Annotated in this window: 51 protein-coding genes (1 of these 51 running past the window's edge); 33 read left to right on the top strand and 18 right to left on the bottom strand. The window is 54.7% G+C overall.

Translation table 11 applies throughout. The annotated features are described in order from the left end of the window. Both L1D47_RS11330 and L1D47_RS11325 read right to left on the bottom strand, forming a co-directional pair. Positions 1 to 416 carry the 5' portion of a plasmid pRiA4b ORF-3 family protein gene (locus L1D47_RS11330; protein WP_239884939.1) on the bottom strand. 163 nt of this gene lie to the left of the window's left edge, so only the first 416 of its 579 coding nucleotides appear in the window; the start codon lies at positions 414 to 416; its stop codon lies off the left edge, out of view. 136 nt (positions 417 to 552) lie between these two features. Then, positions 553 to 1011 (bottom strand): hypothetical protein, encoded by a 459-nt coding sequence (locus tag L1D47_RS11325; RefSeq protein ID WP_239884937.1) that lies wholly within the window; start codon positions 1009 to 1011, stop codon positions 553 to 555. Positions 1012 to 2539: 1528 nt separating this feature from the next. On the opposite strand from L1D47_RS11325, the gene L1D47_RS11320 reads away from it, so the two are divergent. The 11 genes from L1D47_RS11320 (at position 2540) to hemB (ending at position 12893) form a co-directional block, all read left to right on the top strand. Further along, positions 2540 to 3583 carry a formimidoylglutamase gene (locus tag L1D47_RS11320; RefSeq protein ID WP_239884935.1) on the top strand — a complete coding sequence of 348 codons (1044 nt, stop codon included), beginning with the start codon at positions 2540 to 2542 and terminating at the stop codon, positions 3581 to 3583. Positions 3584 to 3783: 200 nt separating this feature from the next. Continuing rightward, the gene (gene ubiE / locus L1D47_RS11315) at positions 3784 to 4539 is read left to right on the top strand and encodes a bifunctional demethylmenaquinone methyltransferase/2-methoxy-6-polyprenyl-1,4-benzoquinol methylase UbiE (RefSeq protein WP_239884933.1); all 756 of its coding nucleotides are present in this window, start codon (positions 3784 to 3786) and stop codon (positions 4537 to 4539) included. Between the two features lie 223 nt (positions 4540 to 4762). Beyond that, the gene (locus tag L1D47_RS11310) at positions 4763 to 5386 is read left to right on the top strand and encodes an SCP2 sterol-binding domain-containing protein (protein WP_239884930.1); all 624 of its coding nucleotides are present in this window, start codon (positions 4763 to 4765) and stop codon (positions 5384 to 5386) included. Then, complete coding sequence (ubiB, locus tag L1D47_RS11305; RefSeq protein WP_239884928.1) at positions 5383 to 7032, top strand: ubiquinone biosynthesis regulatory protein kinase UbiB; 1650 nt, start codon at positions 5383 to 5385, stop codon at positions 7030 to 7032. Before L1D47_RS11310 ends, ubiB begins: the two co-directional genes overlap by 4 nt. Before the next feature lie 60 nt (positions 7033 to 7092). Continuing rightward, the gene (gene tatA, locus L1D47_RS11300) at positions 7093 to 7323 is read left to right on the top strand and encodes a Sec-independent protein translocase subunit TatA (protein WP_041509871.1); all 231 of its coding nucleotides are present in this window, start codon (positions 7093 to 7095) and stop codon (positions 7321 to 7323) included. A 6-nt stretch (positions 7324 to 7329) separates the two neighbouring features. Further along, positions 7330 to 7728 carry a Sec-independent protein translocase protein TatB gene (gene tatB, locus L1D47_RS11295; RefSeq protein ID WP_041509870.1) on the top strand — a complete coding sequence of 133 codons (399 nt, stop codon included), beginning with the start codon at positions 7330 to 7332 and terminating at the stop codon, positions 7726 to 7728. A gap of 3 nt (positions 7729 to 7731) precedes the next feature. After that, complete coding sequence (gene tatC, locus L1D47_RS11290; protein ID WP_041509869.1) at positions 7732 to 8487, top strand: twin-arginine translocase subunit TatC; 756 nt, start codon at positions 7732 to 7734, stop codon at positions 8485 to 8487. Positions 8488 to 8598: 111 nt separating this feature from the next. Beyond that, positions 8599 to 9120: a hypothetical protein gene (locus tag L1D47_RS11285; protein ID WP_239884926.1), complete on the top strand. Its 522-nt coding sequence runs from the start codon at positions 8599 to 8601 to the stop codon at positions 9118 to 9120. Then, positions 9120 to 9929, top strand: a complete 810-nt coding sequence (locus tag L1D47_RS11280) for a TatD family hydrolase (RefSeq protein ID WP_239884924.1) — start codon at positions 9120 to 9122, stop codon at positions 9927 to 9929. Before L1D47_RS11285 ends, L1D47_RS11280 begins: the two co-directional genes overlap by 1 nt. Then, complete coding sequence (locus tag L1D47_RS11275; RefSeq protein WP_239884922.1) at positions 9916 to 11784, top strand: diguanylate cyclase; 1869 nt, start codon at positions 9916 to 9918, stop codon at positions 11782 to 11784. Before L1D47_RS11280 ends, L1D47_RS11275 begins: the two co-directional genes overlap by 14 nt. A gap of 92 nt (positions 11785 to 11876) precedes the next feature. Further along, on the top strand, positions 11877 to 12893 hold the full coding sequence (gene hemB / locus L1D47_RS11270; protein ID WP_041509865.1) for a porphobilinogen synthase: 1017 nt from the start codon (positions 11877 to 11879) through the stop codon (positions 12891 to 12893). A gap of 229 nt (positions 12894 to 13122) precedes the next feature. Here hemB and ubiA read toward each other — a convergent pair whose 3' ends face one another. The 5 genes from ubiA to L1D47_RS11245 all read right to left on the bottom strand — a co-directional run bounded on the left by ubiA (position 13123) and on the right by L1D47_RS11245 (position 18750). Continuing rightward, the gene (gene ubiA, locus L1D47_RS11265; protein ID WP_239884920.1) at positions 13123 to 13983 is read right to left on the bottom strand and encodes a 4-hydroxybenzoate octaprenyltransferase; all 861 of its coding nucleotides are present in this window, start codon (positions 13981 to 13983) and stop codon (positions 13123 to 13125) included. A gap of 94 nt (positions 13984 to 14077) precedes the next feature. Then, positions 14078 to 16243 (bottom strand): DNA helicase II, encoded by a 2166-nt coding sequence (gene uvrD / locus L1D47_RS11260; RefSeq protein WP_239884917.1) that lies wholly within the window; start codon positions 16241 to 16243, stop codon positions 14078 to 14080. 157 nt (positions 16244 to 16400) lie between these two features. After that, on the bottom strand, positions 16401 to 17336 hold the full coding sequence (locus L1D47_RS11255; RefSeq protein ID WP_041509862.1) for a stomatin-like protein: 936 nt from the start codon (positions 17334 to 17336) through the stop codon (positions 16401 to 16403). Next, positions 17333 to 18259, bottom strand: a complete 927-nt coding sequence (locus L1D47_RS11250) for a stomatin-like protein (RefSeq protein WP_239854030.1) — start codon at positions 18257 to 18259, stop codon at positions 17333 to 17335. Before L1D47_RS11250 ends, L1D47_RS11255 begins: the two co-directional genes overlap by 4 nt. A gap of 29 nt (positions 18260 to 18288) precedes the next feature. After that, on the bottom strand, positions 18289 to 18750 hold the full coding sequence (locus tag L1D47_RS11245; protein WP_239884916.1) for an NfeD family protein: 462 nt from the start codon (positions 18748 to 18750) through the stop codon (positions 18289 to 18291). Positions 18751 to 19050: 300 nt separating this feature from the next. Between L1D47_RS11245 and L1D47_RS11240 the strand changes: the two genes are divergently transcribed. Continuing rightward, the gene (locus L1D47_RS11240; protein WP_239884945.1) at positions 19051 to 19803 is read left to right on the top strand and encodes an ion channel protein Tsx; all 753 of its coding nucleotides are present in this window, start codon (positions 19051 to 19053) and stop codon (positions 19801 to 19803) included. Positions 19804 to 19886: 83 nt separating this feature from the next. On the opposite strand, the gene udp is transcribed toward L1D47_RS11240, so the two are convergent. Further along, entirely contained in the window at positions 19887 to 20645 is a 759-nt protein-coding gene (gene udp, locus L1D47_RS11235; protein ID WP_239884914.1) for a uridine phosphorylase, read from the bottom strand. 443 nt (positions 20646 to 21088) lie between these two features. Here udp and L1D47_RS11230 point away from each other — a divergent pair, with 443 nt between their 5' ends. Next, positions 21089 to 21304: a YdcH family protein gene (locus L1D47_RS11230; RefSeq protein ID WP_239884911.1), complete on the top strand. Its 216-nt coding sequence runs from the start codon at positions 21089 to 21091 to the stop codon at positions 21302 to 21304. A 63-nt stretch (positions 21305 to 21367) separates the two neighbouring features. Here the strand turns inward: L1D47_RS11230 and L1D47_RS11225 are convergent, their stop codons facing one another. Both L1D47_RS11225 and L1D47_RS11220 read right to left on the bottom strand, forming a co-directional pair. After that, complete coding sequence (locus L1D47_RS11225) at positions 21368 to 22543, bottom strand: type III PLP-dependent enzyme (protein WP_239884909.1); 1176 nt, start codon at positions 22541 to 22543, stop codon at positions 21368 to 21370. Between the two features lie 223 nt (positions 22544 to 22766). Continuing rightward, positions 22767 to 23222 carry a hypothetical protein gene (locus L1D47_RS11220; protein WP_239884907.1) on the bottom strand — a complete coding sequence of 152 codons (456 nt, stop codon included), beginning with the start codon at positions 23220 to 23222 and terminating at the stop codon, positions 22767 to 22769. Positions 23223 to 23455: 233 nt separating this feature from the next. Between L1D47_RS11220 and L1D47_RS11215 the strand changes: the two genes are divergently transcribed. Then, positions 23456 to 24289: a mechanosensitive ion channel family protein gene (locus L1D47_RS11215; protein ID WP_239884905.1), complete on the top strand. Its 834-nt coding sequence runs from the start codon at positions 23456 to 23458 to the stop codon at positions 24287 to 24289. 24 nt (positions 24290 to 24313) lie between these two features. Here L1D47_RS11215 and L1D47_RS11210 read toward each other — a convergent pair whose 3' ends face one another. Then, positions 24314 to 25192 (bottom strand): radical SAM protein, encoded by an 879-nt coding sequence (locus tag L1D47_RS11210; RefSeq protein WP_239884903.1) that lies wholly within the window; start codon positions 25190 to 25192, stop codon positions 24314 to 24316. A 293-nt stretch (positions 25193 to 25485) separates the two neighbouring features. Here L1D47_RS11210 and L1D47_RS11205 point away from each other — a divergent pair, with 293 nt between their 5' ends. Beyond that, a complete protein-coding gene (locus L1D47_RS11205) occupies positions 25486 to 25677 on the top strand; it encodes a hypothetical protein (protein WP_235375369.1) in 192 nt (63 codons plus the stop codon). 79 nt (positions 25678 to 25756) lie between these two features. On the opposite strand, the gene L1D47_RS11200 is transcribed toward L1D47_RS11205, so the two are convergent. Further along, positions 25757 to 26209 carry a GNAT family N-acetyltransferase gene (locus L1D47_RS11200; RefSeq protein WP_041509853.1) on the bottom strand — a complete coding sequence of 151 codons (453 nt, stop codon included), beginning with the start codon at positions 26207 to 26209 and terminating at the stop codon, positions 25757 to 25759. Between the two features lie 295 nt (positions 26210 to 26504). Here L1D47_RS11200 and L1D47_RS11195 point away from each other — a divergent pair, with 295 nt between their 5' ends. The 7 genes from L1D47_RS11195 (at position 26505) to L1D47_RS11165 (ending at position 34948) form a co-directional block, all read left to right on the top strand. Continuing rightward, positions 26505 to 26801, top strand: coding sequence for a cytochrome c (locus L1D47_RS11195; protein WP_239884902.1), 297 nt, complete (start codon positions 26505 to 26507; stop codon positions 26799 to 26801). Positions 26802 to 27188: 387 nt separating this feature from the next. Then, positions 27189 to 29264: a NosR/NirI family protein gene (locus L1D47_RS11190; RefSeq protein WP_239884943.1), complete on the top strand. Its 2076-nt coding sequence runs from the start codon at positions 27189 to 27191 to the stop codon at positions 29262 to 29264. A gap of 64 nt (positions 29265 to 29328) precedes the next feature. After that, entirely contained in the window at positions 29329 to 31215 is a 1887-nt protein-coding gene (nosZ, locus tag L1D47_RS11185; protein ID WP_239884900.1) for a TAT-dependent nitrous-oxide reductase, read from the top strand. Positions 31216 to 31400: 185 nt separating this feature from the next. Then, positions 31401 to 32669: a nitrous oxide reductase family maturation protein NosD gene (locus L1D47_RS11180; protein WP_239884941.1), complete on the top strand. Its 1269-nt coding sequence runs from the start codon at positions 31401 to 31403 to the stop codon at positions 32667 to 32669. A gap of 4 nt (positions 32670 to 32673) precedes the next feature. Further along, positions 32674 to 33627 carry an ABC transporter ATP-binding protein gene (locus L1D47_RS11175; RefSeq protein ID WP_239884899.1) on the top strand — a complete coding sequence of 318 codons (954 nt, stop codon included), beginning with the start codon at positions 32674 to 32676 and terminating at the stop codon, positions 33625 to 33627. Continuing rightward, positions 33624 to 34442, top strand: a complete 819-nt coding sequence (locus L1D47_RS11170; RefSeq protein ID WP_239884897.1) for an ABC transporter permease subunit — start codon at positions 33624 to 33626, stop codon at positions 34440 to 34442. The genes L1D47_RS11175 and L1D47_RS11170 overlap by 4 nt, the downstream gene beginning before the upstream one ends. After that, entirely contained in the window at positions 34442 to 34948 is a 507-nt protein-coding gene (locus L1D47_RS11165) for a nitrous oxide reductase accessory protein NosL (protein WP_239884895.1), read from the top strand. The genes L1D47_RS11170 and L1D47_RS11165 overlap by 1 nt, the downstream gene beginning before the upstream one ends. A 56-nt stretch (positions 34949 to 35004) precedes the next feature. Here the strand turns inward: L1D47_RS11165 and L1D47_RS11160 are convergent, their stop codons facing one another. Together L1D47_RS11160 and L1D47_RS11155 are read right to left on the bottom strand one after the other, a co-directional pair. After that, complete coding sequence (locus L1D47_RS11160) at positions 35005 to 36624, bottom strand: DHA2 family efflux MFS transporter permease subunit (protein WP_239884893.1); 1620 nt, start codon at positions 36622 to 36624, stop codon at positions 35005 to 35007. After that, positions 36621 to 37697, bottom strand: a complete 1077-nt coding sequence (locus L1D47_RS11155) for an HlyD family secretion protein (protein WP_239884891.1) — start codon at positions 37695 to 37697, stop codon at positions 36621 to 36623. The genes L1D47_RS11160 and L1D47_RS11155 overlap by 4 nt, the downstream gene beginning before the upstream one ends. 111 nt (positions 37698 to 37808) lie before the next feature. Here L1D47_RS11155 and L1D47_RS11150 point away from each other — a divergent pair, with 111 nt between their 5' ends. The 3 genes from L1D47_RS11150 to L1D47_RS11140 all read left to right on the top strand — a co-directional run bounded on the left by L1D47_RS11150 (position 37809) and on the right by L1D47_RS11140 (position 41443). Then, positions 37809 to 38744 carry a LysR family transcriptional regulator gene (locus L1D47_RS11150; protein ID WP_239884889.1) on the top strand — a complete coding sequence of 312 codons (936 nt, stop codon included), beginning with the start codon at positions 37809 to 37811 and terminating at the stop codon, positions 38742 to 38744. Positions 38745 to 38851: 107 nt separating this feature from the next. After that, entirely contained in the window at positions 38852 to 39577 is a 726-nt protein-coding gene (locus L1D47_RS11145) for a YebC/PmpR family DNA-binding transcriptional regulator (protein WP_239884887.1), read from the top strand. A gap of 831 nt (positions 39578 to 40408) precedes the next feature. Beyond that, on the top strand, positions 40409 to 41443 hold the full coding sequence (locus L1D47_RS11140; RefSeq protein ID WP_239884885.1) for a DUF4382 domain-containing protein: 1035 nt from the start codon (positions 40409 to 40411) through the stop codon (positions 41441 to 41443). A 75-nt stretch (positions 41444 to 41518) separates the two neighbouring features. On the opposite strand, the gene L1D47_RS11135 is transcribed toward L1D47_RS11140, so the two are convergent. Together L1D47_RS11135 and zntR are read right to left on the bottom strand one after the other, a co-directional pair. Continuing rightward, entirely contained in the window at positions 41519 to 42886 is a 1368-nt protein-coding gene (locus L1D47_RS11135; RefSeq protein ID WP_239884883.1) for an SO_0444 family Cu/Zn efflux transporter, read from the bottom strand. Positions 42887 to 42889: 3 nt separating this feature from the next. After that, on the bottom strand, positions 42890 to 43366 hold the full coding sequence (zntR, locus tag L1D47_RS11130) for a Zn(2+)-responsive transcriptional regulator (protein WP_041509891.1): 477 nt from the start codon (positions 43364 to 43366) through the stop codon (positions 42890 to 42892). Between the two features lie 300 nt (positions 43367 to 43666). On the opposite strand from zntR, the gene purH reads away from it, so the two are divergent. The 4 genes from purH to L1D47_RS11110 all read left to right on the top strand — a co-directional run bounded on the left by purH (position 43667) and on the right by L1D47_RS11110 (position 49913). Further along, a complete protein-coding gene (purH, locus tag L1D47_RS11125) occupies positions 43667 to 45280 on the top strand; it encodes a bifunctional phosphoribosylaminoimidazolecarboxamide formyltransferase/IMP cyclohydrolase (protein ID WP_239884882.1) in 1614 nt (537 codons plus the stop codon). 51 nt (positions 45281 to 45331) lie between these two features. Beyond that, positions 45332 to 46624: a phosphoribosylamine--glycine ligase gene (gene purD / locus L1D47_RS11120; protein ID WP_239884880.1), complete on the top strand. Its 1293-nt coding sequence runs from the start codon at positions 45332 to 45334 to the stop codon at positions 46622 to 46624. Positions 46625 to 46910: 286 nt separating this feature from the next. Then, positions 46911 to 47480: a hypothetical protein gene (locus L1D47_RS11115; RefSeq protein WP_239884878.1), complete on the top strand. Its 570-nt coding sequence runs from the start codon at positions 46911 to 46913 to the stop codon at positions 47478 to 47480. A 102-nt stretch (positions 47481 to 47582) separates the two neighbouring features. Then, the gene (locus tag L1D47_RS11110; RefSeq protein ID WP_239884876.1) at positions 47583 to 49913 is read left to right on the top strand and encodes a hypothetical protein; all 2331 of its coding nucleotides are present in this window, start codon (positions 47583 to 47585) and stop codon (positions 49911 to 49913) included. Positions 49914 to 50003: 90 nt separating this feature from the next. On the opposite strand, the gene L1D47_RS11105 is transcribed toward L1D47_RS11110, so the two are convergent. Together L1D47_RS11105 and L1D47_RS11100 are read right to left on the bottom strand one after the other, a co-directional pair. Next, complete coding sequence (locus tag L1D47_RS11105) at positions 50004 to 50810, bottom strand: SDR family oxidoreductase (protein WP_239884874.1); 807 nt, start codon at positions 50808 to 50810, stop codon at positions 50004 to 50006. 94 nt (positions 50811 to 50904) lie between these two features. Then, positions 50905 to 53478 (bottom strand): EAL domain-containing protein, encoded by a 2574-nt coding sequence (locus L1D47_RS11100; RefSeq protein ID WP_239884872.1) that lies wholly within the window; start codon positions 53476 to 53478, stop codon positions 50905 to 50907. 320 nt (positions 53479 to 53798) lie between these two features. On the opposite strand from L1D47_RS11100, the gene L1D47_RS11095 reads away from it, so the two are divergent. The 4 genes from L1D47_RS11095 to L1D47_RS11080 all read left to right on the top strand — a co-directional run bounded on the left by L1D47_RS11095 (position 53799) and on the right by L1D47_RS11080 (position 57539). Next, on the top strand, positions 53799 to 54500 hold the full coding sequence (locus tag L1D47_RS11095; RefSeq protein WP_239884870.1) for a spondin domain-containing protein: 702 nt from the start codon (positions 53799 to 53801) through the stop codon (positions 54498 to 54500). Positions 54501 to 54509: 9 nt separating this feature from the next. Next, positions 54510 to 55238: a spondin domain-containing protein gene (locus L1D47_RS11090; protein WP_239884868.1), complete on the top strand. Its 729-nt coding sequence runs from the start codon at positions 54510 to 54512 to the stop codon at positions 55236 to 55238. 100 nt (positions 55239 to 55338) lie between these two features. After that, positions 55339 to 56067, top strand: a complete 729-nt coding sequence (locus L1D47_RS11085; RefSeq protein WP_239884866.1) for a response regulator transcription factor — start codon at positions 55339 to 55341, stop codon at positions 56065 to 56067. Positions 56068 to 56069: 2 nt separating this feature from the next. Beyond that, positions 56070 to 57539 carry a HAMP domain-containing sensor histidine kinase gene (locus L1D47_RS11080; RefSeq protein ID WP_239884864.1) on the top strand — a complete coding sequence of 490 codons (1470 nt, stop codon included), beginning with the start codon at positions 56070 to 56072 and terminating at the stop codon, positions 57537 to 57539. Positions 57540 to 57671: the final 132 nt, after the last annotated feature.

Genomic DNA, 57671 nt, shown 5'->3' with positions numbered 1-57671 from the left:
ACATCTTCTGGAGGGCAGCCTCGCTTTCCCTTGATACAAGATGGTAGAAATTGTTCTTTATCGTAAGGAAAGACTTTTTCTAAAGTAATTTTGTGTTCCCAGCCATCTCCGAAATCATACTCATATATGATTGAATCACCTTCACTTTTTAAGAGATCTTTTACTTTAAAATTGAGCTCGTCTTGTAAATCATCATCCCAATCCATGCCAAACTCTGGGTCTACCATTCCATATCTTGATTTTCCAGATATGAACTGATGTAAATGAGAATTCGTCCAGCCCATTACAATTTGAATTGTATGGTGAAACTCTTCGAGTGTGGAGGAATTTGAAACCAAGAAGCGCCTCCAAATTGGAGGACGAATCCCTTTTAATTGGACTTTCAGTTGATACACTTCTCTTAAATTACTAACCATATTTGTTTACTACTCTATCTAAGCGTATAACGCCCTGTTAATGGGCAAAATATAGTTGGCTAGAATAAGCGACGAAGGAGCAAAAGCCAACTGTATTTTGTTCTTATTAAACAGCTTGTTAGTGCTGGTTGCCATATTATTTTTTGGAGCATTTGAAGGTGATGTAATCAGCATCAATTTCTTCGTACTCTCCGCTGCTGTTTTTGTGCAAGAAATTTGGCTGTGTTGCGGCATTGATACCCCACGAGATTAAACCACCACCTTTGGATTTGGTATTAATCCAGCAACGCTCTTTGTGTGCATTGTATTCAGTAACTGACTCGTAGCATTTTTTCGGATGGAAAAGTTGGCCCTCATCATTTCGTACCGCGTCGACGTTAATAAAACTACAAGATTCGATAATAAACCCCGAGCACTCGTTGGCTTCTATTTTTCCAATTGCACAGTACTCGGCAAGTACGCATGAAGAAGACAATAAGGTCGTAACAGCTAATAAATATTTAATTTTTGGCACCAAACCCTCCTTGAGCACTAACGCCCGCGTTTGCGGCGTGAAACTGTTGGCTAAAATTCGCGAGGAACGAGCGGTAGCCAACAGTTTACCGTCCGCTCAAGACGCACTGGTTAGGTTGGCAGACTTAGCAACACCCATTCGGGAAGCCAGTAGTGGCAAAATTCTGCAAGGATCAGCACGAAGAAGCGCCGCGATGCTTACCTTGCAATTTTGACCTGAAATCGCTCAACCTTGTGCGCCTTATTTTTAGCCAACGATACTCTACCGGCTAGCTAAATTCTATGAGTTGGCAACCGTATCAGCACCAAACTCTGTTGTGGCAACAACTTAAAAACAAAAGCTTTGCGCCACCTAACAGCTTATTCGTGCGCATGCGCGTTTACCTCGTTGGACCAGTGAAAACGCGCACAGTTAACTATCTGTATGCAAAGAACTTATCAGTATTCTGTTAAATATACCATCCGGAAAAACGCGCATGCGCGTTTCCCAAACCTATTATCTAACCTATAGTCTTTATAATGACATGATTTTAAACATATTTATTTATATTGGAATGTGAAAACGCGCACGAAGTTGGGATAAAAATCGTCATGATTTCAATATGACTGTATGTCTGTCCAGCTTTTAAGCATTGCAACATTTGAGTGAAATGGATGAAAATTTCTAGGCGAGAAAGTCTGCTTGTAACTACTCCGCAAACCAGGTGCTAACTCACTTTGGGGCAAAAATAAGCTAGCTAGTTAACTCCTAAAGCGCACCAATTAGGGAAGGTGCGAACAAGTCGTCGCACAGCTCTGGCTTTGATAGCAGCGACAGTTCAAGGCATTCAACTGAGGGCATGCCGAGGCCTGCTGAAGTTGAATAACGCCGAAATGGTGTTGCTATCAAAGCCCCGCAGGGCGAGGCTTACAGCGGTATTTGCTGCGTTACAGTTCTTGCGAAGGACTAGGGCCATTCGCTGCAAACTGTGCCTAGCATCTATCCACTTTAAGCACACGCAGAGCAAGCANCACAGCTCTGGCTTTGATAGCAGCGACAGTTCAAGGCATTCAACTGAGGGCATGCCGAGGCCTGCTGAAGTTGAATAACGCCGAAATGGTGTTGCTATCAAAGCCCCGCAGGGCGAGGCTTACAGCGGTATTTGCTGCGTTACAGTTCTTGCGAAGGACTAGGGCCATTCGCTGCAAACTGTGCCTAGCATCTATCCACTTTAAGCACACGCAGAGCAAGCACGGGACTTATTCGCACCTTCCTTAGGTAAAATCGAAGAGAGAAAATGACCCAGTGTAAACACGATTTTGGCCCTCGGCGGCAGGGAAGCCGCCGTGGAGCGTATAGGGATATATCCACAGCGAGCCAAAATAGTGTTTGCACGATCCCCGCCGGACAGGCGCTAGGTAGCCATGAAGGTACGACCTTTAAACAACCATCCAACACCTATGCCGCCACGGGCTAACATTCTAAACCATCAACAGTTGTTCAAGCTGAATCACCCAAAATCTAATCCAAAGAAACTGAAATTTGTGCAGCCCACAAAAAAATCAAACTTTTCTAAATTTTATCCATTAAAATCACCCCCACCTCTGCATTAACAACTAAAAACACAAGCATGCAAAACCTGATTCCATTTACCACCGAACGTTGCCAGAGCTTTGTCGCCAAGCGCGAAGGCGAGACCAAGATAGGCCAGACTCTGCACTGTTATGAGGGCAAGGCGCCGCTCAACGAGCACCTGGCAAAGGCTAAGGCCGATGGGGTACGCTTCGTCATCTTGGGCATAGGCGAAGATATCGGCCCCAGGGCCAACCTGGGGCGCGGCGGCGCCTTAGACGGATTCGAGGCCGCCATGGCGCAGTTTTGTAACTTCCAGTCGAATCAGTTTCTCGACGGCAGCCACTGCATGGTGTTGGGTCAGATAGCCACCCAAGATCTGCAACTATCAATCGATGCCAGCCCAGAGGCGCTGAGAGACAAGGTCGAACGACTCGATGACAGAGTGATCGACATTGTCAGCCAGATCATGACGGCAGGCCTTGAGCCGATAGTGATCGGCGGCGGACATAACAACGCCTATGGCCTCTTGATGGCCACCAAGAAGGTAACCGGTCGCTCCGTAGCGGCGGTCAACTTAGATCCCCATTCAGACTTTCGCCCCAGAGAGGGCCGTCACAGCGGCAATGGTTTCAGCTATGCTGCGGCCAGTGGTGCCCTGGGCCACTACCATGTGCTGGGGCTGCACGAGCTGAAAAACAGTCAGCAGACCCTGGAACAACTAACGGCCTTCGGTGGCAAGTGGCACACGCTGCAGGCCATCTGGGTGAGGCGAGAAATCAGCCTGGAGCAGGCGCTGAAGACGATAGTCGATGATCTTAACGGTAGCGATCTGCCGGTGGCGCTGGAGCTGGATCTCGACGCCATCATCAATATGCCCAGCAGCGCCTCGACGGCCGCTGGCATCCCCCTGCTCGATGCCCTCTATTATGTTAATCAGGTGGCCAGCAAGACCCCGGTCGCCTACCTGCATCTGGCCGAGGCGGCCCCCAGCTGTCACGTGGCCGATGTCGAGGCAGGACGACGGGAAACGGGCCAGAGTATCAGCGAGCTGATCTACGCCTATATTCAGGGACGACAGGCACAACACCCCCTGGGGTAAGTCATTCGGCGCATTTGGCATATTGCTAATATTATGCTGTAATGCGCTCCACATTTTTAAACTCTGCGCTATCACGCATTTTTCGATTAATTGTGCGCGGATTATTTACATCGATCACAGAGTGATAGACCAATGATTCAGCAAATTGTGTCAATCACTTACACTCGCGGTTAACAGCAGCAATAAATAGGAAGCCAGTAATGTCAGAGGGCAACTCAAACAGTACCCACTTTGGATATAAGACGGTCGAAGCAGAGAAGAAGGCAGATCTGGTTGCCGATGTATTTCACTCGGTCGCCGCCAAGTACGACATCATGAACGATGTTATGTCCTTTGGTATTCACCGTCTCTGGAAGCGTTTTACCATTGAGAGTGCGGGTGCACGTCCGGGCATGAAGGTACTGGATCTCGCCGGTGGTACGGGCGATCTTACCGCTAAATTTTCTCATATCGTGGGCAACACAGGCCAGGTGACCCTAGCCGATATCAACGACTCTATGTTGAAGGTAGGCCGCGAGAAGCTGCGCAACCGTGGTGTGGTGGGTAACGTCAACTATGTGCAGGCAAACGCCGAGGCGCTGCCTTTCCCTGACAACCACTTCGACATCATCACCATCGCCTTCGGCCTGCGTAACGTGACCGACAAAGATGCGGCCATCCGCTCTATGCTGCGTGTGCTTAAGCCGGGCGGCAAGCTGCTGATCCTGGAGTTTTCTAAGCCACAGCATGATCTGATGCGTAAAATTTACGACATCTACAGCTTCAAGGTGCTGCCTAAGATGGGCGATATCATCACCCAGGACGCCGGCAGCTATGAGTATCTGGCCGAATCTATCCGTATGCATCCAGACCAGGAAACCCTGAAACAGATGATGGTCGATGCCGGCTTCGAGCAGGTGGAATACACCAACATGACCGACGGTATCGTCGCCCTACACAAGGGTTACAAGTTCTAATACAGGTGCTTATACCTATACTGATACCGCAAGAGGCCCCGCACATTCGGGGCCTTTTTATTTGCTAGCTCTTCCTTGCCCACACATCCCAAATCCTACTGAATAAATTAGCTTTATCCTTAGCCCTTTTACCGCCAGTTTAGTGTAGAATAGCGACACATTTGCGCCGTCATCATTTGATGACGAGCCCAGCAGCCAACGATTCACAGGTCTTAGGTAACGCATGAAACGTGAAATTGCATTGCTGATCTGTGCGGCCCTCGAAACCGCACTCAAAAAAGTGACTCAGCACTCTCCCGGCGCCTACGCCAAGCTCCACAACCTGCAGGGGCGGGTACTCTGCCTCGAACTCAGCCAACTGGGCTGGCCCATCTATCTACTCTTTGCCAAAGAGATTCAGGTATTCAGCCATTATGATGGCGAGGTAACCACTAAGGTGAATGCCGACCTGACCACCCTTTACCGGCTGACCGAAGGCGCCAACCTCACCGAGCTGATCAAACAGGACAAGCTCACCCTGGAGGGGGATCTCAACCTGCTGCAAAGCTTTAGCCACTTCATGCAGCAGGTGGAGTTTGATTTTGCCGAGCCATTGTCACGCTACATTGGCGACGCACCGACCCATCTGCTGACCCAGGGCGCAAAACAGCTGAAACAACAGCTGAGTCAGGTCATTAGCAAGAGCTGGGATCACATGGGACAACTGACCTCGGAAGAGTATCGCCTGAGCCCACATAAGCTAGAACTGATCCATTTTAGTGATAGAATCGAGCAACTTGAGGCCGATACCGACGCCTTAAGCCAACGGATTGAGCGACTCATAAACAAGGCAAACGGCAACAGATGACAATCAAAAGCATGCGGCGCGCATACCAGGTCGTAAAGACGGTACTTCAATATGGTCTGGACGATCTGATCCCCGCTAAGCTCAAGCCCTGGTATTTCAGGCTGCTACGCTGGAGCTTCTTCTGGCTCACCAATCAACATAAAGACAAGGTAGGCGGCGAGCGCCTCAAGCTGGCGATGCAGGAGCTGGGCCCCGTCTACATCAAGTTTGGTCAGATGTTGTCGACCCGCCGCGATCTGCTGAGCGATGAATGGGCCGAAGAGCTGGCCATGCTGCAAGACAGGGTGCCCCCCTTCGACTCCGCCATCGCCCGCGCCCAGATAGAGGCCGAACTCGGCGCCCCCATAGAGACCTACTTCGACAACTTCGACGACACGCCACTGGCCTCGGCATCGATCTCTCAGGTACATACCGCCACCCTCAAGTCTAACGGCGAAGAGGTGGTGCTCAAGGTGCTCAGACCCAATGTGGAAGAGAAGGTCCATGCCGACCTGCTGCTGATGAGCCAAAGTGCCCAGGTGTTGGAGACCCTGTTAGGCCACGGCAACCGCCTGCGCCCCGCCGAGGTGGTGGAAGACTATCGCACCACCATAGAGGGTGAGCTTAACCTTAAGCTCGAGGCACTCAACGCCATCAAGCTGAGAAACAACTTTATCGACTCGGGCGCCCTCTACATCCCTAAGATGTATGAAGAGTTTTGCTTTACCCGCCTCATCGTCATGGAGCGCATCTATGGTGTGCCCGTGTCAGACAGGGCGGCGCTGGAGGCCCAGGGCACTAATCTGAAGCTACTCGCAGAGCGCGGCGTCGAGCTGTTCTTTACCCAGGTGTTTCGCGATAACTTTTTCCATGCCGACATGCATCCGGGCAACATCTTTGTCAGTACAGAACATCCGGAAGATCCCTTCTACATAGGGCTGGACTGCGGCATCATGGGCACCCTATCGGAGCAGGATAAGCGCTACCTGGCGGAGAACTTCCTCGCCTTCTTCAACCGCGACTATACCCGCATCGCCCAGCTCTATATCGAGTCGGGCTGGGTGGCCGCCGACACCGACTTAGTGGCCTTCGAGCAGGCGATAAAGGTGGTGTGCGAGCCCATGTTTAACAAGCCGCTGGATGAGATCTCCTTCGGCCATGTGTTGCTGGAGCTGTTTCGCACCGCGCGCCGCTTCGACATGGTGGTACAGCCTCAGTTGGTGTTGCTGGAGAAGACCCTGCTCTATATCGAGGGCCTGGGACGTCAGCTCTACCCTCAGCTGGATCTCTGGAAGACCGCCAAGCCTTTCCTCGAAGGCTGGATGGCCGAGCAGATGGGCCCCGTGGGCATGGCGAAGAAGATTAAAAAGCAGTTCCCCTACTGGACAGATAAGCTGCCAGAGCTGCCAGAACTGGTGTATGACAATCTGAAAATGGGCAAAAATTTCGTCAATAGCCAGAATCAACTGCTGGATCGCTACCTAAAGCAGCAACAAAAAGCCCATAAAAGCAACTACCTTTTGATCACATCAGCAGTTTTAGTGATCTGTGGCAGTATTTTGTTTTCTCAAGACGCTACACTATGGGCTTCTTATGCTTGTATCGGCATCGGTGCAACCTTCTGGTTACTCGGATGGCGATCTAGACCAAAGAATCGCAAATTTTAGCTAGCACTAAATAACCAAAGGTTCATAATAGAACCAGTATTACATCAAGAGGAAAGTTACATGGGTGGCATCAGTATTTGGCAACTTCTTATCATTGCTTTAATTGTTGTTTTGCTTTTCGGAACTAAGAAATTGCGCTCTTTAGGTGGTGACCTCGGCGGTGCTGTTAAAGGCTTCAAGAATGCCATGTCTTCTGAAGAAGAGAAGAAGGCAATCGAAGACACAAGCGCAGAAAAAACTGCTCAGACTGAAGAAAAAAAGACTGAGTCCAAGGATAAAGAACAGGCGTAATTCCTTATGTTCGACGGTATCGGCTTTATGGAGCTGCTGTTGATTGGTATTTTGGGGCTGGTTGTACTCGGCCCCGAAAGACTACCGGTCGCAGTGCGCTCAATTACAGGCTGGATTCGTGCCATGAAACGCATGGCTAACTCGGTAAAAGATGAGTTGGAGCAAGAGCTTAAGATTGAGCAGCTACATGCCGATCTCAAGAAGGCAGAAAACCAGGGCCTGAAAAACCTCTCCCCCGAGTTACAGGATTCAATCGATCAATTAAAAGAAGCAGCCCAATCTGTTAATCGTCCCTATAAGGTAGAAGATATTGCCACTGGCAGCGACAATGCCAGCAGCGAGGATAAACCTGCAGCGACCACGACAGCTAAGGCAAGCAATTCAACCGAAAAATCTGACGGGTAGTTCATGTCGCAACAGCAGCCGTTAATCAGCCACTTGCTTGAGTTACGCAACAAGTTGCTCAAGGCCATTGGCAGTGTCCTTCTGGTCTTTATCTGCCTGGTCTACTGGGCAAACGATATCTATCACTACATGGCGACGCCGCTTATGCAGGCGCTACCCGAGTCCAGTAGTATGATTGCGACGGATGTGGCCGCGCCCTTCTTCGCCCCCTTTAAGCTCACGCTGATCCTGGCGTTTTTTATCGCCATTCCCTATGTCTTGTACCAGATCTGGTCGTTTATCGCGCCAGGCCTCTACAAGCATGAGAAGCGTTTGATGCTGCCGCTACTGGCGAGCAGTACCTTACTCTTCTATCTGGGTATCGCCTTCACCTACTACATAGTGTTTCCCGTGGTGTTCGGCTTCTTTACCAGCGTGGCGCCCGAAGGGGTACAGGTGGCGACCGATATCAGTAGCTACCTGAGCTTCGTGCTCAAGCTGTTCTTCGCCTTCGGTCTGGCATTCGAGATCCCGATCGCCGTTATCCTGCTCTGTTGGGCGGGAGTCACCACGGTTGAAGATCTCAGAGCGAAACGTCCCTATATTGTTGTCGGCGCCTTCGTCGTCGGCATGCTGTTAACGCCGCCGGATATCATCTCGCAAACCATGTTGGCCGTCCCTATGCTGATATTGTTTGAGGGGGGATTGATTGCCGCGCGTTTCTACAGTAAAAAGGACTCTGACGAAGACGAGCTCTCCGAGCAAGACAGCCCAGAGTAATAACGCAGAATCTTGCTTCAAGCTATCCGGTAACGGATAGCTTGTTGTTATTTTTTACCCCGTCACCTGCCTGTCTCGCCGCGAGCCCTCCATAATAAAAAGGAACTCTCTATGCGCTTAAGTTTTGCGGCACCAACCAGCTGGATAGCACTCTCCACTCTACTCTTCTCACTCAATGCCTCTGCCGGTATCGAGCAGCAACTCAGCCAATGTGCGGCCAAACAGGACAAGCTAGACAGGCTGATCTGCTACGACAAGCTGGCGGCCAAGGTCGGCAACAAGGCGCAAAGCAGCAAACATGTCGCCCCCGTCTCTAAGCCTGCACCGACACCACAGGCGGCCGCCGTGGTAGCCAGCACACCCGCTTCGGCTGAAGCCAGTTTCGGTAAGGCTCAAAAAGTTGAGAGAGTCGAGCTGGATAAGGTCAATCTAACGGTAGCTTCAGTACAGAAAAACCCACACGGCGCGCTGACGATTACCTTCAACAACGGCCAGGTCTGGAAACAGAGCGATACTCGCCGTTATCGACTCAAAGCTGGCGATAAGGTCTACATCGAAAAGGCCGCCCTAGGCTCTTTCCTCTTAGGTAAAGATGACACTAACGCCACCATCAGGGTTAAACGCATCGACTAATGCCCAGCTACATAGACATAGCTGTCAACCTGGTTGGCAGCCCGTTAGAACAAGAGTGTGATTCGCTAATCAGTGATGCGGCGGCCCAAGGGGTATCGCCGCTCATTGTTATTGGCTCCAGCCTAGATGAGAGTCAGCAGGCGATCGATTGCGCCGCCTGTTATCCAAACGCCCTCTACACCACGGCGGGAGTGCATCCGCACCACGCCAGCGAGTGGAATGCCAGCAGCAGCGATCGGCTCACCCAACTGGCGAAGCAGACCGGCGTCGTGGCCGTCGGCGAGTGTGGCCTGGACTATAACCGAGACTTCTCACCCAGGCCGAAACAGCGTGAGGCCTTCGAGGCGCAGCTAGCCCTAGCTGTCGAACTCGAGATGCCCGTACTGATGCATGAGCGCGATGCCCACGAGGACTTTGCCGCCATACTGCAGAGCTATCGCCCACAGCTAAAGGGCGCCCTGCTGCACTGCTTTACCGGCAATCGCGCTAGCCTGGAGCGCTATATCGAGCTGGATCTTCACCTTGGGATCACGGGCTGGGTGTGTGATGAGCGCCGTGGCCAGGAACTGGCCGAACTGGTGGCCGATATTCCAAGTCATCGCATCATGATAGAGACCGACAGCCCCTATCTGCTGCCCCGCAGCATGCGTCCCAAGCCAAAATCGAGCAAGAACAAACCTCAGTACCTGCCCTACATCGCTAGGGTCATCGCCGAGCTCAGGGGCGAGTCTGAGGCGGCCTTTGCCCGTCAGGCCTATCACAACAGCTGCGCCTTCTTTGGGCTAGAAGCGAACTATGAACCCATTTAGGTTGTTGCTTCTGCTGATCACCCTGATTCTTCCCGGCTTAAGCCAGGGCGAGCCGCTGCTGGCAGTCAACAGAGACCAATCGATCCAGCTCGCCTCCTGGCTCTATTATATTCAGGATGACAACCTCACGACGCTGGAGCAGCTGAGTAACCAGAGCAGTCGTCGCTGGCAGCGGCTGACTCCTGAGTTTAATCAGCATCTTGGGGTCAAACCGTTCTGGGTCAAGTTCAGCCTCTATAACGCGACCCAGAGCCAGATGCGACGCTATCTTAAGCTGGGTAACCCGCACCTGGATAAGATAGACCTATATCACCTGCAGACGGGTCAACCCAGGGTGCACCTTGAGATGGGTGACAGCCTGCCCTTTCGTCAGCGCCCCATCATCAACAATGACTTTCTCTACCGTTTCGAGCTGACGCCGGAGCGGGTGCACACCTTCTACATAAGGATAGAGAGTAAGGGCAGTGCCAACCTGCCTATCTCGCTGCTGTCACCTGACCATATCGTCAAGGCCACTGAGACTCAGTCCCTCTACCAGGGATTCCAGCTGGGCGCCCTGATGGCGATTGGCCTGTTTAGCCTGTTTATCGCACTCACCTCGCGCTCCTACAGTTACAGCTACTATTCCGGCTATGTGCTGTCAGCCACACTGCTGGTCGCCAGCCTGCATGGCCTCTCCTTCAGGTATCTCTGGCCCAACTGGCCGGTGTTGCAGGCGATCATGGTGCCGATACTTATCCCTATCGCCCTCACCTTCGTGCTGATGTTTTCCGAGAAGGTGTTGCAGCTCAAGTACCATAACCTCAAGATGCTGAGAGTATGCCGCTACGGCGCCGCCACCGGCTTGTTGCTCACGCTAATCACGCCGTTTTTAAGTTACTCGGTGGCGCTCAAGGTCAATATCATCGCCGTGTTGATCACCACCAGCATACTGATGCTCATCGCCCTGCTGCTGAGCCTGCGAGGCCATAAGCTGGCCAGACTCTACACCCTGGCCTGGTCTGGGATGCTGATAGGCTCGTTCGTCACCGCCATGATGTACCTGGGGGTTATCTACCTGCCCATCATGCATCAGACGCCTATCATGGTCGGCCTGAGTTTCGAAATCGTCTTCATGGCGGCCGTGCTGGCGATCCGCTATAACGATGAGCGCAAGGCCAAACTCAAGATCCAGCAGGAGGCCCTGCTACAGGCCCAGCGGATACGCCAGGCCCGCGAAGAGGCCCTCAAGGCCGAGGCCGACACCAACGAACGCCTGGAACAGATGGTGCAGGAGCGCACCTTAGAGCTCGAGATCGCACTTCGAGAATTAAATGAGGCCAACCAGAAACTTACCGAGCAAAACACGGTCGATAGTCTCACAGGCGTGAAAAATCGCGCCGCCTTCGAGAAACGCCTGCAGGCCGAGGGCCGCCTGAGTCGCCGCCAGCAGACACCGCTGGCGATCCTGATGATAGATATCGACCACTTTAAGGCGATCAACGATACCTATGGCCACCTGGCAGGGGATCAGACGCTCAAGAGCATCGCCCAGGCGTTAAAGGCAAAGTTAAGGCGCCCAAGTGATCTGGTGTCACGTTTCGGTGGCGAAGAGTTTGCTATGATACTGCCCAATACCTCCTCAGACGGGGCTCAGCAGGTGGCAGAGCTGATGCGCAGCACTGTCAGTCAGTTACCCTTGGCATGGGGAGAGCAGGCTATTCCGCTCACCATCAGTATCGGGATCTGCGCCGAAGTGATCGTCGATGATCAGCACACTCAGCTGCTGGTCGACCAGGCAGACAAGGCACTCTATCGTGCCAAGCATGAGGGCCGAAATCGCGTTTGCGTCTATTCGCCCGAACTCGAAGAATAAAATTAACCGACTTAGCGGCTATGCGCCATCTAGCCATGTGCAGTGAAGCGTGCAGCCCAATAAAGCAAGCAACCCTAAATTAGGAGTCGAATGTGAACATCATTACCAGTGCTTTCCCTCAGCGCAGAATGCGCCGCATGCGTAAACACGATTTTAGTCGCCGTCTGATGGCCGAAAACCAGCTATCGGTCAACGACTTGATCTACCCAATGTTCGTGCTCGAAGGTAATAACCGTACTGAGCAGGTCGCTTCAATGCCTGGCATCGAGCGCTACTCAATCGATCTATTGCTCAAGGAAGCGGAAGAATTAGTCAAGCTGGGGATCCCATTAGTGGCGCTGTTCCCTGTGACCCCAGCCGAGAAGAAGACCCTGATGGCCGAAGAGGCCTACAACGCCGATGCCCTGGCGCAGCGCGCGGTGCGCGCCCTGAAAGAAGCCTTCCCCGAGCTTGGGGTCATGACAGACGTGGCGCTGGATCCCTTCACTACCCATGGTCAGGACGGCATCATCGATGAAGATGGTTATATTCTGAATGATATCACCACAGAGATCCTGGTGAAGCAGGCGCTGTCTCATGCCGAGGCCGGTGCCGATATCGTCGCGCCATCTGACATGATGGATGGCCGCATCGGCGCCATTCGTCAGGCGCTGGAAGAAGCTGGCCATGTGAATACCCAGATCATGGCTTATTCTGCCAAGTACTCTTCAAACTACTATGGTCCCTTCCGTGATGCGGTTGGCTCTGCCGGCAACCTCAAGGGCGGCAACAAGCACAGCTACCAGATGGATCCGGCTAACAGTGACGAGGCACTGCACGAAGTCGCCCTGGATATCCAGGAAGGCGCCGACATGGTGATGGTCAAGCCAGGCATGCCATATCTGGATATCGTTAACCGCGTGAAGACAGAGCTGGCGGTACCAACTTTTGCCTATCAGGTGAGCGGTGAGTACGCCATGCACATGGCTGCCATCGAGAATGGTTGGTTGGCCGAGAAGGCGATCGTGATGGAGTCACTGCTGTGCTTCAAGCGCGCCGGTGCCGATGGCATCCTCACCTACTTCGCCAAGCGTGCGGCCCAGTGGCTGAAAGAAGCCGACAACAAGTAATATCAATCACAGTCAGTAGGTGATCGGAAAACGCAGCAAAAACGCTTGAGAATAAAGCAGAATTTTTAGATAAGTAGTTATTCTACAATTAAAAATACTAATACCCTTATCGAGCGTTTTAACAAGCTAACATGATCAATTATTGATTACGATTGGTATGAGGCCTACCTTGATACAAAAAAAGCCAGTGACCCGAGTCGCTGGCTTTTTTGTTCTTACCCTGAAGGGATTAGATGAGGTAATCGGCGCCGAGTGCCACAAACAGCGTCATGCCGGCCCAGTTGTTGTTTAAGAAGGCCTGCAGACAGGGCGCGCGTTCGCGATCGAAGATCAATTTCTGCTGATAGAGGCCAAAGCCGATAAAGGTTAGGATCCCTAAGGCAAACACCAGGCCGCGATCGGCACTAAGACCGGCCATGACAAAGCAGCCAAGGGCCGCCAGTTGAAACAGACCTATGATCTGACGGTCGAGGTCGCCAAACAGGATAGCCGTCGACTTGATGCCTACCTTGAGGTCGTCGTCTCTGTCCACCATGGCATACATGGTGTCGTAGGCCACAGTCCAGCACCAGTTGGCGGCAAACAGCCACCAGGCTTCTACGGGTACCTCACCAAGCTGCGCCGCATAGGCCATAGGAATCGACCAGCTCCACACCACGCCGAGGAACATCTGCGGCATATTGGTAAAGCGCTTGGTAAAAGGATAGATGATGGTCAATAGGATGCCGACGAAGGAGAGCTGCACCACCAGAGGATTGAGCATCAACACCAGGCCAAAGGCTATCAGGCCCAGCACCACAAATAGAATAAGCGCCTCTTTGACCGTCACCTCGCCACTGGCCAGGGGACGACTCTTGGTACGCTCAACATGGGAGTCCAGCTTACGGTCGGCATAATCGTTGATGATACAGCCGCAGGCACGCATCACCACCACACCGATAACGAAGATGATCAACACCTTAAGATCCGGCATACCACCGGCAGCCAGCACCAGCGCCATCAGGCATGGCCATAACAACAAAAAGGTTCCTATGGGCCTGTCCATCCGTGCCAGACGCAAATAGGCGTCCAATTTATCCCTTAAGCTCATTTTCTAGGCTCTCCTAACGACTGCTTTGGCCTTTATCATTACTTGGCATTATGACTGACGCCCTACGAGTTTCAAGCGCTTTATCAACGCAGTTCTATAGCGTCTCCAAACGCGCATAGGCCACCACCAGCCACTTGCTGCCCACGTCGAGAAAATCGACCTGGACTCTGGCCTGGGCACCGCTACCCTCGAAGTTTGTCACCTTACCCTCACCAAACTTAGGGTGGTTCACCCGCTGGCCGATATTGAAGCCTGAGTCGTTAAAGGAAGCCTGCGCCTGACTAAACCTATTAGTGCTGGCAGGCGCGGTGACGCTGGCCCTCATGCGGATCTCCTGCACATAGTCGTCAGGGATCTCCTTGATGAAACGCGACGGACGGGCATAGTTTTCCCGGCCATAGATACGGCGCGACTCGGCGTAGGTAATATAGAGCTGCTTCATTGCGCGGGTCATGCCCACGTAACAGAGGCGGCGTTCCTCATCGAGCCTGTCGCCCTCATCCATCGCCATCTGGCTGGGGAATATCCCCTCCTCGACCCCCGCCATGAAGACCATGGGGAACTCCAGGCCCTTGGCCGAGTGTAGTGTCATCAGCTGCACGGCATCGGTGAAGGCATCGGCCTGCCCCTCGCCTGCCTCGAGGGCCGCATGGGAGAGGAAGGCGTTCAGCTCGCCCATGTCTTCGAGGTCTTCCGGCATCACGAAGGTGCGCGCCGCGGTGACCAGCTCTTCTAAGTTTTCTACCCTGGCACGGGCCTTCTCGCCCTTCTCGGCCTCGTACATGGCCTTGAGGCCAGAGGCCTGGATCACATGGTCTGTCATGCGGTGCAGCGACTGCTCCTCAGTCTCCTGCTGCAGGGTGACGATAAGATCCATGAAGCCTCGTACCGCGTTGGCGGCCCGGCCCGAGAGCACCTTCTCATCGAGCAGACGCAGACAGGTCTGCCACAGGGTCAGCTCCTGCTGACGCGCCGTGCTGCGCAGGATCTCCAGGGTGCGATCGCCTATGCCTCGGGTCGGCGTGTTGATGATACGCTCAAAGGCGGCATCGTCGTTCTTGTTGCTGATCAGCCGCATATACCCCATGGCGTCCTTGATCTCCTGACGCTCGAAGAAGCGCAGACCGCCGTAGATGCGATAGGCCATCCCCTTGTGCAGCAGCGCCTCTTCCAGCACCCGCGACTGGGCGTTGGAACGATAGAGGATGGCGCAATCGCTAAGATTGCCGCCCATGTCCTGCCAGTCGGTGATGCGCCCGACGATGAAGCGGGCCTCATCCATCTCGTTGAAGGCGCAGTACAGGCCGATCTTCTCGCCTGCCTGGTCTTCGGTCCACAGCTTCTTGCCCAGTCGGTCCGGGTTGTTGGCGATCAGCTCGTTGGAAGCGTTAAGGATGTTGCCGCTGGAGCGGTAATTCTGCTCCAGGCGTATGGTCTGGGCCGCCGGGAAGTCCTGCAGAAACTTATGCAGGTTCTCCACCTGGGCACCGCGCCAGCCATAGATGGACTGGTCATCATCGCCGACGATCATCACGTTGGCCGTGCTGCCCGCGAGCACACGGATCCAGGCGTACTGGATGGCGTTAGTGTCCTGAAACTCATCCACCAGTATGTTCTTGAAGCGCTCCTGATAGTGCTCGAGAATATGGGGCTTGTTGAGCCAGAGCTCATGGGCCCTGAGCAAGATCTCGGCAAAGTCCACCAGGCCTGCACGATCGCAAGACTCCTGATACACCTGATAAATCTTCAGTAGATTCTGCTCTATGGGGAAGCCGCCGGCGTCGATATGCTTGGGTCTTAGCCCCTGATCTTTCTTGCCGTTGATATAACCCTGGGCCTGGCGTGGCGGATACTGTTTCTCATCCAGATTCAGGCTCTTGAGGATCCGCTTGATCAGCCTGAGCTGATCATCCGAGTCGAGAATTTGGAAGCTCTGGGGCAAGTTGGCGTCTTGATAATGGGTGCGCAGCAGGCGATGGGCCAAGCCATGGAAGGTGCCAATCCACATGCGGCCCATGTTGCTGCCGCTGACCTTCTCCACACGCTCGCGCATCTCGGCCGCGGCCTTGTTGGTAAAGGTCACCGCCAGAATAGAATAGGGACTCTGCTGCTCTACCTGCATCAGCCAGGCGATACGGTGGGTCAGTACTCGGGTCTTACCGCTGCCCGCGCCCGCCAACACCAGCATGCTAGATTGTGGTGCGCCGACGGCCTCGCGCTGTTTGTCGTTTAAGCCGTCGAGTAAAGAAGATACGTCCATTCTTGCCTCCAAAAAATCAGGCGGCAAGTATAACAGGAGGCGTAGCCCGATCCTACCGTCGCCCGTATCCCTAAGCGGTCGTCACACTAAACTGCAAGTAAAAAAAAGCCCAGGCTAAAGCTTGGGCTTTTAGGGAAAGGTCGGGGTTAGGCGAGGCTTAGTCCTTGCTCTCCTCCAGCCCTATGCTGTCCATCCAGTGGTCGAAGTCCATCATGTTGCCCGGCAGGACAATCTTGTTGGCACTGTTGGTCAGGCCGTCGAACTGCTTGAGGTACTGGGCGCCGAGCTGCATACGCACCACGTTCTTACCGCCGGGTGCCGACACCACCTGGGCCATGCGCTCGATAGACTCGGCCGTCGCCTTGGCGATGGTGAGGATCTCCTCCGCCTTACCCTCGGCCTCGTTGATCCGCTTTTGCATCTCACCCTCTGAGCGGTTGATCATCTCGGCCTTGACCCCTTCGGAGCGATTGATCTTGCTCTGCTTGTCACCCTCGCTCTTGGCCAGTAAGGCGCGGCGTTCACGCTCGGCGTTCACCTGCATCTCCATGGCGTTCTTCACCGTCTCAGGAGGGGCGATATTCTTGATCTCATATCTGTGTACCCGGATCCCCCAGGTAGCACCGGCCTGATCCAGCACCTCGACCACCTTGGCGCTGATCACGTCACGCTCCTCGAAGGTGCGGTCGAGATCTAGGGTGCCAATGACAGATCGGGTCGTGGTCTGCGCCAGCTGAATGGCGGCGAAACGGTAGTCGGTCACGCCGTAGCTGGCCTTTACCGGATCCACCACGGAGATATAGATCACCCCGTCTACCTCGACGTTGACCTCGTCGCTGGAGAAACACTCCTGAGGCGGCACGTCTATGGTTTCCTCTTTAAGGTCATGCATATATGCCACCTTATCGATGAAAGGCACCAGGGCGTGGAAGCCGGCGTCCAGGGTGGTGTGATACTTACCCAGACGCTCGACGATATAAGCCGACTTGGTGGGCACCAGACGAATCGACTGAAACAGCTTGATGATGAAGATGGCGAAGATCAGTCCCCAGATCCCCAATACGATTAAATCTGTGTTGATACCTGCGATCATGCGCGACCTCCTTTTACCTGACCCACACTCTGAGTCACCTGCTCCATGCCCTCAAAGAAACCTTCCAGCTTGGCCATCTCGGCCGGCACCACAGAAATATCGGCTTCGTTGAGTATCTTGCCAACCTGATTGATGAACTGCTCCTTAAGCTGCATATTCATCGCCTCGTTACCGCCTTCGAGCGCCAATGCCTCAGAGACCAACGTCATGGCTTCCGCCTTGGCGCGGGCAACGATAGCAATCTCCTGGGCCGTACCCTTGGCCTCGTTGATCCGCTTCTGCTTCTCCCCCTCCGACAGGTTGATCGCCTCCTGACGCTCACCCTCTGAGAGGTTAATCATCGCCGCCTTCTCGGCATTGGCCAGGGTGATCTCGGCGCGCTTGCTGCGTTCGGCCTCCATCTGCTTTTCCAGGGTGTGGATCACCTTGAAAGATGGCGTAATGTTTTTGATCTCATACCTGAGTACCTTGATCCCCCAGGGGTCGGACGCCTTATCGATCTCCCGCACGATAGATTCGTTGAGGCTGTCTCGCTCGGAGAAGGTCTCACTCAGGCTCAGCTTACCTATCTCGGAGCGCATTGTGGTCTGCGCCAGGTTCACCGCCGCGCGGCGATAATCTTCGATACCATAGCTGGCCAGCTTGCCGTCCATCACCTTGAGATAAACCAGGCCGTCGACCTCCAGCTGAGTGTTGTCTTTCGAGATACAGCTCTGTGGCGGCACATCCAGCACCTGTTCACGTGTGTCGTGTCGGTAGGCGACACGGTCGAAGAAGGGGATCAGAAAGTGAAAACCTGGCTGTAACACCACCCGGAATTTGCCCAGGCGCTCGATAACGTGTACCTCGCGCATGGGCACGATCAACAATAAGTTATAAAGAATAAAGAAAATGAAGAGTATTAATAAGGTAAATTCGAACATAGATTCCATCCTGTAAATAAGCAGCCAGGCTATGCCTGCTCTGTCAAAGGTTCAACGACCAGGGCAATATTTTCGCGGCAGATCACTCTGACGCGCGCGCCGACCGGGATCTCGCTGCCATCACCCAGTGCTGGCCATTCGCTTCCCTGAAACTCGACGCGTCCCTGCTGCTGTGCCGGGCCGATCGCCGTCTTGACGACGGCAACTTGGTTATAAAGGTCAAACTCCTCATCGGTATTATCCACATGGGAATCACCACCCACCAAACGCTGTGTTACCTGGCGAAATGCCAGCAACAAGACGATGGCAGAGATGAACCAGAGCGTCAGGGCCTGCACAAAGCCTTCGACCCAGCCTAGGGTCAATGCGCCCGCGACCACCAAACAGGCGGCGCCCAGGAAAATAACGATACCGCCGGGCAGAATGATCTCGGCTAACATCAAGACTATACCGACGGTAATCCAGATAAAGATAGGATTAGAAAACTCCATATTTCCCCCCTGAAATGAGAGTATCCCTGCCAAGACTATATCAGCTCTTTTCTCTCAATGCGACATATTATGTCAAGATACAAATGTGACACAGGCAACAAACATTTAATTTACCAGGGTAAAAGACATTGTTTTGGAATTGGGCAGAATGGCGAAATCCCGTATACTTGCGTCGCATAAAACATACGGCGTGAAAACAGTCCCAAAATGCAGCTAAGAGTGCCGAGATTGTTTTCAAATTAACCACAAATAGCAGCACCGCAAAATAACTCAAAAAACGACGATAAAGGTAAACAGATGATGAACAGGAAATGGCTTCTCCTCGCGCTACTCGCCGCCCAGCCCGCGCTGGCCGATGACATGGTTCAATGGTGGGATCTCAGTGCCACCGCCCTCTATGGCGACAACTATGATCTGGCTCCCTCTGAGCGACAAACCACTGTCACCATAGAAACCGCAGGTGGCTGGAAGTATGGTGACTGGTTCGCCTTCCAGGACTTCATCTACTTCAATGGCAACAACGGCGGCAAAGATAGCACCACCTATGGCGAGATCTCCCCGCGCTTCAGCGCCAGCAAGATCTTAGGTAAGCCTGTGGGCGTAGGCGCCATCACAGACGTATCGCTGGCACTCACCTACGAAGAGGGCGAAGGCCCGGTGAAGAGCTTCCTCTATGGTGTGGGTCTGGACTTCAAGATCCCCTATTTCAGTTATTTCCAACTCAATACCTATCGCCGTGACACCATCAGCAGTGGCAACCTGAGCGATGGCTGGCAGTTAACCCCTGTCTTCCGTATGGACTTCCCGGTAGGCCACTCAAACATAGTCCTCGACGGCTTTATCGACTGGGTATTCTCGGCCGATAACACAAGCTATGAGGAAAACTTCCACTTCAACCCTCAGGTCAAGTACGACCTGGGTGCGGCCATCTTCGGCGCACACAAGAAAGATAAGCTGTTTGTGGGTATCGAATATGATTATTGGAAGAACAAATATGGCGTGAAGGGGATAGATCAGAACACCTACTCGGTGATCGCCAAGTATCACTTCTAATCCGACAGTGCAAAAGCCTGCTCAGATGCAAGCAAACAAAAAAGGCGCCACTAGGCGCCTTTTTTAATATGGTTTAGCTAGACTTAAGCCAACAGCTTCTTCGCCGCCGCAACCACGATAGACACAGCACTGGTCTCGGTCTGCTTCATGGTCACCTCATCAGGGATCTCCTGCTGAGTACGGTTAACGATCACACCGGCCACACAAGCCGCGCGCCAGCCTTGCGTCGCACACATGGTGAACAGGGTAGACGACTCCATCTCATAGTTGAGTACGCCCATATCCTGCCACTCTTTCATCGAACCGGCTAAACGACGAGTCACGCGACCCGTTACAGTGTCGTAGCGCTCCTGACCTGGGTAGAAGGTATCTGACGAAGCGGTGATACCGATATGTGGCTCTAAACCGGCTTCGCGGCTCGCCGCCACCATGGCAGTAGTACATTCGAAGTTCGCCACGGCTGGGAACTCCATAGGTGCAAAGTGCAGACTCGCACCGTCTAGACGCACTGACGCCTGAGTCACGATCACATCACCCACGTTAACCTGTGGCTGAATCGCACCAGTAGTACCGACACGCAGGAAGGTATTGATGCCCAGCTGAGCCAGCTCTTCTACGGCGATAGAGGTCGATGGACCACCGATACCGGTAGAACAGACCACCAGCGGTTTACCGTCGATATAGGCAAGGTAGCTGGTGTATTCGCGGTGACTGGCCAAAAATGTTGGATTGTCCATCAACTCGGCGATACGCTTCACGCGCTCTGGATCACCCGGAACGATCGCAAGTGTTGCACCATCTAACATCTCTTTCGTCAGGCCTAAATGAAATACATCTGACATTATGAAAACCCCTTTCAATTTTGATTATAAAATTCTTATTAAATGGACTTTAACCTAGTATGAAAGCCATTAAGGTTAACCTGTTCACACTTTCCCCGCCAGTAGTTAGATAATTTGTTGTAATGAATTTACCAAAGCAATTCCGCTAGCAGCACTGAAAATATAGCAACTCCCACCTAGGCTGCCAGCCAGCCGACAAAATTTATTGCTTCCCCTGAGTCTTCGCTAAACATCAGGTATTACCCCAAAATAAAAAGCAGAGAATAGTCTTATAAGACAACAGGTTGAAATCGCTGTTACAAAGTGACAGAAGCGAAACCCCAGGCGGTGAATTTGATCACAAAACAGACAGAAAGATCGCGCTAGGCTGAAACCATAGCAAAGGGAAATTAACCACTCTTGCTTACGACCTCTCCCCCATTTGACCAAGAAGGACGGCCAATATGTTTCCAGAATACAGAGACCTAATCAGCGAACTAAAATCAAAAGACGCGCATTTTCTCAAGATGTTTAACAAACACAACGAACTCGATGACGAGATTAAAGAGCTAGAGCAACATGCGGCCAGCGATTTCACCCCAGAGGTCAAGGTGCTTAAACAGCAGAAACTGCATATCAAGGAGGAGCTGCATCAGATCCTTCAGGCACACGACAAATAGCCACACGGCAGACATAGTAAAGGGCGCCTAGACGCCCTTTATTGTGATCTCTTTAGCAGGTACTTAGAGATAGTAGTCTTGCAGCGGCGGGAAGCCGTTGAAGCAGACCGCCGAGTAGGTGGTGGTATAGGCCCCGGCCGTTAGCCAGTACATACGATCCCCTATCGCCAGATCCACAGGCAGGCCATAGCTGTAGTGCTCATACATGATGTCGGCACTGTCACAGGTAGGGCCGGCGATCACGCAGCGATCCAGCTCGCCCTGACGTTCGGTATAGATAGGGAATTTGATCGCCTCATCCATGGTCTCGATAAGGCCCGAAAACTTACCCACATCGGTAAATACCCATCGCTCTAAAGCCGTTTGGGACTTCTTGCTGATCAACACCACCTCAGACACCAACACGCCTGCGTTAGAGAGCAGGGAGCGGCCAGGCTCGAGGATGATCTGTGGCAGCTGATCGCCAAAGTCCTCTTTCAGAAAATGGGTGATCTGCTCGGCATAGGTGCCTAACTCGTTGGTCTTATCCAGATAGTTCGCCGGGAAACCACCGCCTAAGTTGATCATCTTCAGTTCGATACCATGCTCTTCACGCAGGCGCTCGAAGATACTCTTCACCTTGCCGATGGCCGAGTCCCAGGCGCCGATATCGCGCTGCTGTGAACCGACATGGAAGGAGATGCCGTAGGGTTCGAGCCCAAGCGACTTGGCCAGGATGAGTAGCTCGAAGGCCATCTCGTTCTGGCAGCCGAACTTACGCGACAGCGGCCAGTCTGCCGTGTGGGTGCCTTCGGTCAAGATGCGTACGTAGACGCGCGAGCCCGGCGCCTCCTCGGCGATCATACGCAGATCTGCCTCGGAATCAGAGGCGTACATGCGCACGCCGCGCTCATAGAAGGCGCGTACATCTTTGCGCTTCTTGATGGTGTTGCCATAGCTGACTCTGTCGGGCGTCACGCCGATGTCGCTCACCATATCCAGCTCATAGATAGAGGCGATATCGAAATTGGCGCCACGGTCACGCAGCAGGGTCAATACCTCCCTGGCAGGGTTAGCCTTGACCGCATAATAGATACTGGCATAGGGGAAGTTATGCACCATGTCATCATATTGTTCTGCAATGATTTTAGTGTCAATCACCACGAAAGGTGTCGGTTTATCCTGAGCAAATGCCTTGATACGCTCAAAGGTAGCCTGGTCATAATACTCATTAACATCAATCGCTTGAAATTGGCTCATCTCGCCAGTATCTCCGTAGCAGAATAAAAATAGTTTAGCGTGATTCGATTAAAAATCGCAGCGAAGTAAACGCTATTTTTTCGCCGAGATCAACGAATTTTTATGCTTAATAAGTAAATTTTTATTCCAAAAGAGATAATGCCTTGTACGTCTGGATAAGAGCCAGGTTATCCAATTGATTAATATGATAAATTCTCATCACCAACAGACGACAATCCTCGGCCTATTTCACCGCATCGAGCAGGGCCTTGGCCGAATCGACCCGAATCACCTTGCTGATCTCGAGTCCCTCCAGGATGATCACCGTCGCCGTCTCCTTATCACCCGGTAATAGATGAGTCGCCTCGCCCTCCTGATCCAGGCCGATGGCAAAGTCGAGATCTTGCATCTTGGGGATCGCCGCAAACTTGGCGATTAAAGAGGGCATACCGCTGATATCGGCGACATAGCGCCAGTTGTCCGGCATGGGCGCATCCAGCGACTCCAGCGCCTCCTGAATGATCTGCCCTCCCTTCATGCCACGACTAAAGAGTAAAACCTGAGTATTGGTGTTAAGCTCCCACACGGCTTGATGTTGATCCACCAGGGTGATCGCCTCGATACGGTCACCCGTGGTCAGGCTGCTGGCCAGGCTCGCGGCCGAAAACAGCACGCCCACAGCCAAAATTAGCGCTTTCATAATGCCTCTTTCACGATAAAGGTTAGGTTACTTAGGGGTGAAATAGACTATATCTTATACTGGTCGTCATGCCCTCGGATGCGTGCCAATAGCTTGATATGCTTCACGCTAATTATTGTCATGGGACATGGGTGAGATATTGGTTATCAAGCCATTGAATATTAAGTAACATACCCAGGTTAGAATCCACGGCCGGGCGAGCAACGTTCGGGGCAAATTTTAGGATGAGTGTTATGAATGAGAATGGTCTGGAGCAGGAGCTGGCGCAACTGCAAAATGTCTACAACCTGTTGACCGAGTTTCTGGTGAAATACAGCTTCCAGCTGGTCGGCGCCCTACTGATCTTCCTGTTGGGCCTCTGGGTCGCCAATAAGATCTCCAACTTGGTGGCTAGCCAGTTTGAGAAGCATGAGATCGACATCACCCTGAGCAACTTTGTCTCCAACCTGGTACGCATTCTCATCATAGTCATGGTGGGGGTTATCGCCCTGGGCAAGCTTGGGATTAGCATCACGCCAATGGTCGCCGCCATCGGTGCCGCCTCCCTGGGTGCCGGCCTGGCACTACAGGGCATGCTCTCTAACTACGCGGCGGGCGTCACCATCATAGTGACCCGCCCCTTCGTGGTGGGCAATACCATAGAGATCCAAGGGGTCAGCGGCGTGGTCAAGAGCATCCACCTGGGGCTGACCCTACTCACCAACGAGGAAGGCGAGGTGATCAGCATCCCCAACAAACACATCGTCGGCGAGATCCTGCACAACTCCTTTAGCGAAAAGCTGGTCGAGATACGTTTCAACATCAGCTACGCGGCTGATGCCAATCAGGTGCTGGCCATCGCCCAACAGGTCCTGGATGCCAACCAAGAGGTGAATCAGGAGCGCGCCCCCCAGATAGGCATCAACGGCTTCAACAGCATAGGCTTAGAGATAGGCCTGCGTTACTGGGTGCCCACCAATCGCTACTATCAGAATAAGTACCAAGTCAACCTGGAGCTAATCAACGCGCTGCGTCAGGCCGGTATCGAGATCCCCTGCCCCGTACGCGAGATCCATATCGAGCGATAATCCCCACAGCATGACGGCTGCGGCTTACAGGCCGCGCTGCCACTCCTGGCGCAGGGGCACCAGCCCCTGAATCGCCTGATCGACCTGGGCCAGCAGGCTCTGCTTATCACGACCTAATATCCCCTTGAGCACCAGATAGTTAGAGGCGTGATCCGAGCGGAATATGGTCTTCTCAAGCTCAAGTTCACCGAGCAGAAGCTGCATCTCGGTCAGCAGGCCATGTTGGTCCGGCAGTTTGAAATCACCATCGAATCCGGCGTCCATGCGCGCCTTGCCAAGGGGCAGGGTCACCACCAGGGTCGACAGATAATCCGGCTGCGCCTGATTCATCAACCGGGCCGAATTGCGCGCGTGCTGCGCTGATAATTCAACGCCACCCAAGCCATTGAGTATCATCACTGACGACTTCATGCCGGCGGCGCGTATGCGCTTAAGTGCCAGCAAGGAGGAGTCAAAGGTCTCCCCCTTCTCGATGCGGGTCAGCACCTCATCGTCCCCGCTCTCACAACCCACATACAGTAGGCTGAGCCCAAGCTCCTTGAGGCGGGCTAGCTGTGCATCCGTCTTATTGCTTAGGTTACGCGGCAGGCAGTAGCTGCTGATGCGGGTCACCTGCGGCAGGTGCTCACGGATCAACAGGCAGATGGCCTCCAGGCGATTAAAGGGCAGGCTCATGGCATCGCCATCGGCCAAGAATACCCGTGAGATCGGCAGATTTTGCTGGGCGACTCTTCGAATATCCTCTGCAATTTTATCTAGTTTTTGTGCACGAAATTGCTTCTGTGGTGCGGTATACATGTCGCAGAAATGGCAGCGATTCCAGCTACAACCATTGGTGACCTGCAGGATGAGGGACTTCCACTCCGAGGGTGGCCGAAAAAGCGGCTCGATATAATTAATCATTTCACTCCAGTCTCAAAATGCGGCCAAGTTGTGAGCATTTTCATAGTTTTTCCTTTTGGGCTCACTTCTCGCCCCATAAATTGATCTCGTTCAATTAATGCCCAATTAAAGTCAGTAAAATGACTGATGTTAATCTAATTAAGATTAAACTTGTAAAACTGTCTGGCCATGCCAGCACAGGATAATGATTGGCTGCATCGGCCGACAAACGTGTAGATAATAACATGCAAATAGCACAACAACTGCAAGACAGGTGAGGGAACGTCCTGCATCATGATGAGCATTGGAGCTCGATGAGTGCGGAACAAAAGATGGCCCTCTATAGCCTGCATCGATACGGGTATCGGCTGTTGTTTGTTCGCCATTTGCCTTCGGGTCCGCTGGCGATCATCGCCCAACAGAGCCAGTTGTCTACCATCGACAGATATGGCGAAGTTGAACATGATCCCAAGATCCAACTCAGGGAACAGTCGCTGACGCTGTGACTGACAAGCCTGACGGCTTAATTACCCGAACATAAAGGAGCACACCCTGTGCTCCTTTATTTGTCCCCGCCAGATTTCCTCACGTATCGAGCAGCATGTCGAGATGGGGAATACCATCCTCAAGATAGACCTCAGACACGGGCCTAAACCCCACCCCTTGATAGAATCCCTTGAGGTATTCCTGAGCGCCAATCTGAATCCCCTGCTCAGGCCACGCCTGGCTGGCAATAGCGATCGCCTCCAGCATCAATGGCTTAGCAACGCCCGCGCCCCGGGCCGACGGCGCCACTATGACACGACCTATGCTGGCCTGAGGGTAGCTCACCCCTGGGGCCAAGATCCTCGCATAGGCGGCAATCTCTCCCTGCTCGTCCAGCCCCAGCAGATGGCGGGTCTCGGCCAGGGTGTCCTTCCCATCTAGCTCGGGGTAGGCACAGGCCTGTTCCACCACAAACACATCGACGCGCAATTTGAGCAGCTCGTAGAGCCGCTCGCGGCTCAACTCGGCAAACGCCAGATTCTCCCAACGCACTGCAATCCCCTTATCCGTTAATTCTGAGTCACTTGCTTGTTATATTTAGATTATTCCTGCGTCTACAACGAGACGACAAGATGTGATACCCGCCCCAAATTTCGGCTAGACTTGACCTTGGTCAAATACATACATTATAAATACACCTAAGATTCACATGCCCAATTTAACCCAGTCTAAACTAGGAAGCATTCGATTGACGCCGCCTATTTTTAGATGACCTAAGTCGTTTGTCATCAGATATTGCGACAACAATTGTTCTTAAAAATAAAGAACTTATTTAAATGGAGTTCATATGAAAAAGATTGCCCTCATCGCTTTTGCAAGCCTATTCACGCTGTCGGCACACGCAGGCGATATCGAAGCGGGTAAAGCAAAATCTATGCTTTGTGCCGCCTGTCACGGTGCGGACGGTATCTCGCTAGCCCCCATCTACCCTAACCTCAAAGGTCAGAAGGCTCAATACATTGAGAAGCAACTGAAAGCCTTTAAAGAAGGTACACGTCAAGACCCAGTCATGGCACCTATGGCCATGCCACTGACAGAAGAAGATATCGCCAACCTGGCGGCCTATTACGAGAGCCTGAAATAAATCGGCCCTAGTTCATCGAGAGCAACTATAACTCTCACAACGGGTCGCGCCCCATAGCTTGGGTGACGCGACCTGTCATTTAACGTTAACCATTCAGTTAATAGAAATTAATAACAAGGCGGCCAACTCAATTTCAATGCCACTTGTTAACCGCCCGCCAGGGTGATCCAGCCCCCGCACCGCACCCGAAAAAGCCTGTCAAATTAACAAATTTGCAATTTATTTGATCTCAATCACGTCACAAACATAAAGATGCATTTAGGATGCACTATAAATAACGCTAGGTTGACACACCTTGAGACTGACTGTAGGAGCGTTCGAGTGGCAAGATTGATACACCATACGACACAGGCAAAATGGATTTTACTCACCCTAGTGGCACTCATGATGGCACTCATGCTGGCTGCGCCCAGCTATGCCCTGTTCGTCAGCCCGCCAAAAGATCCCTTGCCTATCCTGCATGAGCTATTTCCAAATGCGACCCGTATCTCAGACAAGCAGGGCGAGCCTGCCCTAAGGACCATCTACCAAGAGGAGCAGATCTTAGGCTATGGTTTTGAAACCAATGATATTGCTCGCATTCCTGCCTACTCGGGCGAGCCGGTCAACATACTCGTCGCCATAGATCCAGCGGGTAAATACCTGGGAGCTAAGGTGCTGGAGCACCATGAACCCATCATATTGGCGGGGATCCCCGAGAGTAAGCTGTGGCAGTTTGCCGAGCAATATACCGGGCTGTCAGTCAAGGACAGGCTCAAGGTGGGTGGCAACGAGAAGGAGGGCATAGTCGCCATCGACGGCCTCTCCGGTGCGACGGTAACCGTCATGGTGATGAACGTGGCGATCACCAAGGCCGCCACCCAGGCCGCCATCGCGCTCGGGATCATCGAGCAACAGGCCGACCAGATTCAGCCCATCTCGACCATCAAACAGGAACTCTTTACCCAGGCCAACTGGCAACAACTCACCGGCGATGGCTCCATTCGCAAGCTTTATTTGAACCGCGGCGCCGTCGACGAAGCCTTCATGGGCACCGCCGCCGAGGACGTCGACAAGGCCGATGCCGATCAAAAGCAGGAGATGTTTGCCGAGATCTATTACACCCTGGCCGACATTCCCACCATAGGCAAGAACCTCTTCGGCGACGCCGACTATCAATGGCTGATGCAGAACCTACAACCCGGCGAACACCTGGTGGCCGTCATGGGCAACGGCTACTCCTTCAAGGGCTCAGGCTATGTGCGCGGCGGTATCTTCGATCGCATCCAGGTGCATCAGAAGGATAACACCATCTCCTTTAGAGACCTGGACCACAACCGTATCAGCGATCTCTACATTCAGGGCGCCCCTAAATTTAAAGAGATGTCGGTATTTCGCATCGCCGAGCATCACGAGTTTGACCCGGGTGCCCCTTGGCAATTCGAGCTCTTGGTCAGACGCCAGACGGGCCCTATCGACAGCCTGTTCACCAGCTTTAAGGGTCAGTACGATCCGCTCGATAAGTATGTGGACACCCCGGCGGCCATAGTCCCAGAACCCGAACTCACCATGGTGCAGCAGATCTGGCATGACAGACAGGTAGAAGTGGTGTTGCTGTTGATCCTCATGGGCGTCTTGCTGCTCATCCTCTTCTTCCAGGATATTCTGGTCAAACACCCGACCTTCATGCACCGCCTGCGCCATGGCTTCCTGGTGGTGACAGTGGTCGTGATCGGCTGGAGCTGGGGCGGACAGCTCTCTGTGGTCAACGTGTTCACCTTCCTGCACGCCCTGATGAAAGATTTCTCCTGGGATCTCTTCCTGCTCGATCCCATTATCTTCATTCTCTGGTGCGCCGCGGCGGTTACCATGCTGCTGTGGGGACGCGCCGTCTACTGCGGCTGGCTCTGCCCCTTCGGCGCGCTGCAGGAGTTGGTCAATGTTGCCGGCCGCTACCTGAAGCTGCCGCAAATAGAGCTGCCCTTCGCTGTGCACGAGCGCCTTTGGGCCATCAAATATCTGATTTTACTGGCGCTGTTTGGCCTGTCGCTGGATTCCCTCGCCATGGCCGAGCAGTTTGCCGAGATAGAACCCTTCAAGACCACCTTCTTGCTCAAGTTCGATCGCGAGTGGCCCTTCATCCTCTGGGCACTACTGATGATCTTTTCCAGCCTGTTTAATCGCAAAACCTTCTGCCGCTATCTCTGCCCGCTGGGCGCCGCGCTGTCGGTGAGTAATAGCGTGCGCCTGTTCGACTGGCTCAAGCGTCGCCCGGAATGCGGCACGCCTTGTAAGACCTGTGCCAAAGAGTGCGAGATCCAGGCGATTCATCCCAACGGGGTGATCAACATGCGCGAGTGCCACTACTGCCTCGACTGTCAGGTGACCTATTTCAACGAGGAGAAGTGCCCACCGCTGAAGAAGATGGCCCGTAAGCGCAAGCAATATAAGGAACAAGAAATCCCAACGGTCACTGCCGTATAGGACCAAGCAACACACATTTTAGTGCAGGTAATTAAAGTCAATACAACTATGATGGAGATGGACTATGCAAGATAACAATAACAAACCGACAAACCAGCTGGAGAACGCCGGACGACGCGAGTTTATGGGCAAGACGGCCCTGCTCGGCGCCGGCGCAGTCGCCGCGCCCATGAGCGCCGCTATGTTCGCCTCGATGGCCAAGGCCCAGGCGGCCGAGGCTGGCAACAGCCCAGTGGTGCATCCGGGTGAACTGGACGAATATTATGGTTTCTGGAGCGGTGGACACTCTGGCGAAGTCCGTATCATGGGCCTGCCTTCTATGCGTGAATTAATGCGCATTCCGGTATTTAACATCGACAGTGCCACCGGCTGGGGCATCACCAACGAGAGTAAGGCGGTCAAGGGCGACAGCGCTCACCTGCTGGCGGGCGATGCCCACCACCCTCACATGAGTATGCAAGATGGTCGTTACGATGGTAAATATCTGTTTATCAACGACAAGGCCAACACACGCGTGGCGCGTATCCGTTGTGACGTCATGAAGACAGATAAGATGATCACTGTGCCTAACGCTCAGGCCATCCACGGTCTGCGCGTACAGAAGGTTCCCTATACCAAGTATGTCATCTGTAACGGCGAGTTCGAGATCCCTATGGACAACAATGGTAAGGAGACATTGGAAGATGTCAGCACCTACCGCTCACTGTTCAACGTGATCGACGCCGAGAAGATGGAAGTGGCCTTCCAGGTCATGGTCGATGGCAACCTGGATAACACAGACGCCGACTATGACGGCAAGTACTTTGCTTCTACCTGCTACAACTCAGAGATGGGTATGAACCTCAGCGAGATGATCACCGCCGAGCGTGACCATGTGGTGATCTTCAACCTGGCTCGCTGTGAAGCCGCGCTCAAGGCCGGTAAGTTCAAGACCTACAACGGCAACAATGTACCTGTACTGGATGGCCGTAAGGGTTCAGATCTGACCCGCTACATTCCTGTGCCTAAGTCGCCTCATGGCCTGAACACCTCACCAAGTGGTAAATACTTTGTCGCCAACGGTAAGCTGTCACCTACCGTCTCTATCATCTCCATCGAGAAGCTGGACGATCTGTTCGACGACAAGATCAAGCCAAGAGACGCCATCGTCGGTGAACCTGAGCTGGGCCTTGGCCCGCTACACACGGCATTCGACAACAAGGGCTACGCCTACACCACCCTCTTCCTCGACAGCCAGATCGCCAAGTGGAACGTAGAGGAAGCGATTCAGGCCTATCAGGGCAAGAAGGTGAATTACCTGCGCCAGAAACTGGACGTACACTATCAGCCGGGCCATAACCATACGTCCCAGGGCGAAACCCGCGACGCCGACGGTAAGTGGTTGGTATCTCTGTGTAAGTTCTCCAAGGACAGATTCCTGCCCGTCGGTCCGCTGCGTCCAGAGAACGATCAGCTGATCGATATCTCAGGCGACGAGATGAAATTGGTACACGACGGCCCGACCTTCGCCGAGCCCCATGACTGCATCATAGTGCATCGCAGCAAGCTCAAGCCGAAGAAGCTCTGGACCCGTGACGATCCTCTGTTTGCCGATACCGTTGCCATGGCCAAGAAAGATGGCGTACGCCTCATGATGGACAACAAGGTGATCCGCGACGGCAACAAGGTACGTGTCTACATGACTTCTGTGGCACCTAACTATGGCCTGAGCGAGTTTAAGGTCAAGCTGGGCGACGAGGTCACTGTGGTGGTCACCAACCTGGATCAGGTGGAAGACGTGACCCACGGCTTCTGTATGACCAACCATGGGGTACAAATGGAGATTGGCCCGCAGGCCACGGCGTCTGTCACCTTTATCGCCGACAAGCCAGGCGTGCAGTGGTACTACTGCAACTGGTTCTGTCACGCCCTCCACATGGAGATGCGTGGCCGCATGCTGGTAAAAGCCTAAGCGTGATGCATGGGCCTGACGCAGTGCATCAGGCCCTTGCCTTCTCGATGAGAACAGCGATAAAAATAAGCAAGTAAGAAGCGGAAAAAATAAAGCGATAAGCGCAAGAGGTGTAAAACGCTTTGAACCACAGCCAAGAAACACCCAAGACCATATCTAGCCTACTATGCACCATGCTTTGTGTCATGCTGGCGCTGCCCACTCAGGCGGCGGATATTCAGGTGACACCCGAGCAAGATCTTCAGCAGGTGCTAGAGCGTGCCAAAGCGGGCGATACCATCCAGCTACAACCCGGCCGCTACCTGGGCAACTTCGTCGTCAACAAGGGGATAACCCTCTCTGGCGCCGACGGCTACACCAGCATCATAGACGCCCAGGGCAAGGGCAATGCACTGCTACTGCAAAGCTCTAACGTCACCATAGAAAGACTCAAGATCGTCAACTGGGGCGATGACCTCACCGCACAGAACGCCGGCATCTACTCGGACCAAAGCGCCAGCCAGCTCACTATCAGAGAGAATCAGCTAAAGGGTGACGGCTTCGGTATCTGGCTGCAGAAGGGTAAAGCGATCAAGGTTCACCACAATCGTATCGAGGGCAACCCGGCGCTCAGATCCGCCGACAGAGGCAATGGGATCCAGCTCTCCATAGTGCAGAATGTCGAGGTAAGCGACAACGAGGTCAGCCAGACCCGCGACGGTATCTACATCATCTCAAGCCAACACAACACTATTAAAAACAATACGATGCATGACCTGCGTTACGGGATCCATTACATGTATTCCCATAGCAATCAAGTGCTGGACAACCTGGCCTACGACACGCGCGCCGGTTATGCCCTGATGAGCTCACGCCACCTCACCGTCAGTGGCAACGAGAGCCGCGACAGCCAGGACTATGGCTTCCTGATGAATTTCATCACCTACTCTGAGATCAGCCATAACCGCATCTACCAGGTCTGGACCAAGCCGGAAAACAAGGTGCTGGGCCGTGAAGGCAAGGGGCTGTTTGTCTATAACTCGGCCTACAACAGCATAGATCATAACCTGATCGACACCGCCGAGATCGGCATACACCTGACCGCAGGATCGGAGCATACCAAGGTGTTTGCTAACAGCTTCATCAACAATCCGCTGCAGGTGAAATATGTCGCCAACCGTCAGGCAGAATGGAGCCAGGATGGCGCCGGTAACTTCTGGAGCAACTACCTGGGCTGGGATCTCGACAACGACGGCTATGGCGACAGACCCTTCGAGCCCAACGACGGTATCGACAAGCTGATCTGGCAATATCCAGAGGCCAAGATGCTGCTGGACAGCCCGGCCGTACTTATCCTGCGCTGGATACAGACCCAGTTTCCTGTGCTCAAACCCGTAGGCGTCAAAGACAGTTTTCCACTCATGCAGGCCCCCTCTCTGGGTGCCCGGCAGGCAGTTATTAATGAGGCAGAGTAACACAATGCAAGCATCTTCTCCTTCGAGACCCATAGTCTCCCTAAGCGGTGTCGCCAAGCACTATGGCAAGGTCGCCGCGCTCCAGCAGGTCGATTTTGAGCTATTCCCCGGCGAAGTCATGGGGCTGTTTGGCCACAACGGCGCCGGCAAGACCACCATCATGAAGCTGGTGCTGGGGATCATCCCCCCCTCAGACGGCCAGGTGAAGGTATTTGGCCAGGATCCCCTCTCCAAGCAGGCCTTTGAGGCCCGCAAACAGGTTGGCTACCTGCCCGAGAATGTCAGCTTCTACGATCAGCTCACCGGACGCGAGGTGCTGCGCTACTTTGCCCGGCTCAAGTCGGTGCCTAAACAGGCAATCGAGCAACTCCTGCAGCAGGTGGGCCTGACCCATGCCATGGATCGTCAGGTCAAGACCTACTCCAAAGGGATGCGTCAGCGTCTTGGCCTGGCACAAGCCTTCCTGGGCAGCCCTAAGCTGCTATTACTCGATGAGCCAACCGTGGGGCTGGATCCCATCGCCACCCAGGAGTTTTACGCCAGCGTCGACAAGCTCAAGAGCGAGGGCGCCAGCATCATACTCTGCTCCCATGTGCTGCCCGGCGTCGAGCAGCATATCGACCGCGCGTTGATCATCTCCGGCGGCCGCCTGCTGGCCAAAGGTAGCCTGAGCGAGCTCAGACAGCAGGCGAAACTCCCCGTGGCCATCAAGACCCAGGGGCTCAACGGCGCCTTGAAACAGGATGCCAGATTCACCCCATACCTGATCGCCCCAGATCAGCTACTGGTACCCGAGCAGGAAAAACTCGCCATCATACGTCAGCTGGTCAAACTGGATCAGCTGGGGGATATTCGCGTCGAACCCGCCGATCTTGAGCGCGTCTACCAGCATTATCTCGGCCAGGGCACCGGCGCAAGCAGCCCGAATGCCAGCCACCAAGGAGGGCCAACACAATGAATGCCATTCTCGCCGTCGCCATCAAGGAGTTTCAGGACGGGCTGCGCAATCGCTGGCTGATCTCCATCACCCTCATCTTCGCCGTGCTCTCCCTGGGACTCAGCTACTACGGCTCGGTCGCCTCTGGGCAGCTGGGCAGTGTCTCGCTGTCGTCCACCATCGCTAGCCTGTCGAGCCTGGCGGTGTTTCTGATCCCGCTGATCGCCCTGCTGCTGGCCTACGACAGCTTCGTCGGCGAGCAGGAGGCCGGCACCCTGCTGTTGCTGCTCACCTACCCCATCAGCCACACCCAGCTGCTGCTGGGCAAGTTTGTCGGCCAGGGGGCCATCATGGCACTGGCCACCAGCCTGGGCTTTGGCAGCGCCGCGGTGCTGCTCGCCAGCCAATCCTATGCCAACGCGGTGCTGCAGAGTTTCGGCCTGTTTATCGCCACCGCGATCCTGCTCGGTCTCTGCTTTATCAGCATCGCCTATGTGATCAGCCTGTCGGTGAGTGAGAAGTCTAAGGCCGCCGGACTGGCACTGATGCTCTGGTTCTTCTTCGTGCTGGTGTTCGATCTCGCCCTGCTGGCGGTGTTGGTCGGCATAGAGGAGGGACTGAGTCAGCAGCAGCTGGTGCAGCTGATGATGCTCAATCCGGCGGATCTCTTCCGCCTGGTGAATCTCGCCAGCCTAGATACCAAGGATGTCAACGGTGTGCTGGCGGTGGCTATCAATAGCAGCATGTCGGCCGGCGGCCTGTTTTCGCTGCTCCTGGCCTGGGTATTCGCGCCACTCACCTTAGCCACCTTAATCTTTAACAGGAAGACACTCTAATGCGCCAAGCCTTAAATTCAAGCTCATCACTCTTCGTTAGCCTATTCTGCCTGCTCCTGCTGGGCCTAAGTGCCTGTGGGCAAGAGGATACCTCGAGTCCAATTCGTCAGGCGGTCGCCATTGAGCACGGCGACGAGTGCCACCTGTGCGGCATGTTAATCGGTAATTTTCCCGGCCCTAAGGGGGAGCTCTATCTCAAGACGGACCAGACAGTGAAGAAGTTCTGCTCGACCCGGGATCTGTTTAGCTTCCTGCTGGATCCCGAATACCAAAAGCAGGTCAAGGAGATCTATGTCCACGACATGGCCAAGAGCCCCTGGCAAGCGCCACAGGATAGCCACTTCATCGACGCCAGACAGGCCTGGTACGTAGTGGGTTCCAGCCAGACAGGCGCCATGGGTAAGACGCTGGCCAGCTTTGGCAAGCAGCAAGATGCCAATGCCTTTGCCGCCGAATTTGGCGGCCAGGTTTACCCCTTCGAGCAGATAAGCCTATCTATGCTCTAATGTGCTCTTAGCAAGAAGCTAGCTGCTATAGGTGGTCGCTAACTATTGGCGATTACCTAGGCCGCGCCTGATTCATCGGCGTTAGGCTTGCGGATCAGCAGCACGGCCACTACCGCCAACATCAGCAGCACAGAGATGATGAGAAACACATCGTTATAGGCCTGCACATAGGCCTGCTGCGTCATAGTCTTGGCCAACATTGCCTTGGCCTGTGCCTGGGCGGTCACGGGATCCGAGCCCGCCTGAACAAACAGCTGACTGCTCTGCTGCAGATATTGATAGGCTTGGCTACTCACAGCCGTCACCGTCTGTTTCATCTCCGCCAGATGGGTACGCGACTGATTGTCGATCAGGGTCGCCACCAGTGCGATGCCGAAGGCGCCACCCAGATTGCGGATAACATTGAGCACGGTCGAGGCCGATGGCGTCTGCTGGGCGCTGATATGCATGGTGGCGATAATGCCGATAGGCACCAGGATGAAGGGTTGACCCAGGGCCCTGACAATCTGCGCGGCTATCATCTGATCGCCGGCAAAATCCAGCGTCATGTGGCTGTTCATGTAATAGCTCAGGGCAAACATGCTAAAGCCGAAGGCCGCCAGGTAACGCCCGTCAAATCTTTGCAATAGTCTAGGCACCAGCGGCAGTACCAGGAGTTGCGGAAAGCCCATCCACATGATCACCTCACCTATCTCCAGCGGGCTATAGTCATGGATCTGTGACAGATAGAGGGGGATCATATAGATGGCCGAGAACAGCGCCATCCCTAGCAGAAAATAGGCCAGGGTCGACAGGGCGAAGTCACGCTGCGCCAGCAATCTGAGGTTCACCAGCGGCGACGACTTACGCAGCTGAATAAAAACAAACAGGGCGATATTGATGACCGCGATGATGGCCAGATGCTGGATCAGCTCCGAGCCAAACCAATCCTTACGATTGCCCTCCTCCAGCACCACCTCGAGACAGCCCATGCCCAGCGCCATGGTGACTATGCCGGAATAATCGGCGTTCTTCAGCTTGTCCCAGTCGATGGGGCGAGATCTCAGGCCATAGGCGAGCATGGCCATCACCATGAGCCCGGGGGGAATATTGATATAGAAGAGATAGTGCCAGCTAAACTGTTCGGTCAGCCAGCCACCCAGGGTGGGGCCGATAGACGGTGCGAAGGTGGCGGTCACGCCAAATAGCGCCATGCCAGTGGCACGCTTCTCCTCGGGCAGCAGTTCCAGGATTAACCGAAAAGCCAGGGGGATCAGCGCGCCGCCGAAGAAGCCCTGTAGGGCGCGAAAGGCGATCATCGCCTCCAGGTTCCAGGCGAGCGAGCAGAGGAAAGAGGCTAAGATGAAGGCCGCCGTGGTCCACAGCAGATAACGCCTGACCGACAGACCCTGACTCAACCAGCCCGACAGGGGAATGGCGATCATCTCGGCCACCAGATAGGCGGTAGCGATCCAGGAGCCCTCTTCCAGGGTCGCCCCCAGGCTGCCCTGGATCTCCTTCATCGAGGCGTTGGTGATCTGAATATCTAAAATCGCCATGAAGGCACCAAGCAGGCCGGCGAATACGGCGACCCAGGAGCGAAGGCTGCCGCGCTCATAGCCCTGAGGCTTGGCTGCTTGAACCTCAGACTCGGCGGCCTGAGGCGGAAGTGCCTGGGTGGCGCTCACGCTGCTCATTGGGTGGCCTTAACCGAAACCTGCTTACGATTGCTGGCGATCACTGTGTCTTGCGGCGCCCCCCGGGTATCCACCTTCACCACGGCACTAAGACCGGGCACTATGTTGGTGCTCGCATCCAGCGCCAAACGGATACGCACAGGAATGCGCTGCACTATCTTGGTGAAGTTGCCGGTGGCGTTTTCCGCCGGCAACAGACTGAATTTGGCGCCAGAGGCCGGTGCCAGGCTATCGATCACACCAGTAAACTCCTGGTCGGGAAACGCGTCGAGATGAACCTGTACCAACTGCCCAGGCTGCATATGCTGGATCTGGGTTTCCTTGAAGTTGGCGGTGATCCACACCGCGCCATCCGGCACCAAACTGTAGAGCGACTGCCCCGGCTGCACATATTGGCCGGTCAGGGCGCCGCGTTTGCCTATCACCCCGGAGAAGGGGGCTCTGATCTGAGTATCGGCAAGCTGGATCTCGGCCAGCTCCAGCCCCGCCTTAGTCTGCGCCACCTGGGACTGACTCTGGTTCAGCTGAGCGTTAAGCACCGCCAGCTCCGCCTGCTTGGCCACCAGGGCCGCCTTGGCCTCGTCTAAATGACCTACGGCCGAATCGAAGGCCGCCGTCGCCTGATCCACCTCATCTTGTGAGCTGTAGTCTCTGTGTCTTAGCTTGGTGGTACGCTTTAGCTGCTGCTCTGCGCGGATCTTCTCCGCCTCGGCACTGGCCACCCCGGCTGCCGTCTGACGGATGATCGCCTGTTGCAGCGTCACCTTGGCCGACAGGGTCTGCAGCTCTGCCAGACGACTCTGCAGACTGGCCTGACTCTGACTCACCTTGGCCCGATACTGATTCGACTCCAGCTCGGCCAGCAGCTGTCCCTGCTCCACATGCTGGTTATCTGTCACCTTAGCGGTCACCACATAACCCGGCACCTTAACACTGATATTAGAGATATCGGCCTCGACATAGGCGTTGTCGGTCGATTCGATGAACCTCACCTGACTCCACCAGTAGTAGCCGGCAACCACCGCTGCGAGCAACAGCAGCGGCAACACGATAAATAGGCGACGTTTTGACATCCAACCCCCACGAATAAACACCTTGATTAGAATTTGATAGTTTACTACTGTCTTATAATGTTTATTAGACAGTTAAAAAAATTACCAACTGTTTCACAGGTGTAACAATAGATGGATTTGAATCGTATTCAGATGTTCGCCCAGGTGGTGGAAAAAGGCAGCTTCACCGCCGCAGCCAAGGCGATGGGTCTCACCAAGGCGACGGTGAGCCGTAAGATAGCCGAGCTTGAAACCGATACCGGGGTGCAGCTGCTGTATCGCACCACCCGGGCCCTCAAGCTCACCGAGGCCGGTAGCATCTATTACAACAAGATACAGCGGATCCTGATGGATCTGCAGAGCGCCGAAGATCAGCTCAGCGCTAGCCAGGAGACCATCAAGGGCAACCTGAAGATCGTCTGCCCCATAGAGCTGGGGCAGCTGTTCTTCGGCCGCATCTTCGCCCGCTTCCTCGAGGCAACCCCCGGGATGACTCTGGACGCCGAACTGACCAACCGTAAGGTCGACATGATAGAGGAAGGCATAGACATTCTGTTTCAGGTGTCCGATGTGCGCGACTCGCGGCTGCAATCCTACCGGATACTCAACACAGACAAATCCTTGGTGGCCAGTCCAAGCTACCTGGCGCGCTATGGCATACCCACCACACCGCAAGATCTGATAAGCCACAAGGCGATTCGCCTCAAGTCGACCCATATCGACGGTGGCTGGACCCTGTTCGATGGCCAGCAGTGGGTCACCATTGAGCCCGAGGCCCAGCTAACCGTTAACAATGTCACCCTGGCGCGCGAGGCGGCCATCGAAGGGCTGGGAGTCGCCACGGCGCCGACCCTGGTGGCACAGGCAGCCATAGAGGAAGGGCTATTGATCCCGCTGTTGACCGACTTCCCCATGGCGCAGACCGCCATTACCCTGAGCTTTCCCCATAGGGCCTACCTGCCTCGCAAGTACCGCGCCTTTATCGAGTATATCTATCAGGCGCTGTTTGACCGCAGGCCCGAGGAGATCCTGGAGATCCCAGATTTCATTACCCCACCCGAGCGTTAGCGGTTCGCGCGCCACAGTTTTGACAAAATAAGCAGCGGAGTCTGCAAAATCGTCGACAAAGCTGCTAACATTGGGCCAATTTTTTTCGCTTAAAGAGATATCGCAAGATGGGAAGAGCATACCAGAACCGCAAAGAATCTATGGCCAAAACGGCTGGGCAGAAGACGAGACTCTACTCTCGTTATGGCAAAGAACTCTATGTTTGCGCAAAGAACGGTGGCTTCGATCCTGACGGCAACCTGGCACTACGCCATATGATCACCAAGGCTAAGAAAGATCAGGTTCCTGCTCATGTCATCGAACGCGCCCTGGAGAAAGCCAAGGGTGGCGGCGGTGAAGACTATGAAACTGCACGTTACGAAGGCTTTGGTCCAGGCGGCACCATGGTGATCGTCGACTGTCTGACCGACAACGGTAAGCGTACCTTTACCGAGGTGCGTCAGGCGTTCGTGAAAAATGATGCCAAGCTTGGCAGCCCTGGCACCGTTGGCCATATGTTCGATCATCAAGCGGTATTTGCCTTTAAGGGCGAAGATGAAGAGGCCGTGCTTGAGGCCCTGATGATGGCCGACGTCGACGTCGCCGACATCGAAGTAGAAGATGGCATCATCAGCGTATTTGCTCCAAATACAGAGTTTTACAAGGCGAAGACGGCCCTCAACGATGCCTTCCCTGAGACAGAACTGGAAGTGGAAGAGATCGCCTTCGTGCCTCAGACCATGACAGAGCTCAGCGACCCTGAAGTGATTGCCCAATTCGAGAAATTCCAGGCCGCGCTGGAAGACTGTGACGACGTACAAAACGTCTACCACAATGCCGATATCAAGGCATAAATACAAGTTTAACAAGCTGATGCTGTTGGCTTGTTCTATGACTAAAGCGATTCGTAGCACTTGCGCACGAGTCGCTTTTTTATTCCTATCCACTGTTAAATTTGTGACTTGTGCCAAGGGCTTGGCGCAAAGAGTGAGTACTCACTGCCCGACCTATTTAACTTTATTAATACTTGCCTCTTTTGTATAACTTTCGGTGGACTTAGGCGTCTGTTCACCTATCCTTATAGCTGCACTGATTAAAATAAATAACCCCATCAAGCTGCCTAGGGAAGGTGCGAACAAGTCGTCGCACAGCTCTGGCTTTGATAGCAGCGACAGTTCAAGGCATTCAACTGAGGGCATGCCGAGGCCTGCTGAAGTTGAATAACGCCGAAATGGTGTTGCTATCAAAGCCCCGCAGGGCGAGGCTTACAGCGGTATTTGCTGCGTTACAGTTCTTGCGAAGGACTAGGGCCATTCGCTGCAAACTGTGCCTAGCATCTATCCACTTTAAGCACACGCAGAGCAAGCANCACAGCTCTGGCTTTGATAGCAGCGACAGTTCAAGGCATTCAACTGAGGGCATGCCGAGGCCTGCTGAAGTTGAATAACGCCGAAATGGTGTTGCTATCAAAGCCCCGCAGGGCGAGGCTTACAGCGGTATTTGCTGCGTTACAGTTCTTGCGAAGGACTAGGGCCATTCGCTGCAAACTGTGCCTAGCATCTATCCACTTTAAGCACACGCAGAGCAAGCACGGGACTTATTCGCACCTTCCCTAGCTCACCATCTACTCTCCGGGATGGCGGGCCGGGCATACTTGATAAACCAACATGACGAACGGGTAACCTATGAAGTATTCAAAATCGATTATCGCCATCACACTCACCAGCCTGCTTGCCGCCTGTGGTGGCAGCGATGATAAGCCGGAAACACCAGAGACAGGTGTCTTCAGCCTAGGTGTTTCAGATAACCCAGCCGATGCCAAAGTGGTGAATATCGCCTTCAAACAAGTGGTGCTTAAGGGTAACGGCGAATCTCTGTCATTCGACGTATCCGAAGACGGTGAGCTGAAACACGTTGATCTACTGACGGTACAGGGTCAGGAAGTCGAAACTTTGGTTAGCGGCCAGTCTATCCCGGTCGGCGAATACCAGATGTGTATCTATATGCAGAACAGCGAAGTGGCCGACACCAACAGCTCTTATGTTAAGACCATGGATGACATGGATGCAGGCCTAGTCACCAACAGCAACGGTAGCTGTGGCGGCTTTGGCGCCGAAGAACCTGGTACGGGTCGTCTATTCTTCAACAAGGCCTTCACCATCGCGGCGGGCGTGAACAACTTCGTCGCCGAGTTTAACCTCTCACAAGGGTTACAGGCGCCCCACGGCAACAAGGACTACTGGACCCTTAAGCCTACAGCGGTACAGCTGGTCAACAACGCCGAAGTCGGTGCCATTCACGGCATGATTGACGCCAGCGTGATGGCAGACTGTGAAGCCGCCGCCGGTGGCTCTGAGTTCAGCCCGGCCGTCTATCTCTACCCAACGGCAACCGCACTGGAAAACATGCTCGACTTCCGCCTGGAAGCCGACATTGTCGCCCCTCAGGTAGCCCCTATCACCTCGGCACGTGTTAACCCTGTTACCGATGAAACCGAGACAGTGACAGGCTATGAGTATGAGTTTGGCTTCGTTGCCGCGGCTAACTACAGCCTAGGTTATACCTGTCTGGCACAGAACGATGACCCAGAAGTGGCCAACGGCGCAGATGATGTTGAAGCACCTTTCTTCATCCATGTGGATGAGCAAGACGTCACCGTCACCCAAGGTACAACGACCGAGCGTGACTTCGAGGCCGCCGCAGAGACTCCTGCACCTTAAGTTAGACTTAAACAGACAGCAAAAAGGCACTCATTGGAGTGCCTTTTTTATTAACTAGAATGTGCTAACTCGATGTTATGAGCAGCAATCTCGGCGCCACCAGTTTTTCGGCAGCTTGGCCAACAATACCTTAAGCATCAAAATTGCCAGTATGATGCCCGAGGCGTTCACCACCACCGCAGGCAACAGGTTATGTTGCTCACCCACCTGAGGCATCACCTCGAAACCGAAAGTTGCCACCAGGTAGTTCACCAGGACTCCGGCGATCAGGGCCACACCCAAGACACCACCGAGATAACCATAGAGGGCGCGCTTACCCAGTTCCTTGGTCACTACCCCCAGGGTGGCAATATTCGTCGCCGGCCCCGCCAGCATAAACACCAGCACGGCGCCGGGCGAGACACCCGCCAGCAGGAGACCCGCGGCGATAGGCGTGGATGCCGTGGCACAGATATACATAGGCACAGAGATAAGCACCATCACCAGCATGGCCAAGATGCCATCGCCCCACTTGGCCATGAAATCCCCCGGCACATAGGTCTGTACCAAGGCCGCAAAGAAGAGGCCGATCAACAGCCAGACTGTGGTGTCGCGCACCAGGTCGGTGGCGGCGTAATGCATGCCTTTGCCCATACGCACCAGTACCGAGGTGCCCTTGAGCTCGGTGGCAACATCTTTGGTGGACTCGCAGCAGCTCTCACCCGAAGACTGGCTGGTGTTCTGCTTGTCTGTGCTTGCACTCGAGCAACATGAGCTAGCCACTTTGACCTCTTGCTTGCCACTACAGCAAGAGCTGACAGCTGCTGTCGCCGCCATGGGTTTGACCAGGGCACCCGAGCTTGCCGGGCGCGTCATCATGGGCGAGGCATCTGCCGTCATGCGCACAGGAGCACTCGACTTGTCACCACAGCAAGCGGATGTCGCTTGTTTAACGACGGGCTTCTCGGCAGGCTTGCTAGCGCTACAGCAGCTTGCCGTTGCTTTGGTTGCCTTCTCTGTCATGGGCTGATTCGAACTCGCCTGAGCCACCTCCTCGACCTGACCTTCATCATCGTCACGGCCCACCAGCAGACCGGCCACAATGGCACTTGTCACCGCTGCGATAGGCCTCACCACCGCCATGAAGGGACCGAGCAGCACATAAGAGACGCTGACCGAGTCGATGCCCGTCTCTGGGGTCGATACTAAAAATGAGGTGGTGGCCGCCTTAGAGGCGCCCGAGCGGCGCAGGCCGACGGCGGCGGGGATCACGCCGCAGGAGCACAGTGGTAAGGGCGCGCCTAGCACGGCTGCCTTGATGGTCGTCTTCACCCCATGGCCCCCTAGCTGCTTCTGCATCCAGGTCATGGGCACAAACATCTTCAACATACCGGCAAGCACCAGGCCCAGCAGCAGCCAGGGCGCGGAATCGAGAAAGAGATCGATGAAATTAGATAACAACATAGGTTAACCCTTTAGCTTACAACTGGTTTTATATTCGGTTTCGCTGTGATCATGACTGTGGTTTTCACACTTCACCTCGACGTTGGACTCGAGCGCCTCAAGAATAGAGCAATGTTCGGCGCTTTCCGGCCCGCCACAACAGGCATCGGATAGCCGTTGAAGCGACAGACGGAAATGATTCAGTTCGGCAATCTTCTCTTCCACATTGGCCAGCTTGATATCCACCATCCCTTTGACATCGGCGCAGGCCCAATTGGATTTGTCGAGATCGATAGATAACAGCTCGGTGATCTCCGACAGGGTAAAGCCCACCGCCTTGGCTCGCAGGATAAAGCGCAGGCGTTCGGCATCCTGCTCGGTATAGAGTCGATAACCCGACTCGCTGCGCATCGATGGCGACAACAAGCCATGTTTCTCATAGAAACGCAGGGTGTCGGCCTTCACCTCACACTGTTTGGCCAACTCTCCAATACGATACATCTTGCCTCCGATAGCGCCTTTCATCATCACATTAATGCCAGTATAAACCTTAGAGTTAAATCTAAGGTCAAGGGTTATTCTGCAGCAAATCGCAATCTCTTACTTGTTCGCCATGGCGTATTGTGAAATCGCACATAAAAAAACAGCATGGCACACAGTTTTACGGTAAAATACGCGCGCCGCGATGGGGAGTTAAAAAATTGAGGGGCTTTTGGAAAGCAATACGCTTGGGGTTAGCAGCGACTAACTGTTCTGTTTTCCGAAAGATCCTTAAAATAACTACTGGACCCTGTACCTAAAATGAATAATGCCAGACCTATTCGTCGCGCGCTGTTAAGCGTTTCTGATAAAACCGGAATCTTAGAGTTTGCAAAAGCCCTACATGCTCAAGGTGTTGAACTGCTATCTACAGGCGGCACTGCCCGTCTGTTAGCAGACAACGATGTGCCTGTCATTGAAGTCTCTGACTACACAGGCCATCCTGAGATCATGGACGGCCGTGTAAAGACCCTGCACCCAAAAGTGCACGGCGGCATCCTCGGCCGTCGCGGTATCGATGAGATAGTGATGGAACAGAACGCCATTAAACCTATCGATCTGGTTGCCGTTAACCTCTACCCCTTTGCCGAAACTGTGGCCAAAGAAGGCTGTACCCTGGCCGACGCCGTAGAAAACATCGACATTGGCGGCCCGACTATGGTGCGCTCTACCGCGAAGAACCACAAAGACACCACCATTATCGTTAACGCCAAAGACTATGATCGCGTGATCGCAGAGATGCAGGCCAACCAGGGCAGCACCACGCTGGAGACGCGTTTCGATCTGGCTATCGCCGCCTTCGAACACACGGCCGCCTATGATGGCATGATCGCCAACTACTTCGGTACCCAAGTGCCACCGCACGCGGTGAATGGGGTAGCGGCACGCAGCCAGGACGAATGTCACCAGGACTCTAAGTTCCCACGCACCTACAACACTCAGTTGGTGAAGAAGCAAGATCTGCGTTACGGCGAAAACAGCCACCAGAGCGCCGCCTTCTATGTGGATCTAAACATAGACGAAGCCTCTGTCGCCAGCGCGACTCAGCTGCAGGGTAAGGCCCTTTCTTACAACAACATCGCCGATACCGATGCCGCACTAGAATGCGTCAAAGAGTTCAGCGAGCCAGCCTGTGTCATCGTCAAGCACGCCAACCCTTGTGGCGTCGCCATCGGCAAGGATCTGCTGGAAGCCTACAACCGTGCCTACAAGACAGACCCAACTTCGGCCTTCGGCGGCATCATCGCCTTCAATGGTGAGCTGGACGCCGAGACCGCCAGCGCCATCGTCGAGCGTCAATTCGTCGAGGTGATCATCGCTCCCGTCGTTAGCCAGGCGGCTCGTGATGTAGTGGCGGCCAAGGCCAACGTTCGCCTACTAGAGTGTGGTCAATGGAATACCAAGACCCGCAGCCTGGACTACAAGCGCGTCAACGGCGGCCTGCTGATCCAAGACAGAGACCAGGGCATGGTCGAAATGAGCGACATCAAGGTGGTGACCAAGCGTCAACCAACCGAAGCCGAGATGAAAGATCTCATGTTCTGCTGGAAGGTGGCCAAGTTCGTTAAGTCTAACGCCATCGTCTACGCCAAAGACAGCATGACCATAGGCGTTGGTGCCGGCCAGATGAGCCGCGTCTACAGTGCCAAGGTAGCTGGTATCAAGGCGGCCGACGAGAACCTGGAAGTTGTAGGTTCGGTCATGGCATCCGATGCCTTCTTCCCCTTCCGCGATGGTATAGACGCCGCCGCGGCCGCCGGCATCAGCTGCATCATCCAGCCGGGCGGTTCGATTCGCGATGAAGAGATCATTGCCGCCGCCGACGAACATGGCATGGCCATGGTCTTCACCGGCATGCGTCACTTCCGTCATTAATTTGCTTTCGCGCCTGGGTCACAAGCCTGGGCGCCATTTTAAGGATATAGCATGAACGTATTAGTTATAGGTAGCGGCGGACGCGAACACGCCCTGGCCTGGAAGGCCGCTAAATCCCCCCTGGTCGAGAAGGTCTTCGTTGCTCCAGGCAACGCCGGCACTGCGCTAGAGCCTAAGCTGGAAAACGTCGCCATCGCGGTGGAAGCCATCTCTGAACTGGTTGCCTTTGCCAAGGAGCAGGCGATCGAGCTGACGATTGTCGGCCCGGAAGTGCCGCTGTCTCTCGGTGTGGTCGATGCCTTCAACGAGGCGAATCTGCCTATCTTCGGCCCGACCCAAGGTGCGGCGCAGTTAGAGTCTTCTAAGGCGTTTACCAAGGACTTCCTGGCTCGCCACGATATTCCTACGGCAGCCTATTCAAACTTTACCGAGATCGATCCTGCCAAGGCCTATGTCACCGAGGTGACCGCCAAGACAGGCTTCCCTATCGTCATCAAGGCCGACGGCCTGGCGGCGGGTAAAGGGGTGATCATCGCCCAGGATCAGGCCGAGGCCGATGCCGCCATCGAAGATATGTTGGCCGGCAACAAGTTTGGCGAGGCGGGTTCTCGCGTGGTGATCGAAGAGTTCCTCAAGGGCGAAGAAGCCAGCTTCATCGTCATGGTCGACGGCAAGAATATTCTGGCCATGGCCAGCAGCCAGGATCACAAGGCCAGAGACAATGGCGACAACGGCCCCAACACAGGCGGCATGGGCGCCTACTCTCCTGCGCCGGTTGTGACCCAAGCCGTACACGACTGGACAGTGGCAAACGTGATCCGTCCAACCGTAGACGGTATGGCCGCCGAAGGCAATGTCTACACAGGCTTCCTCTATGCCGGTCTGATGATTGCGCCAGATGGCAGCGCCAAGGTTCTGGAATACAACTGCCGCTTCGGCGACCCAGAGACCCAGCCTATCATGATGCGTCTCAAGTCTGATCTGGTTGAACTCTGCCTAGCCGCCACCCGTGGCGAGCTGGACAAGGTCACCGCCGAGTTCGACAGCCGCGCCGCCGTGGGTGTGGTAATGGCCGCAGGTGGCTACCCAGATGCCTATCGCAAGCATGATGTGATCGAGGGACTGAGCCTGGGCAGCGATGATGGCAAGGTATTCCATGCAGGCACCAGCATGAAGGATGGCCATGTGGTCACCAATGGCGGCCGCGTACTGTGCGCAACGGCTTTGGGTGAAAACGTCACCCAGGCGCAACAGAGTGCCTATCAGCTGGTCAACGAGATCCACTGGGATGACGTCTACTTCCGTACCGATATCGCCTATCGCGCTATCGCCCGGGAGAGCTAATACCCACAAAGGGATATTAATGAGAAGTTGAGATCCAGATCACGCTCACTTTTCATGCAATAAAATCGCATAAAAGCACCTATACTCTACAAGGGTATTAGGTGCTTTTTTATACGACTCAATGAGTTATGTTCTAAATTCGAATCATGTATAAAAATAGCCTGAATACGCGATTTCTATACTGGAAAAACACAATATTAGCATAATTCAATATTTTAACCCCTCATTACAGCAGATTATTCACATATGTATACTCGCCGCCTCTGATTTTTAAGCTGGAGGCTTAATGAGATACTACCTTCTATTGTTTACCCTTTTACTCACCGCTTGCAGCGGAGGCGACTCGGACAGTCCAGCCCCGCAACCCGAAAAACAAGCGCATCCCGGCATTCAAGTGCAGCAGCTGGTGCAAACCTACGCTCCGGACCAGCGCCTCACGCCGGCGATCACAGGCAAACTGGGCAGCATCAGCTACCAATTGGCTAATGGCGCCGCGGCCGATGTGGTCAAGATCTCTGCCGATAAGCAGTATCTCACCATCCTCAATGCCGGCACGACTGAACTGATCGCTACCGATAGCGGCAACAGCCAGACCAAATCGGCCAGCCAGCGCTTTAGCGTCAGCATAGATAAGGCCCCTCGCTCACCGCTACTGACCAACGACATCAGTCAAGGCTATGTCGCAGGTGCAAAACTGTCGCCAAACATCGGCGGCGTCAAAGGCACCCTCAGTCTCTCTCTGGCGGAGCATCAGTCTACTGAAGTGGTATCTATCGATGCCCAGGGCAAACTCATCGTTATCGGCAGTGGCAGCGTTAACCTGCTCGCTAAGGACGATGGCGGCCGTAACTACTAGGCCGATACCCGTGAGTTTAAGGTCAGCATCTCGCTCGCCGAGACAGCCTTTGCGACTTATCAGGCGATCACCAACAAGCCACTGATCTTTGGCGGTCAGCTAGTGCCCGTCTACAGCGGCACACCGACCACCCAGGTGCACTATCAGTTGGTCGCCGGCGCCAATACCCAGGTCGTTCAGGTACACCCCACCACAGGGGCGATGAACATTCTGGGTGCCGGTGAGACTCAGGTTGAAGTCGCGCAGGTCGCGCCCGCCAACCATACTCAGGTGCCGGTTCAGCGCTTTCGCGTGCAGATCAACAAGGCGGAAAATCTCGCCTTCAAGGCAAATGATGTGACGACCCGTTTCGCAGTCGACCAGACAGGCAGCTTCGATGTGACCCAGTCACAGGGCAAGCTACACTTCGCCATCAAGGCGGGAGCCGCCGAGGATGTCATCAACATCACAGATGCCGAGCTGGGCGAATTTAGCTTCCAGGGCGTAGGCGAGACCCAGGTCGAAGTGACCGATGCGGGTGATGACAACTACCTGACCACCAGCCGTACCTTTAAGGTCAAGGTCGAGGCGATGATCGCCAGCTCGCTGCAGGCGCTCAATATCGACAGCCAATATCAGGCCAATCAGACCCTGTCGCCACAAGTTGCCGGTGCCAAGGGCACCCTGAGCTACCGTCTGACAACCACCAGTGCCACCGATGTGGTAACACTCGACGCCAAAACCGGTCAGATGCAGGAATTGAAACCCGGCACTGTTGAGGTGATAGTTAGCGACGATGGCGGCGAACTGTGGACGAGCCAAACGCAGCAATTTACCGTCTCCATAGACAAACAAGACAATGACCTGTTCGTCGTGGAAAATAGCCGCGTCGAATATAAGGCAAACGAACCATTCCTGCCGCAACCTAGCCACAATCAAGGCTTGGTGAACTACCAGGTCGAAAATGGCGGCGATGGCGTACTCAGCCAAGATGCCAATACCAAGGCGATCACTATTGTGGGCGCCGGCCGCGGCTGGGTCACTGCAACCGATGCGGGCAATGAGTTTTATCATCCGGCCAGCAGCCGCTTCTTCGTCGACGTGGCGCCGCTAAACGGTAGCCTGCAGATCTCCTCTGTGCGCAGCCAATATGCACCGAATAAGACGCTAACCATTCCACTAACGGGCGCCATCGGCAGCCTGAGTCTGAAGCTAGATAGCGGTCAGAGTGATGTGATCAGTGTCGACCTAGCCAATAAGACGCTGACGGTTAATAACGCGGGTAGCGTCACCTACTTAGTGACAGATAGCGGCGACGCCGGTCATGTGCCACAAAGCGCCGAGCTGAATGTGGTGATCGACAAGGGCGGCGAAAACCCTGAGCTAAAACTTGGCTCACAGTTGCTCAGCACAGTCTACGCTCCGAGTACTCGCCTCAATGCACCGGCCATCAGCGGCCACGGCGTCGACAGCCAGATTAGCTACTATGCCGATATCGCCTCGAGCAAGGTGGTGAGTCTCGACCAGGCCAGCGGTGAGATGACGATTCAGGCGGCAGGCATGGCCAAGGTCACAGTGATCGAACAGAGCCGCAACTATGAGCGCACCCTACTCGACTTCAACGTCAGTGTCGCCAAGGCGGTTCACCCAGGGCTAAGCCTGGATGAGATTAGCCAGTCGGTGGTCTACTATCCGGATCGTAAGGTATCACCGCCAGAATTTACCAACGCCTTTGGTAAGCTCAGCTACGCCTTTAATTATCCGGTGTCGCTGGAATATGCCGAGCTCACCTCAACGGGCGAACTCACCCTGCATGCTTACCCAGGTTCACGTGAAAATAGTTACTTCGATATCACGGTTACCGATGATGGCGGCAACAACTATCAGAGCGCCAGCCTGAACTACAAGGTATACCTCAAGGAGATCGAGCCAGGCCTGGGTGAAGAGGCCAGCCTGACCTTCGATGCCAGCGACTTGCAGCTGGTCTCACCGGCAGAGGTTGCCGCAGGTGACGTCTCCTACTTCACCTCTATCGGCGGACGTGGTGATGCCCTAAGTAAGAATGACAATGATGAACTAAGCGGTGGCTACACCACTATGGTGACTCAGATCTGTACCGATCCGGATAATTTAAAGGGCTGCACCATAGTGACGCTTAGGCTACAGCAGACCAGCCTGTGTAGCGATGGTAGCAGAGTGGCGTACCCGCTCGCCTCAAGCAGCATCTATACCTGCCCGAACATAAGCCAGCCGGTCAGTTCAGAAGTGACCGTCAGCCTGAATGCGGACGATCCCTACAACGCCTGGTTCGTCAATCCGGGACGCTACCAAAGCATTAGGCCGATAGTGGTAACTCACTTTGCCAAGCCATACCGCATTGGCGGCGTAGTGGAGGCCGGCGATATTCAGGCCAGAGCCTGGTGGCTGATCAACCTGGATATCACCAAGGATTAGACGCTAAAGCCTCTAGTCAAACACAAAAAAGCCCAGTTCATTCTGGGCTTTTTATTTGCTTTATCTCTGCAATTTACCAAAGATTTCATCCTAATGGCCAGAGGCAATCGCCTTACGGGCGATCTTATCGATAAGCCCTGGTGCGACTATCTTAAACCAACGGCCTAGCCGTCCCCGCAGCGAGGTGATTAGCAGCCGCTTACGTCCGGCAATCGCAGGCAACATCATCTGGGCACACTGCTCGGCGGTGATGATCTTAGCCTCCTGCATAGGACTCTTGCCCAGCGGCTGCCCCTTACCGTCCAGCGCCCGTTTATGGATCTCAGACACCACGAAATCGGGGCAGATATGGGTCACGGCGACATCATGCTCGGCCAGTTCGATCCGCAGCGAGTCGAAGAAACCCATCACCGCATGTTTAGAGGCGCTGTACCCACTGCGAGTCGGCACGCCGGTTAATCCCGCCACCGAGGCCACCACCACGATTTGACCACGACTGGCCTTTAGGTGTGGCAAGGCATAATGGGTCAGCATGGCGGGGGCGAGGTAGTTGACTCGCATCACCCGCTCTAAGATGGCGAGATCTTCGAGGTCTTCGAAACGCGACCACATGGTCATGCCCGCATTGTTGACCAGGATATCTAGGCGGCCGAAATGGGCCACACAGGTATCTATGAGGGCGCGACAGGCATCGGCATCTGTCACATCGGCGGGAACGACCAGGGGCGGCACGCTGGCAACGCTTGAAAGCTCTTGTTGCAGGGAATGAAGCCGTGCCTGGCTGCGAGCGGTCAGCACCAATCGACACCCCAGAGGCGCCATCGCCTTGGCCAGGGCACGCCCTATGCCTTCGGAGGCGCCGGTAATGATAACAACCTTGTCGGCTAAAGTTTGCATCTAAGACCTAAGGTATGAATAAATGGATAGGCTCCAAATTCACACACTTAGCCCGAAAGCACAAGCCTTAAGGCTAGGCTATACGGCATTAGCACTAGGCCATCAGCCGATGCACATTGTCCAGCGGCGCTGTGAGGTATTGATCTAGGCTCTTGGGGCGACCTATGGCGTAGCCCTGGGCATAGTTAATGCCGATCGACTCTAGCCTGTCGATGATCTCCTGATTCTCCACAAACTCGGCCACCGTCTCTATGCCCATCACGCGGCAGACATCGTGTATCGACTTGACGATGGCATAGTCCTTGGCATTGCTGGCCAGCGACTTGATGAAGCACCCGTCGATCTTCACATAATTCACCGGCAGCTCCCGCAGATAGCCGTATGACGCAAAGCCGGTACCGAAATCGTCCAGGGCAAAGGAGAAGCCCTGTTTCTTCAGTTGATTGAGCATCTCCATCGCCCGGTTACGATTCTGGATGGCACTGGTCTCGGTGATCTCGAAACAGATGCACTGGCTGGGGATGGCGAACCTTTCCAGCTGGGCGATGATATAGTCCACCATGCCCTCGGCCCCCAGGCTGTTGGCCGACAGGTTGATCGACAGACAGTGATCTCCCCATAGCTCCTCGTGCAAGGATAGCCAGAGGAAGGTCTTACGTATCACCTCTTTATCGACATCTGTCATCAGCTTAAAGCGCTCGGCCGCGGCAATAAACTGCGCCGGGGCCAGGATACGCCCGCAGGGCTCCTGGATCCGCAGCAACACCTCCATACGCTGCTTACCCTGAGGCCCGAGGGCCTTGATGGGTTGATAGTAGAGCAGCAGCTCGTTGTGTTCGATCGCCTGGGCGATACGCACCGCCCACTTGGGCGCATTGCGCTGGTAAGTGAGTTCCTTGTCCTTGTCATCGTAGAAATGCACCTGATTACTGCCCTTGCGCTTGGCGGCGATACAGGCGATGTCGGCATCTTTTAGCAGCTCAATCGGATTGATGTAGGGCGCCCTGGCCAGCGCGATTCCGGCGCTTATCCCCACATGATAATGACAGCCATGATGCTCCATCACCTGTTTGCCGACGGCGTCGATGATCTGTTTCACCTGCTGTGCCAGCGCCACCACCCCCAGATCTTTCAGCGCCAGACCAAATTCGTCGCCCCCCAATCGGGCCAACAGCCCCTGTTCACTCAGGCTGGCCTGAATCGCCTTGGATACCATCTTCAACATGGCATCACCGGCATTATGGCCGCAGGAATCGTTGATCAGCTTAAACTGCTCCAGGTCGAAATAGCAGATCGCCAGGGTCTGGGCATCCTCGGCAAACGCCTGTAGGCGCTCTTCGAAGGCGCAGCGGTTGAGCAGTCCGGTGACATTATCATAGTTGGCCCTGCGTCTGAGCTGATGCTTGAGCAGCTCCTCCTGGGTGATGTCCCGCAGCACGATCACAGTGCCGATGATCTTGTTATTCGGTCCCTTGAGGTTACTGATGCTACGCTCCATCAGCCTGGGGGTATTGCTGGTAAACTTGACCTTGCTCAGCAGCGGCGTCGCCGTGCCACTCGCCATGAAGGCAAACAGCGACTGATTCAGCTCGGGCTCACTACGAAACACCCTCTCCAGGTTCATGCCCACCGCAGACTCGGCCTTCACCTTGAGCAGACGCTCCGCCTGGGGGTTTAAGTAGATCACCTTAGCCCAGCTATCGGTCAAGATCACCGCCTCGGCAATCGCCTCCAGGGTGATCTTGGAGCGCTCCTTCTGCTGGAAGATACGTGCGAGCAGGCTGTTGACCTGCTCGGAGATCACCATAAATTCCGAGGTGCCCTTGGCCCGGATCGGTTGATAGGTCTTAGCCGTCGGATCCACCCGCGACAGCTGACGCAGCAGCTGTTTAAGGGGGTCGATCACCCCATGACGCAACCAGAGATACCCCATCAAGAGAAGCAGCAGGCTGATGCCGCCGATAAGGTACACCAGAGTTGCCGGCGCACTGTCTAACTGACTGACCGGTAGCTTGAGCTCGATATCCAGCAGCAAGGAGTGCTGACCAAGCAGGCTCGGCACCTCCAGGGTCACCCGCTGTGGCGATGGCTGCCCCAGCAAGGTCGGCGCCGCGCTCGCCAGTCTCAGCCCCGCCATCGAGGAGTCGGCCTCATAATATTCGAACAGTTGATTATCGACCCGGCGGACCATCAACAGGCGTCGACTATCGGACAGCGGGATCACACAGGCCAGAAAACCTTGCCTCCCCTGGAGCAGAAAGCCGGTACGAACGCCGTCGAGCATCAGCAGCTCGCGGCGCAGTGAGGCGAGATCCAATGCCTGGGTTTCCGGGCTGAGATCTCCAAAGGGCGTGATACCCGTCTCTTGCACTGTGTAGAGGCTGACATGGGCAGATAGGGACATGGCTTGCCAGGTTGCCGACAGGCTCTGGCGCTGCTCGGCGGGCAAGAGTGCCATAGGGACGCCGTATAGCTGGGCCAACATCTCAAACTGCGCGAGATCTTCCTCGAGATGATGGGCGATATTCTGCTGCGCACGCTGACTCACGTCCTGGCGCAGGTCGCTCAGGCGAAGCTCATACCAGGTATTTAACCCATAGGAGATGGCCATGATGGCGGGCAGGCAAAAGCCGGCCACAAAAACCACAATTTTCTTGCTAATGCGCATCTTGTCTCTGAGCCATCCTATCGGGGTCGCTTTTAGGGCTATGTTAGAATCAGCGAGGAAAATACCCTATTTGTCCTAGGGTTTAAACCGCCTGGCGACTGCCCGTTGCAAAACTAGCCAATAGCCTGCCTGCGGCGAACGGCCGCCGCATTGACTTAGCGCAGGAATTGACGATTGAGACGTAAATCAAAGCGTAAATTGAGAGCCAGTTCACCGCCCGAGAGCAGTTGTGAAACTTTTGTGATAATTTGGCGATACTTAAGTGAACTCCTGAGGCCATGCTTGAAATACAAGTCTTAATGTCCATCAGGAGAAACCTCATGACCCTACGCAAAGTCACCGCCGGCCTACTATTAGCTGGCTTAGTCGTCACACCTGTCGGCGCCGCCGAACTCACCATCAGCATCAGCAACCTCACCCATGGCAACCACTTCACTCCGGTCCTAATTGCCGCCCACGATGCACAGATGCACCTGTTCCAGGCGGGCGAGCCTGCCACGAGTGCACTACAGAAGATGGCGGAAGGGGGAGACATCGCCGATCTCGCCGCCATGGTCGATGCAGCCAATGGTGTCACCCTGTCTAATCCGGCGGCTGGCCTGATGGCGCCGGGACAAAAGGTCGAAAGCATCACCTTAGACAGCCAGGCCATGACCCATCTGTCGCTGGTTGCCATGATACTCCCCACCAACGACGCCTTCGTCGGCTTAGATGGCTGGGAAATTCCGACCACTCCCGGCACCTATAGCCTGACGCTCAACGCCTATGACGCCGGCACAGAGGCAAACGATGAGATCATCAATGGCGGCGGCATGCCAGGCACTCCAGGGAGCCCCGCTGCGCCGGGTGGCGATGGCGGCAGCAATGGTAGCGGTGTAGCCGACACCAGCGCCAACGACAAGGTGCATATCCATCCCGGCATCTTAGGCGATACAGATCCGGCAGGTGGCATGAGCGATCTCGACAGCCGTGTACACCGCTGGCTCAACCCGGTCGCCCACGTCAGCATCACAGTGAAGTAGGAGGCCAAGATGAAACTGCAAGAGTTCAAGGGCAGCCTACCGCTGTCGATAGTGGCATTGAGTGTGGGGGTGCTGCTCAGTGCCTGCTCAGACAACGACCATGACAACAATATGCCAGAGCCGCCGGCACCGCCCGTAGAGCGTAGCTTTACCCTGACGGTGACAAACCTCACCGCCAACCAGCCTATGTCTCCCCTGGCACTGCTGGCCACCTCAAACGGCTATCACGCCTGGCAAAGTGGTGAGCCCGCCAGCCTGGCACTTGAGCAACTGGCCGAAGGGGGGGATCAGTCAGGTTATAGCACTGAGATGGACGGCGTCGACATGGTGATAAGCGGCGCGGGCATACTGGCTCCCGGCGCGAGTGAGAGCCTGACCCTAACCCAGGTCGAGACGGCCGTCTCATCGCTTTCCTTGCTCACCATGCTGGTCAACACCAACGACGCCTTCAGCGGCCTGGACGCCATAGATCTGAGTCAGATGGCGGTGGCGCAGACCCAGAGTTTCTACACGCCCGCCTATGATGCCGGCACCGAGGCCAATAGCGAGCTCAAGGGGACAATACCCGGGCCGGCCGATGGCGGCGAAGGCTTTAATGCCGGCCGTGACGATGTAGATCGTGTGCATCTGCATCCTGGGGGGATCAGCCAGGACGATGGCCTGAGCGATTCGGTGCTACATGCCAGTCACAGGTTTGACAATCCGGTACTGAGAGTGACGATTCAGCGCACACGTTAGTCGCTAGAGAGGCTTGCCAACGAGCAATATTTAACCTCGACGAAATAAATTCCCTCCGGGCTGGGTCTACTGGATGTAGGCCAACCAGAGGGAATTTGCTATGTCTGTGATAAACAGCGACAGGAGTGTGTGTGAACGCCGGCGCATCTTACTGGTCGAAGATGAGCCCGACCTCGCCCGCCTGATCCGCCTCAACCTGGAATCCCTGCAACATGAGGTGACACAGGTAAGTAGCCTGACTCAGGCAAGACAAGTGCTGCAGAGCAAAAGCTTCGATCTCTTGCTGTTGGATCGCATGCTGAGTGACGGCGATGGCCTGACCCTGTGCCAACAGCTGCGCCAGGAGGGCAAGCGCCTGCCCTGCATGATGATCACCGCCCGGGATAGCGAGTCAGATATCGTCCTAGGCCTGGAATCCGGCGCCGACGACTACATGGTGAAACCCTTCAGCGTGCTGGAACTCAGGGCCAGGGTCAAGGCCCTCCTCAGACGTGCCGACCAGCAGGCCGCCGACCAGTATGCCCTGACGTTCGACGAGTTAGTGATCGACAGCAAGACGAGGGAAGTCACCGCCGCCAACCAACCGCTGGCCCTCACCGCCAGAGAGTTCGACTTACTCTACTACCTGGCCCAACATCCGCGCCAAGTATTCAGCCGCATGCAACTGCTAGAGGCCGTATGGGGCTACTCCTATGCGGGCTATGAACACACGGTCAACAGTCACATCAATCGCCTCAGGGCTAAGCTGGCCTGCTGCCCCAACAGCAACGAGCTGGTACAGACGGTGTGGGGCGTGGGCTATAAGTTTGCGCCACCGGCGGCGCACTAGCCATGGTCAATAGCCTGTTTGGCCGTATCCTACTGCTTGCCAGCGCCTGTGTCCTGCTGCTGTTTATCGGTTTCTGGCAGTGGTTTAGCCTTAACCAGCAACACAGCCAACGTCTGGTGCAACAATCCCTACACCGAGAGCTGGCGACCCACATGGCCGAGATCAACCCCCTGCTGTCCCAGGGGATCACCTCCAACGCCGCCCTCAAGGAGGCCCTTCACGATCTCATGCTGCTGGGCCCCAGCTTCGAGATCTACACCTTAGACCCCCAGGGCAAGGTGATCGCCTTCGATGCCAAGGAGGAGCAGATCAAGACCCACGGCGTCGATATCAATAAGGTGCAGGCCTTTCTGCAGGATGAGCCCTTACCTATCCTGGGCACAGACCCAAGGGCTGACGGCCAACAGAAGATCTTCTCCGTCAGCCCACTTCATAGCCCAGACGGGGCCCTCAGTGGCTACCTGTATGTGATCATCGGCGGTGAGGCCTTCGATAACTGGCAATCGCTTATCCAGGCAAAAGACCTGCCCCAGCGCTGGGGCGCCGCCCTAGGCGGCTGGGCGCTGTTTACCCTGATCCTGTTTTCCCTGCTGCTACGCTACCTGACGCGGCCGCTCAAGCGTCTCACCCAGGCACTGGGGGAGCTAGAGCAGAAACCGATCGGCCAGCCTCTCGCCCTTCCCCTGGCGCCGAGCCGTAGCCAGGAGATGGCCCAACTTAACGCCCAGATCAACCGACTGCTGCAGGAGGTTGCCCAGAAGCAGCGCCAGGTGACTCAGCAGCAGGCGGCCAAGCAGGAGTTTCTGCTGCACCTGTCACACGATCTCAAGACACCGCTCACCACGCTACTGGGCTATCTGGACACCTGGCTAATCAGCCCAGTCGATGAGCGCGACGATAGTCTGCTCGAATATGCCAGTGCCTCGGGGCAGAGGCTGCAACAGCTACTGGCGCAGATGCTGGAGTTGGCGGCGCTGGAGAATGGTCAGATAAAGGCGAATCTGCGTAGAACACCGCTGCAGGCGCTCCTCGATGAGGTCAAGCAGACCTTCGCCCCCAAGGCCAAACGGGCCGGAATTAGCCTGAACATCAGTCGGGACGAGGGGCTGATCCTTTACACAGATCCCCAGCTGATGGGACGCGTGCTTAACAACCTGCTGGACAACGCCCTGCGCCACACGCCAGCCGGCGGCGAGATAAATGTCTATGCTCAGACCCTGCCTTCGGGATCTTATCTCGTCATACAAGACACGGGCAGCGGCATGCAAGCGCAAGCCATTACCACCCTGGAGCAGCCCCCCAGCCAAACCCAGCCCGAGCTCTACTATTGCCAAGGCGACGCGCTGCCACAGCTAGGTGTCGGCCTGGCGATCGTCAGACAATTACTGGCCAGACTCGGTTGTCGTATCGAGGTGCAAAGCACAGTTGACCGGGGTAGCCGGTTCATGATCGCGCTGCGCCACTATCAATAAGACGAGCAACAGCTTATACCAATCACAGTAAATATGTGATCAGAAATAGCGCAGGAAAAACGCTTGAGAACAAAGCAGGATTTTTAGATAAGTAGTTATTCTACAATTAAAAATACTAATACAGTTATCGAG

Origin of the sequence: Shewanella sp. Isolate7, assembly GCF_022398425.1 — a bacterium.
GTDB lineage: Bacteria > Pseudomonadota > Gammaproteobacteria > Enterobacterales > Shewanellaceae > Shewanella.
Note: the sequence above shows the minus strand (reverse complement) of the source record. Positions and strands in the feature narration are given on the sequence as shown.

What these genes read in the sequence shown, in the direction of transcription:
- L1D47_RS11320 (WP_239884935.1), top strand. Translation starts at nt 2,540, where the DNA reads ATGCAAAACCTGATTCCATTTACCACCGAACGTTGCCAGAGCTTTGTC.
- ubiE (WP_239884933.1), top strand. Translation starts at nt 3,784, where the DNA reads ATGTCAGAGGGCAACTCAAACAGTACCCACTTTGGATATAAGACGGTC.
- L1D47_RS11310 (WP_239884930.1), top strand. Translation starts at nt 4,763, where the DNA reads ATGAAACGTGAAATTGCATTGCTGATCTGTGCGGCCCTCGAAACCGCA.
- ubiB (WP_239884928.1), top strand. Translation starts at nt 5,383, where the DNA reads ATGACAATCAAAAGCATGCGGCGCGCATACCAGGTCGTAAAGACGGTA.
- tatA (WP_041509871.1), top strand. Translation starts at nt 7,093, where the DNA reads ATGGGTGGCATCAGTATTTGGCAACTTCTTATCATTGCTTTAATTGTT.
- tatB (WP_041509870.1), top strand. Translation starts at nt 7,330, where the DNA reads ATGTTCGACGGTATCGGCTTTATGGAGCTGCTGTTGATTGGTATTTTG.
- tatC (WP_041509869.1), top strand. Translation starts at nt 7,732, where the DNA reads ATGTCGCAACAGCAGCCGTTAATCAGCCACTTGCTTGAGTTACGCAAC.
- L1D47_RS11285 (WP_239884926.1), top strand. Translation starts at nt 8,599, where the DNA reads ATGCGCTTAAGTTTTGCGGCACCAACCAGCTGGATAGCACTCTCCACT.
- L1D47_RS11280 (WP_239884924.1), top strand. Translation starts at nt 9,120, where the DNA reads ATGCCCAGCTACATAGACATAGCTGTCAACCTGGTTGGCAGCCCGTTA.
- L1D47_RS11275 (WP_239884922.1), top strand. Translation starts at nt 9,916, where the DNA reads ATGAACCCATTTAGGTTGTTGCTTCTGCTGATCACCCTGATTCTTCCC.
- ubiA (WP_239884920.1), bottom strand. Translation starts at nt 13,983, where the DNA reads ATGAGCTTAAGGGATAAATTGGACGCCTATTTGCGTCTGGCACGGATG.
- uvrD (WP_239884917.1), bottom strand. Translation starts at nt 16,243, where the DNA reads ATGGACGTATCTTCTTTACTCGACGGCTTAAACGACAAACAGCGCGAG.
- L1D47_RS11255 (WP_041509862.1), bottom strand. Translation starts at nt 17,336, where the DNA reads ATGATCGCAGGTATCAACACAGATTTAATCGTATTGGGGATCTGGGGA.
- L1D47_RS11250 (WP_239854030.1), bottom strand. Translation starts at nt 18,259, where the DNA reads ATGTTCGAATTTACCTTATTAATACTCTTCATTTTCTTTATTCTTTAT.
- L1D47_RS11245 (WP_239884916.1), bottom strand. Translation starts at nt 18,750, where the DNA reads ATGGAGTTTTCTAATCCTATCTTTATCTGGATTACCGTCGGTATAGTC.
- L1D47_RS11240 (WP_239884945.1), top strand. Translation starts at nt 19,051, where the DNA reads ATGAACAGGAAATGGCTTCTCCTCGCGCTACTCGCCGCCCAGCCCGCG.
- udp (WP_239884914.1), bottom strand. Translation starts at nt 20,645, where the DNA reads ATGTCAGATGTATTTCATTTAGGCCTGACGAAAGAGATGTTAGATGGT.
- L1D47_RS11230 (WP_239884911.1), top strand. Translation starts at nt 21,089, where the DNA reads ATGTTTCCAGAATACAGAGACCTAATCAGCGAACTAAAATCAAAAGAC.
- L1D47_RS11225 (WP_239884909.1), bottom strand. Translation starts at nt 22,543, where the DNA reads ATGAGCCAATTTCAAGCGATTGATGTTAATGAGTATTATGACCAGGCT.
- L1D47_RS11220 (WP_239884907.1), bottom strand. Translation starts at nt 23,222, where the DNA reads ATGAAAGCGCTAATTTTGGCTGTGGGCGTGCTGTTTTCGGCCGCGAGC.
- L1D47_RS11215 (WP_239884905.1), top strand. Translation starts at nt 23,456, where the DNA reads ATGAATGAGAATGGTCTGGAGCAGGAGCTGGCGCAACTGCAAAATGTC.
- L1D47_RS11210 (WP_239884903.1), bottom strand. Translation starts at nt 25,192, where the DNA reads ATGATTAATTATATCGAGCCGCTTTTTCGGCCACCCTCGGAGTGGAAG.
- L1D47_RS11205 (WP_235375369.1), top strand. Translation starts at nt 25,486, where the DNA reads ATGAGTGCGGAACAAAAGATGGCCCTCTATAGCCTGCATCGATACGGG.
- L1D47_RS11195 (WP_239884902.1), top strand. Translation starts at nt 26,505, where the DNA reads ATGAAAAAGATTGCCCTCATCGCTTTTGCAAGCCTATTCACGCTGTCG.
- L1D47_RS11190 (WP_239884943.1), top strand. Translation starts at nt 27,189, where the DNA reads ATGGCACTCATGCTGGCTGCGCCCAGCTATGCCCTGTTCGTCAGCCCG.
- nosZ (WP_239884900.1), top strand. Translation starts at nt 29,329, where the DNA reads ATGCAAGATAACAATAACAAACCGACAAACCAGCTGGAGAACGCCGGA.
- L1D47_RS11180 (WP_239884941.1), top strand. Translation starts at nt 31,401, where the DNA reads ATGCTGGCGCTGCCCACTCAGGCGGCGGATATTCAGGTGACACCCGAG.
- L1D47_RS11175 (WP_239884899.1), top strand. Translation starts at nt 32,674, where the DNA reads ATGCAAGCATCTTCTCCTTCGAGACCCATAGTCTCCCTAAGCGGTGTC.
- L1D47_RS11170 (WP_239884897.1), top strand. Translation starts at nt 33,624, where the DNA reads ATGAATGCCATTCTCGCCGTCGCCATCAAGGAGTTTCAGGACGGGCTG.
- L1D47_RS11165 (WP_239884895.1), top strand. Translation starts at nt 34,442, where the DNA reads ATGCGCCAAGCCTTAAATTCAAGCTCATCACTCTTCGTTAGCCTATTC.
- L1D47_RS11160 (WP_239884893.1), bottom strand. Translation starts at nt 36,624, where the DNA reads ATGAGCAGCGTGAGCGCCACCCAGGCACTTCCGCCTCAGGCCGCCGAG.
- L1D47_RS11155 (WP_239884891.1), bottom strand. Translation starts at nt 37,697, where the DNA reads ATGTCAAAACGTCGCCTATTTATCGTGTTGCCGCTGCTGTTGCTCGCA.
- L1D47_RS11150 (WP_239884889.1), top strand. Translation starts at nt 37,809, where the DNA reads ATGGATTTGAATCGTATTCAGATGTTCGCCCAGGTGGTGGAAAAAGGC.
- L1D47_RS11145 (WP_239884887.1), top strand. Translation starts at nt 38,852, where the DNA reads ATGGGAAGAGCATACCAGAACCGCAAAGAATCTATGGCCAAAACGGCT.
- L1D47_RS11140 (WP_239884885.1), top strand. Translation starts at nt 40,409, where the DNA reads ATGAAGTATTCAAAATCGATTATCGCCATCACACTCACCAGCCTGCTT.
- L1D47_RS11135 (WP_239884883.1), bottom strand. Translation starts at nt 42,886, where the DNA reads ATGTTGTTATCTAATTTCATCGATCTCTTTCTCGATTCCGCGCCCTGG.
- zntR (WP_041509891.1), bottom strand. Translation starts at nt 43,366, where the DNA reads ATGTATCGTATTGGAGAGTTGGCCAAACAGTGTGAGGTGAAGGCCGAC.
- purH (WP_239884882.1), top strand. Translation starts at nt 43,667, where the DNA reads ATGAATAATGCCAGACCTATTCGTCGCGCGCTGTTAAGCGTTTCTGAT.
- purD (WP_239884880.1), top strand. Translation starts at nt 45,332, where the DNA reads ATGAACGTATTAGTTATAGGTAGCGGCGGACGCGAACACGCCCTGGCC.
- L1D47_RS11115 (WP_239884878.1), top strand. Translation starts at nt 46,911, where the DNA reads ATGAGATACTACCTTCTATTGTTTACCCTTTTACTCACCGCTTGCAGC.
- L1D47_RS11105 (WP_239884874.1), bottom strand. Translation starts at nt 50,810, where the DNA reads ATGCAAACTTTAGCCGACAAGGTTGTTATCATTACCGGCGCCTCCGAA.
- L1D47_RS11100 (WP_239884872.1), bottom strand. Translation starts at nt 53,478, where the DNA reads ATGCGCATTAGCAAGAAAATTGTGGTTTTTGTGGCCGGCTTTTGCCTG.
- L1D47_RS11095 (WP_239884870.1), top strand. Translation starts at nt 53,799, where the DNA reads ATGACCCTACGCAAAGTCACCGCCGGCCTACTATTAGCTGGCTTAGTC.
- L1D47_RS11090 (WP_239884868.1), top strand. Translation starts at nt 54,510, where the DNA reads ATGAAACTGCAAGAGTTCAAGGGCAGCCTACCGCTGTCGATAGTGGCA.
- L1D47_RS11085 (WP_239884866.1), top strand. Translation starts at nt 55,339, where the DNA reads ATGTCTGTGATAAACAGCGACAGGAGTGTGTGTGAACGCCGGCGCATC.
- L1D47_RS11080 (WP_239884864.1), top strand. Translation starts at nt 56,070, where the DNA reads ATGGTCAATAGCCTGTTTGGCCGTATCCTACTGCTTGCCAGCGCCTGT.